Origin of the sequence: Rhodococcus sp. ARC_M12, from assembly GCF_022810385.1 — a bacterium.
GTDB classification, from domain to species: domain Bacteria; phylum Actinomycetota; class Actinomycetes; order Mycobacteriales; family Mycobacteriaceae; genus Rhodococcoides; species Rhodococcoides navarretei.
The window spans coordinates 1-57,381 of record NZ_JALGQI010000004.1 but is presented as its reverse complement, the minus strand read 5'-3'; the positions used below and the strand labels follow the sequence as shown (position 1 = coordinate 57,381).

53 protein-coding genes and 1 pseudogene (1 of these 54 only partly in view) are annotated in these 57,381 nt (G+C 65.2%); 31 read left to right on the top strand and 23 right to left on the bottom strand.

Annotated features, from left to right (window positions below; genetic code table 11):
- The 4 genes in view from MTX35_RS06880 to MTX35_RS06865 are tightly spaced (at most 53 nt apart) and all read left to right on the top strand, a layout consistent with a single transcriptional unit that may run on beyond the window.
- A protein-coding gene (locus MTX35_RS06880) for a transglutaminase family protein (protein ID WP_243594259.1) crosses the window boundary here: on the top strand, positions 1-525 show its 3' portion. Its footprint begins 279 nt before the window's first position; the window shows 525 of its 804 coding nt (coding positions 280-804); its start codon lies beyond the left edge, outside the window; it ends in the stop codon at positions 523-525.
- A 53-nt stretch (positions 526-578) separates the two neighbouring features.
- Positions 579-1,154 (top strand): HhH-GPD-type base excision DNA repair protein, encoded by a 576-nt coding sequence (locus MTX35_RS06875; RefSeq protein ID WP_243594258.1) that lies wholly within the window; start codon positions 579-581, stop codon positions 1,152-1,154.
- A 51-nt stretch (positions 1,155-1,205) separates the two neighbouring features.
- Positions 1,206-3,599: a helicase-associated domain-containing protein gene (locus MTX35_RS06870; RefSeq protein WP_243594257.1), complete on the top strand. Its 2,394-nt coding sequence runs from the start codon at positions 1,206-1,208 to the stop codon at positions 3,597-3,599.
- 44 nt (positions 3,600-3,643) lie between these two features.
- On the top strand, positions 3,644-5,974 hold the full coding sequence (locus MTX35_RS06865) for a DNA polymerase III subunit gamma and tau (RefSeq protein WP_243594256.1): 2,331 nt from the start codon (positions 3,644-3,646) through the stop codon (positions 5,972-5,974).
- Position 5,975: 1 nt separating this feature from the next.
- Here MTX35_RS06865 and MTX35_RS06860 read toward each other — a convergent pair whose 3' ends face one another.
- The gene (locus MTX35_RS06860) at positions 5,976-6,212 is read right to left on the bottom strand and encodes a hypothetical protein (RefSeq protein WP_243594255.1); all 237 of its coding nucleotides are present in this window, start codon (positions 6,210-6,212) and stop codon (positions 5,976-5,978) included.
- A gap of 234 nt (positions 6,213-6,446) precedes the next feature.
- Between MTX35_RS06860 and MTX35_RS06855 the strand changes: the two genes are divergently transcribed.
- Positions 6,447-7,658: an acetyl-CoA C-acetyltransferase gene (locus MTX35_RS06855; RefSeq protein WP_243594254.1), complete on the top strand. Its 1,212-nt coding sequence runs from the start codon at positions 6,447-6,449 to the stop codon at positions 7,656-7,658.
- A 9-nt stretch (positions 7,659-7,667) separates the two neighbouring features.
- Positions 7,668-9,803: a 3-hydroxyacyl-CoA dehydrogenase NAD-binding domain-containing protein gene (locus tag MTX35_RS06850; RefSeq protein WP_243594253.1), complete on the top strand. Its 2,136-nt coding sequence runs from the start codon at positions 7,668-7,670 to the stop codon at positions 9,801-9,803.
- Between the two features lie 59 nt (positions 9,804-9,862).
- Here the strand turns inward: MTX35_RS06850 and MTX35_RS06845 are convergent, their stop codons facing one another.
- The 4 genes from MTX35_RS06845 to mihF are packed head-to-tail and all read right to left on the bottom strand — an operon-like array spanning position 9,863 to position 12,563.
- Complete coding sequence (locus MTX35_RS06845; protein WP_243594252.1) at positions 9,863-10,519, bottom strand: GntR family transcriptional regulator; 657 nt, start codon at positions 10,517-10,519, stop codon at positions 9,863-9,865.
- 12 nt (positions 10,520-10,531) lie between these two features.
- The gene (locus tag MTX35_RS06840; protein ID WP_243594251.1) at positions 10,532-11,704 is read right to left on the bottom strand and encodes a cation:proton antiporter; all 1,173 of its coding nucleotides are present in this window, start codon (positions 11,702-11,704) and stop codon (positions 10,532-10,534) included.
- A gap of 19 nt (positions 11,705-11,723) precedes the next feature.
- Positions 11,724-12,206, bottom strand: coding sequence for a cation:proton antiporter regulatory subunit (locus MTX35_RS06835; protein ID WP_243594250.1), 483 nt, complete (start codon positions 12,204-12,206; stop codon positions 11,724-11,726).
- Positions 12,207-12,248: 42 nt separating this feature from the next.
- The gene (gene mihF / locus MTX35_RS06830; RefSeq protein ID WP_008712632.1) at positions 12,249-12,563 is read right to left on the bottom strand and encodes an integration host factor, actinobacterial type; all 315 of its coding nucleotides are present in this window, start codon (positions 12,561-12,563) and stop codon (positions 12,249-12,251) included.
- 333 nt (positions 12,564-12,896) lie between these two features.
- Here mihF and MTX35_RS06825 point away from each other — a divergent pair, with 333 nt between their 5' ends.
- Positions 12,897-13,946 (top strand): alpha/beta hydrolase, encoded by a 1,050-nt coding sequence (locus tag MTX35_RS06825; RefSeq protein ID WP_243594249.1) that lies wholly within the window; start codon positions 12,897-12,899, stop codon positions 13,944-13,946.
- A gap of 16 nt (positions 13,947-13,962) precedes the next feature.
- Here MTX35_RS06825 and MTX35_RS06820 read toward each other — a convergent pair whose 3' ends face one another.
- Both MTX35_RS06820 and MTX35_RS06815 read right to left on the bottom strand, forming a co-directional pair.
- Positions 13,963-14,850 carry an oxygenase MpaB family protein gene (locus tag MTX35_RS06820; RefSeq protein ID WP_243594248.1) on the bottom strand — a complete coding sequence of 296 codons (888 nt, stop codon included), beginning with the start codon at positions 14,848-14,850 and terminating at the stop codon, positions 13,963-13,965.
- Between the two features lie 3 nt (positions 14,851-14,853).
- Positions 14,854-16,350 (bottom strand): aldehyde dehydrogenase family protein, encoded by a 1,497-nt coding sequence (locus tag MTX35_RS06815; protein ID WP_243594247.1) that lies wholly within the window; start codon positions 16,348-16,350, stop codon positions 14,854-14,856.
- A 136-nt stretch (positions 16,351-16,486) separates the two neighbouring features.
- Between MTX35_RS06815 and MTX35_RS06810 the strand changes: the two genes are divergently transcribed.
- Complete coding sequence (locus tag MTX35_RS06810; RefSeq protein ID WP_243594246.1) at positions 16,487-17,143, top strand: GntR family transcriptional regulator; 657 nt, start codon at positions 16,487-16,489, stop codon at positions 17,141-17,143.
- Between the two features lie 31 nt (positions 17,144-17,174).
- On the opposite strand, the gene MTX35_RS06805 is transcribed toward MTX35_RS06810, so the two are convergent.
- Genes MTX35_RS06805 through MTX35_RS06795 form a run of 3 tightly spaced genes read right to left on the bottom strand, consistent with a single transcriptional unit; the run spans position 17,175 to position 20,449 of the window.
- Positions 17,175-19,541: an FdhF/YdeP family oxidoreductase gene (locus tag MTX35_RS06805; protein ID WP_243594245.1), complete on the bottom strand. Its 2,367-nt coding sequence runs from the start codon at positions 19,539-19,541 to the stop codon at positions 17,175-17,177.
- 48 nt (positions 19,542-19,589) lie between these two features.
- Positions 19,590-19,850 carry an acyl-CoA-binding protein gene (locus MTX35_RS06800; protein WP_008712642.1) on the bottom strand — a complete coding sequence of 87 codons (261 nt, stop codon included), beginning with the start codon at positions 19,848-19,850 and terminating at the stop codon, positions 19,590-19,592.
- Between the two features lie 26 nt (positions 19,851-19,876).
- Positions 19,877-20,449 (bottom strand): TetR/AcrR family transcriptional regulator, encoded by a 573-nt coding sequence (locus MTX35_RS06795; RefSeq protein WP_243594244.1) that lies wholly within the window; start codon positions 20,447-20,449, stop codon positions 19,877-19,879.
- Between the two features lie 23 nt (positions 20,450-20,472).
- Between MTX35_RS06795 and MTX35_RS06790 the strand changes: the two genes are divergently transcribed.
- The gene (locus MTX35_RS06790; RefSeq protein ID WP_243594243.1) at positions 20,473-21,405 is read left to right on the top strand and encodes an oxygenase MpaB family protein; all 933 of its coding nucleotides are present in this window, start codon (positions 20,473-20,475) and stop codon (positions 21,403-21,405) included.
- 28 nt (positions 21,406-21,433) lie between these two features.
- The gene (locus MTX35_RS06785) at positions 21,434-22,216 is read left to right on the top strand and encodes an alpha/beta fold hydrolase (protein WP_243594242.1); all 783 of its coding nucleotides are present in this window, start codon (positions 21,434-21,436) and stop codon (positions 22,214-22,216) included.
- Positions 22,217-22,228: 12 nt separating this feature from the next.
- Here MTX35_RS06785 and MTX35_RS06780 read toward each other — a convergent pair whose 3' ends face one another.
- Together MTX35_RS06780 and MTX35_RS06775 are read right to left on the bottom strand one after the other, a co-directional pair.
- Positions 22,229-23,545: a class I SAM-dependent methyltransferase gene (locus tag MTX35_RS06780; protein WP_243594241.1), complete on the bottom strand. Its 1,317-nt coding sequence runs from the start codon at positions 23,543-23,545 to the stop codon at positions 22,229-22,231.
- A complete protein-coding gene (locus MTX35_RS06775; RefSeq protein ID WP_243594240.1) occupies positions 23,542-24,987 on the bottom strand; it encodes an FAD-binding oxidoreductase in 1,446 nt (481 codons plus the stop codon). The genes MTX35_RS06780 and MTX35_RS06775 overlap by 4 nt, the downstream gene beginning before the upstream one ends.
- Positions 24,988-25,244: 257 nt before the next feature.
- Between MTX35_RS06775 and MTX35_RS06770 the strand changes: the two genes are divergently transcribed.
- On the top strand, positions 25,245-25,679 hold the full coding sequence (locus MTX35_RS06770) for an SRPBCC family protein (protein WP_243594239.1): 435 nt from the start codon (positions 25,245-25,247) through the stop codon (positions 25,677-25,679).
- Here MTX35_RS06770 and MTX35_RS06765 read toward each other — a convergent pair.
- Positions 25,676-26,326 (bottom strand): hypothetical protein, encoded by a 651-nt coding sequence (locus MTX35_RS06765; protein ID WP_243594238.1) that lies wholly within the window; start codon positions 26,324-26,326, stop codon positions 25,676-25,678. The two genes, MTX35_RS06770 and MTX35_RS06765, sit on opposite strands and share 4 nt — an antisense overlap.
- A gap of 149 nt (positions 26,327-26,475) precedes the next feature.
- Here MTX35_RS06765 and MTX35_RS06760 point away from each other — a divergent pair, with 149 nt between their 5' ends.
- From MTX35_RS06760 to MTX35_RS06750, 3 genes are all read left to right on the top strand, one after another.
- Positions 26,476-26,787, top strand: a complete 312-nt coding sequence (locus MTX35_RS06760; RefSeq protein WP_243594237.1) for a YbaB/EbfC family nucleoid-associated protein — start codon at positions 26,476-26,478, stop codon at positions 26,785-26,787.
- Between the two features lie 3 nt (positions 26,788-26,790).
- Positions 26,791-27,399 (top strand): recombination mediator RecR, encoded by a 609-nt coding sequence (gene recR, locus MTX35_RS06755; protein WP_032379989.1) that lies wholly within the window; start codon positions 26,791-26,793, stop codon positions 27,397-27,399.
- A gap of 126 nt (positions 27,400-27,525) precedes the next feature.
- Positions 27,526-28,533, top strand: a complete 1,008-nt coding sequence (locus MTX35_RS06750) for a type IV toxin-antitoxin system AbiEi family antitoxin domain-containing protein (protein ID WP_243594236.1) — start codon at positions 27,526-27,528, stop codon at positions 28,531-28,533.
- Between the two features lie 32 nt (positions 28,534-28,565).
- On the opposite strand, the gene MTX35_RS06745 is transcribed toward MTX35_RS06750, so the two are convergent.
- From MTX35_RS06745 to MTX35_RS06735, 3 genes are all read right to left on the bottom strand, one after another.
- Complete coding sequence (locus MTX35_RS06745; protein ID WP_243594235.1) at positions 28,566-29,276, bottom strand: type 1 glutamine amidotransferase; 711 nt, start codon at positions 29,274-29,276, stop codon at positions 28,566-28,568.
- The gene (locus tag MTX35_RS06740; RefSeq protein WP_243594234.1) at positions 29,269-30,531 is read right to left on the bottom strand and encodes a Mur ligase family protein; all 1,263 of its coding nucleotides are present in this window, start codon (positions 30,529-30,531) and stop codon (positions 29,269-29,271) included. Before MTX35_RS06740 ends, MTX35_RS06745 begins: the two co-directional genes overlap by 8 nt.
- A gap of 153 nt (positions 30,532-30,684) precedes the next feature.
- Positions 30,685-31,581 (bottom strand): EamA family transporter, encoded by an 897-nt coding sequence (locus MTX35_RS06735; protein ID WP_243594233.1) that lies wholly within the window; start codon positions 31,579-31,581, stop codon positions 30,685-30,687.
- Between the two features lie 72 nt (positions 31,582-31,653).
- On the opposite strand from MTX35_RS06735, the gene MTX35_RS06730 reads away from it, so the two are divergent.
- Positions 31,654-32,565, top strand: coding sequence for a LysR family transcriptional regulator (locus MTX35_RS06730; RefSeq protein WP_243594232.1), 912 nt, complete (start codon positions 31,654-31,656; stop codon positions 32,563-32,565).
- Here MTX35_RS06730 and MTX35_RS06725 read toward each other — a convergent pair.
- From MTX35_RS06725 to MTX35_RS25970, 3 genes are all read right to left on the bottom strand, one after another.
- Positions 32,534-32,911, bottom strand: a complete 378-nt coding sequence (locus MTX35_RS06725) for an SHOCT domain-containing protein (RefSeq protein WP_243594231.1) — start codon at positions 32,909-32,911, stop codon at positions 32,534-32,536. The two genes, MTX35_RS06730 and MTX35_RS06725, sit on opposite strands and share 32 nt — an antisense overlap.
- Before the next feature lie 205 nt (positions 32,912-33,116).
- The gene (leuA, locus tag MTX35_RS06720; RefSeq protein ID WP_243594230.1) at positions 33,117-34,928 is read right to left on the bottom strand and encodes a 2-isopropylmalate synthase; all 1,812 of its coding nucleotides are present in this window, start codon (positions 34,926-34,928) and stop codon (positions 33,117-33,119) included.
- 151 nt (positions 34,929-35,079) lie between these two features.
- Positions 35,080-36,756 (bottom strand): FUSC family protein, encoded by a 1,677-nt coding sequence (locus MTX35_RS25970; protein ID WP_243594229.1) that lies wholly within the window; start codon positions 36,754-36,756, stop codon positions 35,080-35,082.
- 148 nt (positions 36,757-36,904) lie between these two features.
- Here MTX35_RS25970 and MTX35_RS06710 point away from each other — a divergent pair, with 148 nt between their 5' ends.
- Complete coding sequence (locus tag MTX35_RS06710; protein WP_037187823.1) at positions 36,905-38,170, top strand: aspartate kinase; 1,266 nt, start codon at positions 36,905-36,907, stop codon at positions 38,168-38,170.
- Positions 38,171-38,173: 3 nt separating this feature from the next.
- A complete protein-coding gene (locus MTX35_RS06705) occupies positions 38,174-39,196 on the top strand; it encodes an aspartate-semialdehyde dehydrogenase (RefSeq protein ID WP_243594228.1) in 1,023 nt (340 codons plus the stop codon).
- 55 nt (positions 39,197-39,251) lie between these two features.
- Here the strand turns inward: MTX35_RS06705 and MTX35_RS06700 are convergent, their stop codons facing one another.
- Positions 39,252-40,322, bottom strand: a complete 1,071-nt coding sequence (locus MTX35_RS06700) for an ABC transporter ATP-binding protein (RefSeq protein WP_243594227.1) — start codon at positions 40,320-40,322, stop codon at positions 39,252-39,254.
- A 212-nt stretch (positions 40,323-40,534) separates the two neighbouring features.
- Between MTX35_RS06700 and MTX35_RS06695 the strand changes: the two are divergent.
- From MTX35_RS06695 to MTX35_RS06685, 3 genes and pseudogenes are all read left to right on the top strand, one after another.
- Positions 40,535-40,648 (top strand): annotated as a pseudogene (locus tag MTX35_RS06695) (multicopper oxidase domain-containing protein); the annotation flags it as partial.
- A gap of 109 nt (positions 40,649-40,757) precedes the next feature.
- Complete coding sequence (locus MTX35_RS06690; protein WP_243594226.1) at positions 40,758-41,159, top strand: DUF6855 family protein; 402 nt, start codon at positions 40,758-40,760, stop codon at positions 41,157-41,159.
- A gap of 49 nt (positions 41,160-41,208) precedes the next feature.
- Positions 41,209-42,777, top strand: a complete 1,569-nt coding sequence (locus MTX35_RS06685) for an HNH endonuclease signature motif containing protein (RefSeq protein WP_243594225.1) — start codon at positions 41,209-41,211, stop codon at positions 42,775-42,777.
- 2 nt (positions 42,778-42,779) lie between these two features.
- Here MTX35_RS06685 and MTX35_RS06680 read toward each other — a convergent pair whose 3' ends face one another.
- Both MTX35_RS06680 and MTX35_RS06675 read right to left on the bottom strand, forming a co-directional pair.
- Positions 42,780-42,950, bottom strand: a complete 171-nt coding sequence (locus MTX35_RS06680) for a hypothetical protein (protein WP_243594224.1) — start codon at positions 42,948-42,950, stop codon at positions 42,780-42,782.
- A gap of 164 nt (positions 42,951-43,114) precedes the next feature.
- Complete coding sequence (locus MTX35_RS06675; RefSeq protein ID WP_243594223.1) at positions 43,115-44,026, bottom strand: polysaccharide deacetylase family protein; 912 nt, start codon at positions 44,024-44,026, stop codon at positions 43,115-43,117.
- Between the two features lie 468 nt (positions 44,027-44,494).
- Between MTX35_RS06675 and MTX35_RS06670 the strand changes: the two genes are divergently transcribed.
- From MTX35_RS06670 to MTX35_RS06620, 11 genes are all read left to right on the top strand, one after another.
- Positions 44,495-45,091: a TetR/AcrR family transcriptional regulator gene (locus tag MTX35_RS06670; protein ID WP_243594222.1), complete on the top strand. Its 597-nt coding sequence runs from the start codon at positions 44,495-44,497 to the stop codon at positions 45,089-45,091.
- The gene (locus MTX35_RS06665) at positions 45,088-46,596 is read left to right on the top strand and encodes an NAD(P)/FAD-dependent oxidoreductase (protein WP_243594221.1); all 1,509 of its coding nucleotides are present in this window, start codon (positions 45,088-45,090) and stop codon (positions 46,594-46,596) included. The genes MTX35_RS06670 and MTX35_RS06665 overlap by 4 nt, the downstream gene beginning before the upstream one ends.
- The gene (locus MTX35_RS06660; protein WP_243594220.1) at positions 46,593-48,284 is read left to right on the top strand and encodes a GMC oxidoreductase; all 1,692 of its coding nucleotides are present in this window, start codon (positions 46,593-46,595) and stop codon (positions 48,282-48,284) included. The genes MTX35_RS06665 and MTX35_RS06660 overlap by 4 nt, the downstream gene beginning before the upstream one ends.
- A complete protein-coding gene (locus tag MTX35_RS06655; RefSeq protein ID WP_243594219.1) occupies positions 48,284-48,919 on the top strand; it encodes an acetoacetate decarboxylase family protein in 636 nt (211 codons plus the stop codon). The genes MTX35_RS06660 and MTX35_RS06655 overlap by 1 nt, the downstream gene beginning before the upstream one ends.
- A 51-nt stretch (positions 48,920-48,970) precedes the next feature.
- Positions 48,971-49,405, top strand: coding sequence for a Fur family transcriptional regulator (locus tag MTX35_RS06650; RefSeq protein WP_243594218.1), 435 nt, complete (start codon positions 48,971-48,973; stop codon positions 49,403-49,405).
- A gap of 102 nt (positions 49,406-49,507) precedes the next feature.
- Positions 49,508-51,028 (top strand): catalase, encoded by a 1,521-nt coding sequence (locus tag MTX35_RS06645; RefSeq protein WP_308198111.1) that lies wholly within the window; start codon positions 49,508-49,510, stop codon positions 51,026-51,028.
- A 144-nt stretch (positions 51,029-51,172) separates the two neighbouring features.
- Positions 51,173-51,646, top strand: coding sequence for a Dps family protein (locus MTX35_RS06640; protein ID WP_032380678.1), 474 nt, complete (start codon positions 51,173-51,175; stop codon positions 51,644-51,646).
- Between the two features lie 81 nt (positions 51,647-51,727).
- Positions 51,728-52,420, top strand: a complete 693-nt coding sequence (locus tag MTX35_RS06635; RefSeq protein WP_243594216.1) for an HAD family hydrolase — start codon at positions 51,728-51,730, stop codon at positions 52,418-52,420.
- Positions 52,417-54,216 carry a glycoside hydrolase family 15 protein gene (locus tag MTX35_RS06630; protein ID WP_243594215.1) on the top strand — a complete coding sequence of 600 codons (1,800 nt, stop codon included), beginning with the start codon at positions 52,417-52,419 and terminating at the stop codon, positions 54,214-54,216. Before MTX35_RS06635 ends, MTX35_RS06630 begins: the two co-directional genes overlap by 4 nt.
- Positions 54,217-54,245: 29 nt before the next feature.
- A complete protein-coding gene (locus MTX35_RS06625; RefSeq protein WP_243594214.1) occupies positions 54,246-55,046 on the top strand; it encodes an SDR family NAD(P)-dependent oxidoreductase in 801 nt (266 codons plus the stop codon).
- 9 nt (positions 55,047-55,055) lie between these two features.
- Entirely contained in the window at positions 55,056-56,027 is a 972-nt protein-coding gene (locus MTX35_RS06620) for an LLM class F420-dependent oxidoreductase (RefSeq protein WP_243594213.1), read from the top strand.
- Positions 56,028-56,090: 63 nt separating this feature from the next.
- Here MTX35_RS06620 and MTX35_RS06615 read toward each other — a convergent pair whose 3' ends face one another.
- Complete coding sequence (locus MTX35_RS06615) at positions 56,091-56,516, bottom strand: SRPBCC family protein (protein ID WP_243594212.1); 426 nt, start codon at positions 56,514-56,516, stop codon at positions 56,091-56,093.
- Positions 56,517-57,381 lie beyond the last annotated feature (865 nt).

The following is a 57,381-nucleotide window of genomic DNA, read 5'->3' as shown; positions in this document are numbered from 1 at the left end:
TACCTGCGGCCCAGTCGATACTCCGAGGCGGACAAGTTCTTCGGTTTCGCGGCAACGGAATTCGGTTCCTACCCGCCGTCGGAGAAGCTGCTCGCCGAGGTTTCGTCCTGGGTCGGAGCGCGTCTGAGCTACGTACCGGGCAGCAGTGACCCCATCGACGGCGCGGTCGACACCCTCCTCGCCGGTGCCGGTGTGTGTCGCGATTACACCCACCTCGTGGTGGCCCTGCTTCGCGCGGTCAACGTCCCTGCTCGCCTGGTGGCGGTGTACGCACCGGGCTGCGATCCCATGGACTTCCACGCGGTCGCCGAAGCATTCGTCGAAGGCCAATGGCGTGTAGTGGACGCGACGTGCCTCGCACCTCGATCGACCCTGGTGCGCATCGCCACCGGACGCGACGCATCCGACACCGCCTTCCTCGACAACCACGGCGGATCGATCATCCTCAACAGCGCCGTCGTCGGAGCCGTCGTCGACGGCCCCTTGCCCTTCGACGACATCACCCAACTGGTGTCGATCACCTGACCTGCACGCTCCGCCCTGGCACCCACCATCGCAGGCGTGGCAGGATCGATCGCATGTCTCGCACACTGCACCTCGTCGGCGATCCTGAGGCCGATGCACTGCTCGCCGAGGATCCGTTCGCATTGCTGATCGGCATGCTGCTCGATCAGCAGGTACCGATGGAATCGGCGTTCGCAGGGCCGAAAAAGCTCGTCGATCGTCTCGGTGATCTGAAAGTGGATACCGTCGCCGATGCCGATCCGGACGAATTCGCAGCGTTGTGTGCGCAGACCCCGGCCGTGCATCGGTTCCCGGGCTCGATGGCCAAGCGCATCCAAGGTCTCGCGGCGTACCTGGTCGAGAAGTACGACGGTAAGCCGCAGGAAATCTGGACCCGCGACGATCCCGACGGCGCCGAAGTGCTGAAGCGGCTCAAGGCGCTTCCCGGCTACGGGGATCAGAAGGCACGCATCTTTCTCGCTCTGCTCGGCAAGCAGATGGACGTCACGCCGGACGGGTGGCGCAAGGCCGCGGGAGCGTACGGCGACGACGGTGCGCGTCGATCGATCGCCGACGTGGTGGACGAGAAGTCGCTGCTCGAGGTGCGCGAGTTCAAGAAGGCAGCGAAAGCCGCAGCCAAGAACAAATAAGTCTGTCGGTGCCGGTCGTTACAGTGACCAGAACTTTCACCGGGGGGCGAGATGACCGAAAGTATCGGTACTTACGAGGGCTGGCTGGCGTCTCTCGACGAGGACGCACTGACCGATCTGTTGCACCGTCGGCCGGACGTGGCCACCGACCCACCACCGCGTTCGTTCGGCTTGCTCGCGCAGCTGCTCGGTGCCCCGGCTCGGGTGCCGATGCTGCCGCGTCGACTCGACAGCGGCTCCCTCGCTCTGCTCGAATTGTTCGCGCTCATGGGCGATCTGAGCCGAGCCGAGATCGGGCACTGGGCGAGTGAGGGATCGGTCAACGAGACGCCGCACATCGACGCAGCTCTCGCGACCCTGACGGCCCACGGATTGATCTGGCCGCACTCCTTGCCCGGCGCCGGCACCGTCGAATATTCACCCATCGATCTGTCCGGGGTGTTCTCGCATCCCTTCGGACTTGCTCGCAGGCAGCGAAAGCTGTTCCTGCACTGCGCCGTCGAGCAGGACCGACTGACTGTGCTGTCGACCCTCGGTATCGATCCGGCGCTCGAGCGAGGGGCGCGCGCAGACGCCGTTGCAGCCGCGATGACGCCCGCACGCATCAGGGCGCTGTTCGACGGCGGGTCGGAGGAGATGCGAGCGATGTTGTGTCGCTTCGTCGATGGCAAGCCGGTGTCACTGATCTTCGACATTCCATCGAGCGCGGGGACGCCTGCCTTTGAGCGGGGATTGCTGTATCGACTGGACGGGCACCGCGTCGAGATGCCGTTGGAGGTGAGCATCGCACTGCGAGGGGACGGGTGGCGCTTGCCCATCGACCTCACCCCACCGACCTTCGACACCCGCGTGCCCTCGCCCGACGAGGTGCAGCGCAGTCGTTCCATCGCCCTGCTGCAATTCTGCGAACACACGCAGGCGCTACTGACTGCCATCGACACCGATGGACTGACGATGATGAAGACCGGTGGCATCAGCGCCAAGGTTCTTCGGTCGCTGACGAATCGTTTGGGCTTCGCCGACGAACACGACACCGCGTTGATGCTGATGCTGGCACGCGAAGCCGGGCTACTGGCCGAACGTGGCACGACCGGCGTCACGTTGACCTCGGCCTACGAGACGTGGTCGACGAGCACCCGAGCCGAACAGGCAGCCACCCTGGTGGCCGCGTGGTGGAGTTCGCCGTTCACACCGACCCACCGGGTGCCCCGTGCGTCCCAGAAGACCGTTCCTGCGCTCAAGAAGATGCTCGACGACCCCGCGGCAGCGGACCTGCGCGCGACGGCGCTGACAGCTCTGTTGCGGTACGAGGACGCCGACTCTCCGGCGACGGTTCTGCGTGATTCCGGGGAGTTCGCCCAGTACCTCGACTGGCACATCCCGGTCGTTTCGACGACTGCCGGGCCCGGGCACGTGCACGCGCTGTGGCTGGAGGCCGGCCGACTCGGGATAGTGGCCGACGGTGCGCCCACCGATCTGTGCCGCACTCTCACCGAATTCCCCGCGGGACGAGACGGTGATCCTGGCGAAATCCGTGCGGTTCTGACAGCCCAGCTGCAGGACATGGCCGAATGGGTTCCGTTCTCCGTTCGGCTGCTGCCCGATTCCACGGCGGTGGTCACCGGGCCACCCAGTACCGAGGTGGCGTCGATACTCGGCGCGGCCGCGCAACCCGAGTCGAGAGATGTCGCATCGGTCTGGCGGTTCACCCCGGCGACCATCCGCGGATTCTTCGACACGGGCGGCACCGGCGACCAGCTGATCGATGCCTTGACGGAGATGGCCGACACCGACGTTCCTCAGGCGCTGGGGTACACCATCCGGGACTGCTGGCGCAGCTACGGCGCACTGGCTGTACGCAGAATTCCTTGCGCGATCGTCTCCGAGGACGTCGTCCTACTGACGAGCATCGAGACCGACGAGTCCCTGGCTGTACTTCGGTTCGAGCGCCTCGCTCCCACCGTCCTGGTCAGTTCGGCCACGCCGATCGACACCATCGCCGTGCTCCGCAGGCACGGATACTCCCCGGTGCGGCACTCCGACACCGGGCAACTCCAACTCGACAGCACAACGCGGATCCGCGCCGAGGCCTCCCGATCGACACATCGCGCAGTCCACCCGGCGCAGCACCGACGCGAACCACGCGAGCTCGCGCGGCTGCTGCTGGCCGGCACCAGCGGCAGCGTCGACGAGGCTCGAGTGCGGTCTGCATTGGGTCCTCTCAGCCGGCTGCTGCCGCGGGAGCTGGATCTGTTGACCGACGCCGCGGCACGAGGCACACCCGTCTCGATCGACTATCAGAACTCCAAGGGAGCCATCGTGCGGCACGCGATCTCGGACGCGCTGCAGGACGGCCATTGGTTGTACGCGCTCTCGGAATCGACCGGGAGCCGCGAGAGCTTCGCGATCATGAACATCAGAGCGGTATCCGCCGGCCGACAATGACCGGCGATGCAACAGTGTCCGTGGTCGCCGGTACCCTTTCGGGCGTGGCCCTCTACCGGAAGTACCGTCCTGCGACGTTCGCCGAGGTCGTCGGTCAGGAGCACGTCACCGAGCCGATCAGCGTGGCGTTGGACAGCAACAGAATCAACCACGCCTACCTCTTCTCCGGGCCGCGTGGCTGCGGAAAGACCTCCTCCGCGCGCATCCTCGCCCGATCGCTGAACTGCGCCGAGGGTCCGACGTCGACACCCTGCGGTGTGTGCAACTCCTGCGTCGCCCTCGCCCCCGGTGGACCGGGCAACTTCGACGTCGTCGAGATGGACGCAGCCAGCCACGGTGGCGTCGACGATGCCCGCGATCTACGAGACAAGGCCGTGTACGCCCCGGCCGAATCGCGCTACGTCATCTTCATCATCGACGAGGCACACATGGTGACCCCGGCAGGCTTCAACGCGCTGCTCAAGGTCGTCGAGGAACCGCCCGAGCACCTCGTCTTCATTTTCGCGACCACCGAGCCCGAGAAGGTGCTCCCCACCATCCGCTCGCGTACCCACCACTATCCGTTCCGGCTGCTCGCGCCGTCGACGATGCGCGTGCTGCTGGAGAAGATCTGTGGACAGGAGCAGGTCCCGGTCGAGGATGCGGTCTACCCGCTGGTCATCCGCGCGGGCGGCGGTTCGCCCCGTGACTCGCTCAGCGTCATGGATCAGCTCCTGGCCGGAGCCGGGCCCGAGGGCGTCACCTACCCGAGGGCGCTGTCGCTCCTCGGCGTCACGGACGTCGCACTCATCGACGAAGCAGTCGACGCACTGGCCGCGGGCGACGGCGGCGCACTGTTCGGCACCGTCGACAAGGTGATGGACGCCGGCCACGACCCACGCCGCTTCGCCATCGACCTCCTCGATCGCATGCGAGACCTGATCCTGATGAAAGCCGTGCCCGACGCCGGAGAACGCGGTTTGGTCGACGTGCCGGGCGACGTACTCGAGCGACTGCGTGACGAGGCCGATCTGCTCGGCTCGGCCACGTTGACTCGCTATGCCGAGATCGTGCACTCGGGACTCGGCGAGATGCGCGGTGCCACGGCCCCGCGTCTGCTGCTCGAAGTGATGTGCGCCCGCATGCTGCTTCCCTCGGCCTCCGACGCGGAATCAGCGGTACTGCAACGACTCGAACGGGTGGAACGTCGGCTCGATGTCACTCTCCCGGCGGGCGAGCAGGCAGCCGTCGCCCAGGCAGCCGCGGATCCGACGCGACCGCAGCTGCAACCTTCCGACGAGCCCGCACCCTCGGGCCCGGCGCCGGTGAACAAGTTCCAGCGACCGTCGCAACGCCCACCGGCCGCGGAGCCGGCACCTGCCGCACCCACACCTGCCCCCGTTGCGCCTACACCCGCCCCCGTTGCGCCTACACCTGCGGCCTCGGCTCCAGCACCCGAGCCGGCTCCGACTCCCGAGCCTGCTCCCACACCGGAGCCTGCTTCCATACCGGAGCCTGCTGCCACTCCCGAACCCGTCGCAACACCCGAGCCAACGCCTCAGCCGGCCCCGGTGTCCGAGTCGAAGCCGGAACTCGAATCGACTCCAGAGCCCGCACCGGAACCGGAACCCGCTGCTGCGCAACAGGATTCGGCACCTGTCGCCTCGGTTTCCCACGAAGATTTTCCGCCGGAGCCCGAGGACGATTACGGCCCAGAGCCGGAGCCCGTGTTCGAGCCGCAGCCGGACCCCGTGGCGGCCCCAGCCGCCGCGTCGAGCGAGCCCGACGCCGCTGCGGTTCGAGCGGTGTGGTCCGAGGTGCGCACGAAGGTACGAGAGCGGAGCCGGACCGTCGAGGTGATGCTCTCCGGTGCGTCGGTGCGCGCCGTCGAGAACGGCACCATCACGCTCGGCCACGATTCGGCACCGTTGGCCAAGCGGCTGGAGGAACCCCGCAACGCCGACGTCATTCGTGACGCTCTGCGGGACGTCTTCGGCGTGGAATGGTCGGTGGTGTGTCTGGTCGGTGCCGCGGCACCACCGGAACAGTCATCAGCAAAAAAAGATGAACCGGCAGCGAAACCCGCGTCGCTGCCGAAGTTCTCGAGGCCGAGCCAGGCAGGGGCTCCCCGTCCCACCTCGGACGGCTTCGGATCAGCGGGGGACGGATCCTCGGCGGGCATCGGAGCCGACGACATTCCGATGCCCGAAGCGCCGGACTACCCCGACGAGCCCGAGCCGGTAGGCCCACCACCCCCGGAGACGCCGGAGGACGAGGAAGAGCTGCTCAAGGCTGCGGCCGAACCAGCGGATCCTACGGTTCGCCGGGACCCGGAAACCGTCGCGATGGAGCTGCTGGTCAGCGAACTGGGAGCGGTACCGCTCAAAGAGACCTGATTCAGCCGACGGTGAGGTCCTCGTTGTCGGCGAATACCAACCGGCCACTGTCGAGTGCCACGGCCCAGCGCCTGGCCACTGCCCATTCCCTCGACGTGGTGTCGGGAGTCTGCACGCCGAAGTCTTCGACGATCGCTCCGGTTTCGTAGGCGTCCTGAGCGGACTTGTCCTCGGCGTCGGGGGTGTGAATGCGTACTTTGACGCGAGCGCCCACGCTCAGTTCGTTGTCGGTTTCCATGGTCGGTCTTCTTCCAAGCTCGGTAGATCTGATCCTTGGGAGTGTCCCACGGACAGGTCGTTCAAACCTGAACCGGAGCGTCGGGTCATGCACCACGCTCGTTTCGGTCCTTACGCCGGATCTTCTCGCGGCCCTACTCTGGCATGAGCTGAGGTCTGCCATGGCCTCGCACCGATGCGGTCGGCCGCGACGGCGACCGCGAGAAGATCGAGTATCTGGAAGGAACTGCGCGCTGTGACTACAGAGGCATTCATTTATGAAGCCATCAGGACTCCCCGAGGCAAAGGAAAGAACGGCTCCCTGCACTCGGTGAAGCCGATTTCCCTGGTGACCGGCCTGATCGACGAGCTTCGTCGACGTTTTCCCGACATGGACGAGAACCGGATCTCCGACCTCATCCTCGGCGTGGTCTCACCCGTCGGAGATCAGGGTGCGGATATCGCGCGCACGGCAGTGCTCGCTGCAAAGATGCCCGACACCGTCGGCGGCTTCCAGCTGAACCGCTTCTGCGCGTCCGGCCTCGAGGCCGTCAACCTGGCCGCGCAGAAGGTGCGCTCGGGTTGGGATGAGTTGGTCATCGCCGGTGGCGTCGAGTCGATGTCGCGCGTGCCGATGGGCAGTGACGGCGGCGCGTGGGCCATGGACCCCGTCACCAACTACGACACCTACTTCGCCCCGCAGGGCATCGGTGCCGATCTCATCGCGACGATCGAGGGGTTCAGCCGCGAGGACGTCGACGCCTATGCCGTGCAGTCCCAGGAGCGCGCCGCAGCGGCGTGGTCCGGTGGCTACTTCGCCAAGTCCGTCGTTCCGGTCACCGATCAGAACGGTCTGCTCATCCTCGATCAGGACGAGCACATGCGTCCGGGCAGCACCGTGGAATCGCTCGGCAAGCTGAACCCGGCCTTCACCGGTATCGCGGCCATGGGCGGGTTCGACGACGTCGCGCTGCAGAAGTACCACTGGATCGAGAAGATCGATCACGTGCACACCGGCGGTAACAGCTCCGGCATCGTCGACGGCGCAGCACTCGTTCTCGTCGGCAGCGAGCAGGCCGGTAAGGACCTGAACCTGGTGCCGAGGGCGCGCATCGTCGCGACCGCCACCAGTGGTGCCGATACGACCATCATGCTGACCGGGCCCACCCCGGCGTCGAAGAAGGTTCTCGCGACCGCGGGCCTGACCGTCGACGACATCGATCTCTTCGAGCTCAACGAGGCGTTCGCCTCCGTGGTGCTGCGTTTCCAGAAGGATCTGAACATCCCGAACGAGAAGCTCAACGTCAACGGCGGTGCGATCGCCATGGGCCACCCGCTGGGAGCCACCGGAGCCATGATCACCGGCACCGTGCTCGACGAGCTCGAGCGCCGCGGCGGCCGATACGCGTTGATCACCCTGTGCATCGGCGGCGGCATGGGCGTCGCCACCATCATCGAGCGAGTCTGAGGTATTACGATGTCTGACAACATGATTCAGTGGGACCAGGACGCCGACGGCATTGTCGTCCTGACGATGGACGACCCCAACCAGGGCGCCAACACGATGAACCAGCTGTACAAGGACTCGATGGGTGCCACCGTCGATCGCCTCGAGGCCGAGGTCGACTCCATCACCGGCGTCGTGATCACCTCCGCCAAGAAGACGTTCTTCGCCGGTGGCGACCTGCACACCCTCATCTCCGCTCAGCCCGAGGACGCCCAGCGGGTGTTCGACGAGGTCCAGGAAGTCAAGGCTCAGCTGCGCCGCATCGAGAAGCTCGGTAAGCCGGTCGTGTCCGCCATCAACGGTGCGGCACTCGGCGGCGGACTCGAAATCGCGCTCGCGACGCATCACCGCATCGCGGCCAACGTGTCCGGCGTGCAGATCGGTCTGCCCGAGGTTTCGCTCGGACTGCTCCCCGGCGGCGGCGGTGTCACGCGTGTGACGCGACTGCTCGGCATCCAGACCGCCTTCATGTCCGTCCTCGCGCAGGGCACCCGGTTCCGTCCGGAGAAGGCTCTCGAGATCGGCTTGATTCACGAATTGGTCGGCAGCATCGAGGAATTGGTGCCCAGCGCCAAGGCTTGGATCAAGGCCAACCCCGAGGGTGGCGTCGCACCGTGGGACGTCAAGGGCTACAAGATCCCCGGCGGCACGCCGTCGAATCCGAAGCTCGCCCAGATCCTGCCTGCCTTCCCGTCCAACCTGCGCAAGCAGATCAAGGGCGCTCCGATGCCGGCTCCGCGCGCAATTCTCGCGGCGGCCGTCGAAGGTGCGCAGGTCGATTTCGACAATGCATCCACCATCGAGTCGCGGTACTTCACCGAGTTGGTCACCGGCCTGGTGTCCAAGAACATGATTCAGGCGTTCTTCTTCGATCTGCAGGCGATCAACGCCGGCAAGTCTCGCCCCGACGGCATCGAGAAGACCACCTTCACCAAGGTCGCGGTTCTCGGCGCAGGCATGATGGGCGCGGGCATCGCCTACGTGTGCGCCAAGGCCGGAATCGACTTGGTGCTCAAGGACGTTGCCCTCGAGTCGGCACAGAAGGGCAAGGCGTACTCCGAGGCCATCGAGGCCAAGGCTCTCTCGCGTGGCAAGACCACCCAGGAGAAGTCGGACGCTCTGCTCGCGCGTATCCACCCGACCGCCGACGCCAAGGACGTCGAAGGCGCAGACCTCGTCATCGAGGCCGTCTTCGAGTCGGAAGAGTTGAAGCAGAAGGTGTTCCAGGAGATCGAGGACCTCGTCGATCCGACGGCGCTGCTCGGTTCCAACACCTCGACGTTGCCCATCACGAGCTTGGCTCAGGGCATCAAGCGTCAGGAAGACTTCATCGGAATCCACTTCTTCTCACCCGTGGACAAGATGCCGCTGGTGGAGATCATTCGCGGCGAGAAGACCTCGGACGCGGCCTTGGCCAAGGCATTCGACTTGGTGCAGCTCATCAAGAAGACTCCGATCGTCGTCAACGACAGTCGCGGCTTCTTCACCTCTCGCGTGATCGGCACGTTCATCAACGAGGCCATCGCGATGTTGGGCGAGGGCGTCGAGCCGTCGACCATCGAGCAGGCCGGTCTGCAGGCCGGCTACCCGGCTGCGCCGCTGCAGCTCTCGGACGAGCTCACGCTCAACCTGATGCAGAAGATCCGCAAGGAAACCTACGACGCCATCAAGGCTGCGGGTGGAACTCCGCCCGAGGACCCGGCCGGCGAGGTCATCGACAAGATGGTCGACGAGTTCGAGCGTCCGTCGAAGGCCAAGGGCGCGGGCTTCTACGAGTACGAGGACGGCAAGCGCGCCGGTCTGTGGCCCGGACTGCGTGATGCCTTCAAGTCGGGTTCGGCGGACATCCCGTTCGAGGACCTCAAGGAGCGCATGCTGTTCATCGAGGCCATCGAGACGCAGAAGTGCTTCGACGAGGGTGTTCTGAACACCACCGCCGACGCCAACATCGGCTCGATCTTCGGCATCGGCTTCCCCGCGTGGACCGGAGGCGTGCACCAGTACGTCGTCGGCTACCCGGGTGGTCAGGCCGGATTCGTCACTCGTGCAGACGAGTTGGCGAAGAAGTACGGCGAGCGCTTCCAGGTTCCCGCCTCGCTGCGCTGACCCCATGTGAACGGAACTTCGTAGCCCACTACGAAGTTTCGCTCACATGCGCGTAGCGCTCAACCGCGATGCGCGATCAACCTCTCGGCGCCGTCTGTGAATTGTTGCTTCATCAATTCGCAGGCGGCGTCGATGTCGTTTCGAACGAGAGCATCGATGAGTTCCTCGTGGTTGCGGACTGCTGCCCGACCCCACTCACGGTCGGTGGCGTACAGGCGGGTGGGTGTGTAGCGGGTGGCGTTGTTGAGGAACCACGCCAGCTTCGCCGATTCGGCCAGTCGATTCAGCACGCGGTGGAACTCGAATTCACAGTTCTCCACGTCCTCCGGCTTGCCGTTCTCGACGGCGATCGACAGCGCTGCGGTGAGCTCGGCCAGCCGGTCGAGCTCGGCCTCGGTGATCTTCGGCGCAGCACGGCGCACCAGCTCGACGGCAATCCGCCCTTGGAGCCAGAAGATGTCGACGATGTCCTCCGGTGTCAGCGGGGACACCCTGTATCCGCGATGCGGGACGAGTTCGACGATGCCCTCGCCCCGCAGCGTCAGCAGCGCCTCACGGACCGGAGTGACACTGACACCGAGTTCCGCGGCCGTCTCGTCGAGGCGAATGAAGTCGCCCGGGCTCACTTCCCCGGACATGATGCGGTGCCTGACGTGGCTGGCGACTTCCTCGGACAACTGGGGCCGTCGCCGCAGAGCCGTCCGCTTCTCAACCATTCCGAAAGCCAATCACACGGCGGGCTTCGTGCGTAGGAGTACCTGCGCGACCGGTTCGACGACTCGGGCCGCGATGGGCCCCAGGATGGCCATCAGCAGCACGTACGCAGTCGCCAGAGCGGCCAGCTCGCCTTCCACCGCGCCTGCGGCGACAGCCAGCCCGGCGATGACGATCGAGAACTCACCGCGTGCCACCAACGCCGCACCGGTGCGCAACCGGCCCGGTCGTCCGATTCCCTGACGGCCCGCCGCCCACCAGCCCGTCGCGATCTTCGTGGCCGTGGTGGTGACCGCGAGCACGACGGCCCAGCCCAGCACCGGTGGGATGGTCGCGGGGTCGGTGGCGAGACCGAACACCACGAAGAACATCGCGGCGAAGAGATCGCGGAGGGGTTCGAGCACGCGAGTGGCGTTGTCGGCCGTCGACCCGGAGATCGCGATGCCGAGCAGGAACGCGCCGACGGCAGCGGAAACCTGCAGCTCCGACGCGATGCCGGCCACCAGCAGGGCGGATCCGAGGACCTTGAGCAGGACGACCTCGCGGTCGGGACTGTCGAGTACGGCGGAGACGAATCTGCCGTATCGCAGCGCGACGACGAGCACGAAGGTGACGACGAACAGTGAGATTCCGAGGGCTTCGAGTCCGCCGAGGAAGCTCACCCCGCTCAGGACTGCGGTCAGAATGGGCAGGTAGATGGCCATTGCCAGGTCCTCGAACACCAGGATGGACAGCACGACGGGCGTTTCGCGGTTGCCGAGTCGGCCCAGATCGGTGAGGACCTTGGCGATGATGCCCGACGACGAGATGTACGTGACACCGCCCATCACGAGTGCGCCCACTCCGCCCCAGCCGAGCAGTAGGGCGACCAGGGCACCTGGTGCGAAGTTGAGCACGATGTCGACCAGCCCGGCCATCCACGATCGGCGCAGGCCGGTGACGAGTTCGGTGGCGGTGTATTCGAGTCCGAGTAGGAGCAGCAGCAGAACGACGCCGATTTCGCTCGCAAGTTCACTGAATTCGTCGATACCGCCGAGAGTGACGATTCCGCCGTTGCCGAAAGCCAGGCCGCCGAGCAGATAGAACGGAATGGGGGAGACGCCGATCTTGCCGGCGAGTCGCGCGAGCAGGCCGAGTACGAAGAACACCGCTCCCAGTTCGGTGAGGGCGAGTGCACTCTCGGCCACGGCTCAGCCCCGACTGATCTCAGGCATCGGTGAGCAACTTGGCTGCTGCGTCCAGACCGTCAGCCGTTCCGACGGCGACCAGTAGGTCGCCGGAGACGAGGGTGAAGTCCGGGGTGGGGGAGGGTTGAACCTGGCCTGCGCGCATCACTGCGACGATCGAGACGCCGGTCTTGGTGCGCATCCCGGTATCGCCGAGGGGGCGGCCGTCGTACCGCGAGCCCTCCCTGACGGGGAGCTGGCGAGTGTTGATTCCGGGGAGGTCGCGATGCTCTTCCCCGAGCTGGGCGATGAGTTGCGGCGACCCGAGCAGATTGCCCAGGGCCGCCGCTTCCTCATTGCTCAACGTGATGGACGCCTGCGTCGCATCGGGGTCGTCCTTGCGCGAGACGATCAACTCGTTCGCGCCGTCCTTGCGGGTGATGACGCCTATGCGGCGCCCGGAAGCGAGGGCGAAATCCTTACGCACCCCGATTCCCGGCAGCAGGGTCACTTCGACGTTCATGGCCGAAATGCTAGCCCTGCACGTAGTGCGCTACCTGCAGAATCAGGATGCGACGGCAGCCAGGAGGGCTTCGCGCTGGTTTGCGCCGAGGCCACCGATGCGGCGGGTATCGGCGATGGACAGCTGCTCGAGCAGCTGTGCGGCGCGCACGGAACCAACACCCGGAAGGGCCTTGATCAGGGCGGACACCTTGGTCTTCTTGACGATCTCGTCGTTCTCCGCCTTGGCGAGAACGTCCGCGACGCTGAGTTCGCCGGACTTGACGGACGCGAGCAGCTTCGACCGCGCAGTGCGTGCCTCGGCCGCCTTGGCCAGCGCCGCGGTGCGCTGTTCCGGTGTCAATACTGGTAAAGCCATGGCCTGTTCTCCTCGATTGTGGTGACCCGTCGCTCGTTGACAGGTCTCGACCCTCTTGCATCGTGCCTGGTGGCTCTCCCAATCTAACCGAACAACACGAGTGTCATTCCGGTCGAGCCACCGAACCTTCTCCGCCAGGCTACGTCCTATCCGATTCGGGGTGTGCCCCGACCAGCACTTCGGCCCCCTGTCGGTCCTCGAAGGCCGTCGTGTATCGGGCATGTCCGACGCCTCCCCGAGCGGCTGTCGGGCAGGTATGGGCGACTGCAGTGCGTCCCCGGATCGACGGCCGCGCAGTACCCGAACGGGCGGTTGGATTGTTACTCTGGCTACATGCTGCGCACCGGACAACTGCTGGCCGCACTGGTGACGTCGATTCTTCTCGTCGGCGCGGGGACCGCGACCGCTGCTCCGATCGACGTTCCGTGGTCGCCGGACGACGCGCTCGACTCCGAAGTGAGCTTCGAGTCCGGTGGCATCACCTTCCACGGCAGCCTTCGCGCGCCGGTAGGCGATACCCGCGGCGTCGCTCTGGTGCTGCCGGGCAGCGGGCCGACCGATCGCAACGGCAACTCGGGTGATCTGCAGCTGAACACGACCGCGTACGTTGCGGACGAGCTGTCCAGGCGCGGGATTGCGAGCCTGCGATTCGACAAGCTCGGTGGCGGCCGGACCGGACTGGCCGGTGTGGATCCCAACAACCCTCCCGGCTTCGACGCGCAGGTCGACAATGCTGCGGACGCACTGGCATTCCTGCAACAGCGGACCGGTGTCGGGGCGGATCGCACGACGGTGATCGGGCACAGCGAGGGCGCGCTGACGGCACTGCGCCTGGCCGATGCCGACAGTGCGGCGATCGCGAATGTCGGTTTGCTCGAGCCGTTGTCGATCCGCTACCTCGACCTGCTTACCGCGCAGGTCGATCGCAACATCGACGAGGCCGTGGCGGCGGGCCAGTTCACCGAGGACCAGGCCGCGTCGTCCCGGAATCGTTTCGCCCAGGCCGTCGCCGATATCCGTGCGGGACGACCGTTGTCCGCCGAGCCCGACCCCATCGTCGACGGTCTCGGACTGCAGCAGAACGCCGTGTTCCTGCGTGAAGCGGATGTCACGGACCCGGCGAATCTGGCTGCCGCACTTCCGGACTCGTACTCCACGTTCCTGACCTGCTCGGACAAGGACCTCAACGTCTCCTGCGGCCAGGTCGACAACGTCCGAGTGGCCCTGGCGCACACCGACCTCGACTTCGCACACTTCGCCAACAGCTCGCACACGTTGGGCGAGCTCGGCCCGCTACCCGCGGATCCGAACACCGCTCTGGCACCGCTGCCGCTCTCGTGGGAGTTTCGCGATGCGTTCGGCCGGTGGGTGGACGGACTGTGACCCGGCGAGTTCGCAGTTACGTCGCCGCCACCGGACAACTGCGATGGGTGCCCAGATCTCGCGGGCTGTACCCGACGGGATACCCGGGGTAGGTCCTGTTCGACGGGTCGGCGGTGGCCCGCGATCGCGTTCGCTTGGGTAGGAATCGCTCCACCCGCGCTCGGGCACGCAGAGCGCGTACGGCCACCCGCTCGACCGTCTGCGAGCCTGCGGGGAAGCCGAAGGCACCGGCCATCCGGTCGTCCAACAGTGCGAACACTCCCTGCTGCACGGCTGGGGTCAGCGCAGCGGGGTACCAGGAGCAGTACAGGTCGAGGGTGTACGTGCCGATCCGGCGATTGTCCTCGCTGAAGCGGAACGTCCGCTCTTCGTAGTCGAGCTTGAATTGCGCGAACTCGGTGTACGACTCGGGAATGTGCTTGATACCCATTCGCTTTCCCACTTCGGAGTAGAAGTGGAAGGTGGCGAGTCGTTCCTTGGGGTGCAGCCGGCGCCAACCGTAGGTATCGATCCACTCGATGGGTTCGTAGATGAACGTCGTCAGTACGTAGAGCATGTCGTCGTTGGAGATGTCGTACTGCGCGTGCATCCGGTTGACCGTGCGCAGCGACTCCCGACCCCGCTCGGAGTCGTAGCCGTGCTCGAGCATCTCGGCCATCAGTAGCGCGGTGTCGTCGTAGCGCTTCTGGGGCCGCTTCTCGAACTCGCCGGTTCGCGCGAGCAATTCCGAGATACTCGGCACGCAGTACGTGCGGAACAACGCGAATTCGAGGGCGCGCTGGTAGTCCCAGGGGAACTCGTACCCGGCCGTGATGCGGTGGATCGTGTGGCAATCTCGGACCGGATCGAGTTCCTCGATGCGCCGTAGCCAACCGAAGCGCCCCTTCTTCGGCGAGACGTCCATTGCTCAGCCCCGTCCGTGACGAAGCCTCAGCGCCAGTACGGAGAGTTTCATGTTGCGCGCCTTGCGCTTCATCGTCAGCAGGTTCACCGGAGCGGCGAAACTCTGCACCGTCAACGACTTGACGGTACTGAACTCGCGCAAGCCGTCGGCCCCGTGGATGCGGCCGAAGCCCGAATCGCCGGTGCCACCGAACGGCAGCGCCGGAACACCGGCGAAGCCGAGAACCGAATTGACCGTCACCACACCGCAATCGAGCTTCTCGGCGGCGCGCCTACCCACTGCGCTGTCCTGGGTGAACACCGACGCTCCCAGTCCGTACTTCGACGCGTTGGCTCGCTCGATGGCCTCGTCCAGATCTCGCACCTTGTTGACCACGACGGTCGGGCCGAAGGTCTCCTCGGTGATGGCCGTGGAATCCTCGGGCACGTCGGTCAGGATCACCGGGTCGATGTACGGCCCGTGCAGCGAATCGAGGCCGCCGACAACGGCTTTGCCGCCCTTGGCCAGGGCGTCCTCGATCTGGCCTCGGACGATCTCGCTCTGCTTGCCCAGGGTCATCGGACCGTAGGACGAGGTCTTCGTTCCGCCGGGCTTCAGCGCCCGGACGGCGGTGGTGAAGTCGGCGACGAAGCGGTCGTACACCGGAGCGGCGACGTAGATGCGTTCGACGCCCGCGCAGGTCTGGCCCGCGTTGCCCATCGCGCCGAACGTCGCGAATTCCACTGCGGCAGCGATGTTCGCATCTGCGTCGACGAGCATCGCGTCCTTGCCGCCGCACTCGGCGACGAGTGGGGTCAGCGACTTCGCGCAGGTGGCCATGACTTTCTTGGCCGTGGCCGTGGACCCGGTGAACGCGATCTTGTCGACGCCGGATTCGACGAGGGCGGTGCCGGTGGATCCGTCGCCGGTGATCGTCTGGAACACCGGGTGCGGAGCGGCCAGTGACTGCCACTTCTCGGCCAACCAGGTGCCGACGCCCGGCGTCAGTTCGCTCGGCTTGAACACCACGGTGTTGCCGGCTGCGAGGGCGTACGCGATGGAACCCATCGGGGTGTAGAGCGGGTAGTTCCAGGGGCCGATGACTCCGACGACGCCGAACGGGCGGTAGCCGACGTAGGCCTTCTGGTTCACGGCGAGCAGGCCGGATCCGACCTTGCGTTGCTTCAACGTCTTCTCGGCGTTGCGCGCCGCCCAATCGATGTGTTCGACGCCGAGCATGACCTCGAGCAGGGAGTCCTCGTCGGGTTTGCCGGTTTCCGCAGCGATGACCGCGGCGAGGCTCGGGGCGTCGCGGGCGATCGCGGACTTGAACTCCAGCAGCCACCGCATGCGGCCCTCGAAGCCCTGCGCGTCCCACCATCGCGCGGCCGATCGGGCGCGAGCGACGGCGATGCCGACCTCTTCGGTGCCCGCGATCGGATACGTGGCGAGTGCGACACCTGTTCTGGGGTCGAGGCTTTCGAAGGTGCTCTCGTTCGTTCGTTCGATCTGGTCCGTCACGGGCTCTATCCTCCAGCAGATCGCATCACATATATTTGATGTGATTCACATGTTGTCCAGGACACACTATGCGTCACTTCGGGTTGCTACAACCCCCGCCGTCCGACCGTGCAGGAGCAAGTGCAGGAGTGATTCCATGAGCACCGATCTCACTCGCGCCGCATCGCCCGAGCGACCGATTCCGCGTCGGCCGCAGCTGTCCGAGGATGTCGCTGGGAGTATTCGCCAGCGGATCGTCACCGGAGTGCTGCAGCCCGGCTCGTTCGTACGCATCGACGAGGCAGCGGCCGAGCTCGGGGTCAGCGCGACTCCTGTTCGGGAGGCACTCGTCGCGTTGCGAGGTGAGGGGCTGGTCGAGCAGGTGCCCCATCGTGGCTACCGCGTGAACGAGTTGTCGCCGCAGGACGTGGACGACATCTTCTGGCTGCAGGGCACCATCGCCGGCGCGCTCGCCGGCCGAGCAGCCGGCAACATCACAACCGAGCATCTCGGCCGGTTGACTGCGCTCACCGACGGTCTGCGCGCCGCCGTGGCTCGCTCCGATACCGAATCGGTGGAGTACTACGAGTTCGAGTTCCACCGATCCGTCAACAAGATCGCAGGCGGAAGCACACTGGCGTGGTTTCTGCTCGGCGCAGTCAGATACACCCCGCGGGTGTACGCGACCGACAGGCAGTGGGGTGACAACGCCGTGCGCAGTCACGAAGAACTGATCGAGGCCTTCGAGCGAGGCGACGCCGAGGCCGCCGACGACGTGATGCGCCGACAGTTCCGGCAGTGGGACATCGTGTAGGACGACCCACTGCCGGTCGTGCCGGTGACCGTCAGCTCAGGTGATGCGGCTGCGGGTGCGACTTGTGCCCTTCGTCCGATCCCTCGTTGTCCTGATGGCCGTTCGCCGTTCCCTGCACACCCGTCCCGGCCGGAACCATCGAGATGATCACCGACTTCGAGGTGGGGCAATTGCTCTGCAGCGCAGTCGAATCCAACGGAATCAGCGGATTGGTCTCCGGGTAGTACGCGGCAGCCGATCCACGCGGGGTGTCGTACTCGACGATGCGGAACGACGGAGCGCACCGTTCCACGTCGTCGTCGTCCCACTTGGTGACGAGGTCGACCATGTCGCCGTCGCGGAAGCCGAGCGTGGAGATGTCTTCTCGGTGCAGGAAGATGACGCGTCGGCCGTTCTCGATGCCGCGGTACCGATCGCTGAGCCCGTAGATCGTGGTGTTGAACTGATCGTGGCTGCGCAGCGTCTGCAGGATCAGATGGCCCGGCGGAACCTGCAGCACATCGATCGGCGAGACCGCGAATTCGCCCTTGCCGCTCTTGGTTTCGAACGTCCTGCTGTCGCGAGGGGGATGCGGTAGGACGAAGCCGCCGGGGCGTCGAACATTGACCTCGTACCCCTCGCAACCGGCGACGACGCGCGAGATGTGCTTACGGATGTTGCGGTAGTCGTCGCGGAAACCCTTCCAGTCGAGACCGTATCGGGTTCCGAGGGTGGCCTCGGCGATACCGCTGACGATCGCGACCTCCGAGCGCAGGAACTCGCTCGCGGGCTTCAGCGGTCCTCGGGACGAGTGCACCGAGCAGGTGGAGTCCTCGACCGAGATCCACTGCTCGCCACTGGCTTGCACGTCCTTCTCGGTGCGGCCCAGGGTCGGCAGAATCAAGGCGGTCTCACCGCAGACGAGGTGGGATCGGTTGATCTTGGTGGAGATCTGCACCGTCATCCGCATCTTGCGGAGCGCCTCGAAGGTGACGTCACTGTCCGGCGTGGCCTGGACGAAGTTTCCGCCGAGCCCGAGGAAGAAGTGCGCCTTGCCGTCGCGCATGGCCCGGATGGAATCGACGGTGTCCAAGCCGTGCTCGCGCGGTGGCTCGAAGTCGAACTCCGCGGCCATCGCGTCGAGGAACTTCACCGGAGGGCGCTCCCAGATGCCCATGGTCCGGTCGCCCTGCACGTTCGAGTGGCCGCGTACCGGGAGCAGGCCTGCTCCTGCCTTGCCTATGTTGCCCTGGGCGAACGCGAGATTGGTGACTTCCTTGATGGTGGCGACGGCATTGCGGTGCTGCGTGAGGCCCATGGCCCAGCAGAAGACCGTCGCCTTGGAGTCGCGCAGCATCTCGGCGGCCTCGGTGATCTGCGCTACCGACAATCCGGTCACCTCGGTGACGAGGTCCCAATCGACCTCGGCGACGTGCGCCTTCCACGCGTCGAAGCCGACGGTGTAGTTGTCGAGGAACTCGTGATCGAGTGCGTCCCACTTCACCAGGAGCGAGCCGAGTGCTTGGAACAGCGCGAGGTCGCCGTTTAGCTTGATCGGCAGGTGCAGATCCGACAGGTCCGTTCCCGGTCCCACCATGCCGCGGGGGGTCTGCGGATTCTTGAAGTTCAGCAGACCCGCTTCGCGAAGGGGGTTGATGGACAGGATCTTTGCGCCGTTCTGCTTCGCCAGCTCGAGGGCCGAGAGCATGCGCGGGTGATTGGTGCCGGGATTCTGTCCGGCCAGGATGATCAGTTCGGCGTTGTGGACGTCGTCGAGGGTGACACTGGCCTTGCCGATGCCGATGGATTCCTGCAGTGCGATGGACGTCGACTCGTGACACATGTTGGAACAGTCGGGCATGTTGTTGGTGCCGAACGACCGCGCGAACAGTTGGTACGTGAACGCGGACTCGTTGGAGGCGCGGCCCGACGTGTAGAAGATGGCCTCGTCGGGACTGGCGAGAGACTTCAGCTCGTCGCCGATCAGGCGGAACGCGTCGTCCCACTCGATGGGCTCGTAGTGGCTGCCGCCGGGCAGCTTGATCATCGGATGCGTGATGCGGCCCTGCTGGCCGAGCCAGTGCTCGGTATGTCCGTCGAGCTCGGCAATGCTGTGCTGCGCGAAGAACTCCGGGGTCGCTCGCGTGGTCGTCGCCTCCTCGGCCACGGCCTTCGCGCCGTTCTCGCAGAATTCCGCCGCGTGCCGGTGGCCCGGATCCGGATCGGGCCAGGCGCAACTCATGCAGTCGAAGCCCTCGGCCTGATTCAGTTTGAGAAGTGTCTGAGCGGTGCGCTTCGGGCCCATGTGCCCGAGTGCTCGCTTCATGGACACGGCAACGGCGACGGGGCCTGCCGCGTGGGTCTTCGGCTTCTCGATATCGAGCTCGGCCTCGTCGACGTCGCTGTCGGTGCGTCTCATGCGGGTCCCTTCGTTGCGTTACCCCCGCACTCGACCATAGCCGTTGGCTCAGCCGGCGAGGAGCTTGGTCACCAGATCCACGTACTGCTGCTTCGCCGAATCCTGGCTCGTACCTTCGAGCTTCGCCCAGGCATCGAACTTCGCACGGTTCACCATGTCCAGCCGCCCCGGCCGCTTACCCGAGACATCACCGATCGAACCCTGCTTGTAGAGCGAGTACAGGCTCAGTAGATCGTCGTTGCTCGGCTTGGACGTGAGTTTCTTGACGTCAACCTGCGCATCGGCGAACGACTGGTCGAGATCGGACATGAAAACTCCTTCTGGTCGAGGTGGTGTCATCCTTGCACGGAGGCTGTGGAAATCAGCCGAATGCAGTGCGCCACGAGAGCGTCACGGCTGACGGTCACGGTGCCGTCGAGGTAGCCGATGAACAGAGCGGTCAGCGCGCCGACCGTTCCGACGGCGATCAGCTGTCGGTCTTCGGTGTCGGGAAGTTGTGTGTGGACCAGTTCGACGAAACCGGGCAGCAGATCGAGACCGCGGCGGCTCAGCGCCGGTTCGGCCAACGGCGCAATGAGTAGTACCCGCCCCGTTCGCGGTTCGTCGATGATGAGTTCGACGAATGCTCGGACCGGCGCGTCGATGGTGTCCTCGGGGGTGGCCGCCGCACTGACGGCGTCGAGCAGAGCGTTTCGAGCCCTGGTGCCCACCCACTGATACACGGCGCGGACGAACGAATCCCGGTCGGTGAAGCTCTCGTAGAAGTAGCGCTCGGTCAGTCCGGCGGTACGGCAGACGGCGCGCACGTTGACAGCAGGCCCGTCCGGGGAGCCGAGGAGCTCGACCCCGGCTGCGAGCAATGCGTCGTACCGCTTGGTTCTGCGCTCCTCCAGCTGTTGACTACGCATGTTGTCAACTCTAGTCTGACAACATGCGTAGTCAGAGTGATCGTCCGGTCCCGCTCGGTCCCGACTCGCTCACCTGGAAGTACTTCGGCGACTGGCGTGGGATGCTGCAGGGCGTCTGGGCAGGGTCGATGCAGAACATGCACCCGGGGCTCGGGGCCGGGGTGGAGCAGCATTCGACGTTCTTCGACGAGCGCTGGCAGCGCCTGTACCGATCGTTGTACCCCATCGGCGGGGTCGTGTTCGACGGCGATCGTGCCGAGGAGACCGCACTGCAGGTCCGCGGCTACCACACGAACATCAAAGGAATCGACGCCAAGGGGCGCAAGTACCACGCACTCGATCCCGACACGTTCTACTGGGCGCACGCCACCTTCTTCATGGGCACGGTGCTCACCGCCGACCACTTCATGGGCGGACTGACAGAGGTGCAGAAGGTGCAGCTGTTCGACGAGCACGTGCAGTGGTACCGCCTCTACGGCATGAGCATGCGGTCGGTACCCGCCACCTGGCCCGAGTTCCAGCAGTACTGGAACCACATGTGCAGCACCGTGTTGGAGGACAACATGGCCGCGCGTGGGGTGTTGGACCTGTCGACACTGGGGCCACCGCCGTACGCATCCTGGCTACCCGAGCCGATCTGGGCCGTGTTCCGTCGTCCGGTGGCGAGGCTGTTCGTCTGGATCACCGTCGGGCTCTACGACGAGCCGGTACGCACACTTCTCGGCTACAGCTGGTCGGACCGGGACGCAAAGCGTTTCGCGCTGTTCGGCAAGGCGGTGAACCTCGTGTTCGGGGTGGTGCCGCCGCGTCGTCGCCTGCACCCGCGGGGCCGCGCCGGTTGGGATCGCGCCACGGGGAGAATCCCTTCGACGACACCGCTCGTCCACACCCCGGCCCGAAATCTGCCGCCCGTGGAGCGACGATCGGACCCTTCGCATTACAGCCCGAAGGTGTAGATCGGCGCGCTCGGGGTACCACGCGGGTATGCATACCGTCAGAACCGGAACCGGAACCCCGATCGTCCTCGTCCACGGGCTCGGGTCCTCGCACCGAAACTGGGACCCGATCGTTCCTGCCCTCGCCAAGCATCGAGAGGTCATCGCCCTCGACCTGCCCGGCTTCGGGCAGACTCCGCCTTTGGCAGAGGTCTCCATCGCGACGTTGACCGACGCCCTGAGAGAATTCCTCGACAACGAGGGACTGGCCGACGCCGACCTCGTCGGTAGCTCCATGGGCGCTCGGATGGTCGTCGAACTGGCCCGCCGCGGTCATCGGGGGTCGATGGTGGCGCTCGATCCCGGCGGATTCTGGAACGACCGTCAGGTCAAGATCTTCGGAGCCACCATCACCGCGTCGTTGGCGCTGATGAAGAACGTGCAGCCGCTGGTGCCGTTCCTGGCCGGCAACCCCGTCACCAGAACGGCTGCGCTGGCTCAGTTCTCGGCTGCTCCCTGGAAGCTGCCGAGTGAATTGGTCGAGCGGGAGCTGAAGGGCTTCTCCTCCAAGACGTCACCGTCGCTCGACGCTGCGCGCAAGGCCCTGATTCACGGGCCGAAGCAGTTGGGTGCCACGAAAGGCTCACTGCAGGGTTCACTGCTCATCGGCTGGGGTCGCCAGGACAAGGTGACGACGCCCAGCCAGGCAAAGGTGGCGCTGGAGCGATTCCCCGACGCCACCCTGCACTGGTTCGACAAATGCGGACACTTCCCGCACTGGGATCAGCCGACCGAGACGGCCCGGGTCATCCTGCGGGCGACAGGTCGCTAGCGCTCACATGCGTCAGCCGTTCCACCAAGGCCGCAGGGGGACGCCTGCTTCGCCCTTCGGTCCGAGCTTGACCGCCAGAACCTGGTGCAGCTGAACGACATTGCGCTCGAAGCCCAGGCGGGATCCGGCCATGTACAGGCCCCAGACTCGGGCTGTTCCTTCACCGGCCTCGGCGACGCAGGCATCCCAGTTGTCGACAAGGTTCCGGCACCATCCGGCGAGGGTCAGGGCATAGTGCTCGCGCAGATTCTCCTCGTGGCGAACCTCGAGTCCGACGTCCTGGATCTCGGTGATGATGCGGCCCGAGCCGGTGAGCTCCCCGTCGGGGAAGACATACCGGTCGATGAAGCTGCCGGCCTTGGCATGGGCGCGGTTGTCCGGCCGGGTGATCGAGTGGTTGAGCAGCCGACCGCCGTCACGCAGCTTGGACTGGATGAAGGTGAAGTACGACGGATAGTTCTGCACGCCGATGTGCTCGGTCAGTCCGATCGACGAGATTGCGTCGAAGTTGGTCTCGGGTACGTCGCGGTAATCGGAGAAGCGCACCTCGGCGAGGTCGGAAAGTCCTTCGTCGGCAATGGCTTTCTGCGCCCACGACGCCTGCTCCTGGGAGAGCGTCACGCCGATGACCCGGACGCCTCTGCGTGCGGCGTAGCGCACCATCGAGCCCCACCCGCAGCCGATGTCCAGCAGGCGATCACCCGGTTGCAGGCCGAGCTTGTCGAACACCAGGCGGTACTTGTTCTCCTGTGCAGCCTCGAGAGAGTGGTCCGCGCTCTCGAACGCCGCGCAGGTGTACGTCATCGAGGGGCCGAGCACCTGCTCGTAGAAGGCGTTGGACACGTCGTAGTGGTGATGGATCGCTTCGGCGTCGCGAGTCTTGGAGTGACGCAGACCTTCTGCGATACGACGCCACCGCGGAATCGCCTCCTGGGGCGGGGGAGCGATGGGCCGCAACACATCCCAGCCGAGCGAACGCGCGATCGACGTCAGTGTCATCGCCGACGGTCGACGGAAATGCAGCTCGTCGCCCATCAGCGCCAGCAACTCGTACGGGTCGCCGGGATGAACGCCGGTGGCTTCCAGGTCGCCCGAGACGTAGGCACGCGCCATGCCGAGGTCGCCGGGAGCAGTTGCGAGATAGGTGGTTCCGCGGGGACTCTTGAGGTTGAGGCCGATCTTCGCGTCCTCGGGTCCTGCGGTGCTGCCGTCGTATGCGGTGAAACGCAATGGGATGTTGCCGTCGGAGATCAGTTCGAGAATCTCGGAGATCTTGAGCTTCTGGGCACCGTTCACCGTGCGATTGCCGGAGTCCTTGAACGTCGTCATTTGCGTTGCACCGCCTTCGAGTACAAATCCAACAATCGGGATTCGGGATCGTATTTCTTTTTCAGTTCTTCGTATCTGTCGCCGCCGTACAGCACAGCGAATTCATCCTCGGTGTAGTAAGCGTCCGAGTACAGCGATTTATGCCCGTCGAAGTCGGTTACTTTCTTCTCGATGGCGCGGTTCGCGGCACCCTCGGGTTCGCCGGCAACGATCGGTACCGAGGACCAGAAGCCGATGTTGACGTAGGTGCGCTTCGGTTCGAGTGGGTACAGCGGCCACGGCCGGGCCGGATTGGCGCCGGGGGCCGCCGGCTCGCGAAGACGCAACGGGCACAACCACAACGGCGCGATCGGAATGTTGTCGAGGAACCACGTCACGAAGCCGGCGGTGTGTTCGATCGGAACCTCGACGTCCTGCACGACGCGTTCGCGCGGCGGCTTTCCCTTGCGCTTCTCGAGTCGGTCGGCAATGTCGTACTTGCGATCGAGGCCGATCAGTTTCCAGTAGAAACTACTGCGTCGGTACTTACGCGGCCAGAAGCGTCGAATTGTCGGGTTCTGGGTTCCGAATGCGCGGGAGCACCAGAACCAATCGGTGTCCCAGCGCCACAGGTAGTCGTGAATGGTCAGCCGGTCGGTCTTCGGTGTGTCCGAATCGTGTTGGATCGAACGGTAGAAGATGTCGGCACCGGTGTAGTCGCTCACCGGCCCGGGTTCGTCGGTCTGAACGCCGAGCGTGAGGTAACTTTCGTCGGCGCTGAAGACCACGCCGTCGAGGTATTGGACCGCGATGCCGTCGTACTCGCGGTGGGTGACGATGGTGTCCATCGTCGACTGAAGGGTCTCGAGGTCGTGGAATCGTAGGTGGCGCAACGCGACATACGGCAGCACGGTCTCGAGCTGGATCTTCAGCCGAGTCGAGTAGCCGAGGGTGCCGTAGGAATTGGGGAAGCCCCAGTACAGATCTGTGTGTTCGCCCTCTGGCGTTGCGGTGACGATCTCGCCGCTGCCGGTGAGTACGTCGATCTCGAGTACCGACTCGTGCGGGAGACCGCTGCGGAACGACGTCGACTCGATGCCGAGGCCGGTGACGGCACCACCGAGGGTGATCGTCTTGAGCTGCGGGACGACGAGGGGAGCGAGGCCGTAGGGAAGCGTCGCGTCGACCAGGTCCTCGTACGTGCACATGCCGGCGACATCGGCTGTGCGCGAGGCGGGATCGACGGTGATGACCTTGCTCAGTCCCGACACGTCGAGCCCAGGCGTGGTGGTGGTCGTCCGGGCCCGGAACAGGTTGGACGTCTTCTTCGCCAGACGCACCGTCGCAGCGGCCGGAATTGCGCGATAGCTGCGAAGCAACTGCTCGACACCCGACCGGTGCGCTGCGTAACCGCTCTCCCTCGGTTCTGGCCGTCGTCCGAGAAGAGCATTCACTGAAGCCACGTATTGACGCTATATCTCGTACCGCGTGGTATCCACCGGCATCGGCGTCCGACCGGTGAAACTTCACGCAACTGTTGCCGAATCGGAGTGGGGAATCGGAGCAAACAGGACAAATGGTTGGGCCATGCATGTGTTTTACGGGTGCGAAATTCAACTTGTGAAGCACGTCACAGATGTGTCGGCGCGATGCCGAATGTGGTTCCGAGGGGAGGCAGGATGGACGCACATCCCGTTCGCTAGAGAAGGAGAACGTTTCCGTGGCTCAGGTCAGTGCATCCAGTTCCGCAACCATCGCCACCACGCCCGATCGGGTACTCGCCGCTCTCGCCGACTACGAGACGGTGCGCCCTCGCATCCTGCCCGAGCAGTACCGCGACTACGAGGTGGTGCAGGGCGGGCAAGGAGACGGAACGGTGGCCACCTGGACCCTGCAGGCCACCGAGAAGCGAGTGCGCAACGTCGCCGCGACCGTCAGCGTCGCCGGATCGACCATCACCGAACGCGATGCCAACTCTTCGATGGTCACCACCTGGTCCGTAGCCCCGGACGGCGCAGGCACCACGGTCACCACGACGACGGAATGGAAGGGCGCGGGCGGAATCGGCGGATTCTTCGAGAAGACGTTCGCACCGCTCGGTCTGAAGAAGATCCAGGCCGCGACGCTGGAGAATCTGCGCCGCGAGTTGATCTAGACCTTCTCGAAGTCGGGATCCTGGATGAGCGCCAGGGTCCCGACCACCACGGTGCGCATCGACCACAGAAACATGCCGTCGGGTCCACGGTCGACCGTGTCGTACGCCCCGGGGAGAGTCTCGAGGTCGGTGCGAGCGGCAATGGCGTCGTCGTACTCACGATCGCGTCGGGCTTCGTTGTAGACGATCTCTGCTAGTGCGATGGCGTGCTCGACGACAGTGATGACGGCCCATGTCGCCTGCTTGTGTGTGAGGTCGTAGCGCAGCCGGTAGCTCGTCTGCACCACGTCGGCCATCCGAAGGCCGTCGATGGAACTGGGAGTCAGGCCGATCAGGTACTCCGCGATGCCCGGGTTGGTGTGCACCAGCTCGCGCATCGCCGAGGCGAGTGACAGCAACGCGTCGTGCATCGATTCGTCGTCACCGGGAAGCGGCGGCGACCACCGGCGCAGAATCTCCTCTGCCACCAAGGCCTTGAGGGAGCACAGATCGTCGATGTTGTTGTAGATCGCGACGATCGAGACGCCCAGGCTGTCGGCCACCGACTTCACCGTCACTTTGGACAGGGTCAGTGCAATGCCTGCCTCGGCCATGGTCTCGGGAGTCACCCGACGCTTGCGAGGGGTTGGGCTCGCCGGCGCGTTCATGCCTTCAGGCTACGGGGGGCTCAGAAGTGACGGATGCTCAGACGTGGGGCGTGTGCGGACGCGAGTCCTCGAACCCCGTGCGACTACGCTGGTGTTTGCTTCGACCCACGCGAGAGGACGGCACAGTGCAACCCGGTGAGCAGCCCGACATGGCATCGATCCTGCAGCAGGCCCAGCAGATGCAGCAGCAGCTGATGGCCGCGCAGGCCGAGATCGCGGAAACCGAAGTGACCGGCCAGGCGGGCGGCGGACTCGTAGTCGCCACGGTCAAGGGAACCGGTGAGGTGGTCGGACTGGCCATCGACCCCAAGGTCGTCGATCCCGGCGACGTCGAGACCCTGCAGGACCTGGTGATCGGTGCCATCGCCGATGCGTCGAAGGCAGCGCAGAACGTCGCGAGCGAGAAGATGGGCCCCCTCGCTGGTGGTCTCGGTGGCATGCCCGGCCTGCCCGGGTTCTAGGCGGTGTACGAAGGTCCGGTTCAGGATCTGATCGACGAACTCGGCAAGTTTCCCGGGGTCGGTCCGAAGAGCGCTCAGCGCATAGCCTTTCACCTCCTCGGTGTCGAACCGCCTGAGGTGGACCGGCTGATGCGCGCACTGCAGCGCATCCGCGATGGTGTGCAGTTCTGCATCGTGTGCGGCACGGTCTCGGACAAGGAACTGTGCCGAATCTGCGCCGACTCACGACGCGACAGGTCGATGATCTGCGTCGTCGAAGAGCCCAAAGATGTTCAGGCCGTTGAACGTACGCGAGAATTCAAGGGCCGCTACCACGTGCTCGGTGGAGCGCTGGATCCGCTGAACGGTGTGGGTCCGGACCAGCTGCGCATCCGAGAGTTGTTGACTCGCGTGGGAACTCAGGACGACGGAGTGGACGTCACCGAGGTCATCATCGCTACCGACCCCAACACCGAGGGCGAAGCAACGGCCACGTACCTGGTGCGCATGATGCGAGACTTCCCCGGCCTGGCGATTACCCGCCTCGCATCCGGTCTGCCCATGGGCGGAGACCTCGAATTTGCCGACGAACTGACGCTGGGCCGCGCTCTGACCGGACGTCGACGTATGTAGAGCGGCTTCGCCGCACGTGCACGGAACTTCGTAGCAGGGGTCGAATTTGTGCTCACGACCCCGAGTTATGCACAGCCTGTGGATAGATTCTGACGCGGTCACGTCGAATCGACCATTCTGAGGTCCATGAGGACGAGACCAGCGGGTACCTGGCAGCGGCTACTGGACGCTCAGCACGGAATCATCACGACGAAGCAGATGTACGAGCACGGCGTCAACAAGGACTCGATCGATCATTGCGTGGAAACCGGTCAGTGGCTGAGGGTATTTCGTGGGGTCATATCGGTGACCAACGGGCCGCTGACTCGTCAGATGCAGCTGTCGGCAGCGTTGCTGTATGCGGGGCGGGGAGCGTTGCTCAGCCACAGTACCGCCGCCGAGGAGTGGGGTTGGGTCAGGCCCGGGCCAGGCCCCGTGCACGTCACCGTTCCTTATGGATGCTCGGCGACCAGCAGGCCACCGACGATGAGGCACGCCAAGCAGAACTTCACCTCGGAGAGCAACGAGCAAATCCATCCAGGTGTCGTCGTCCATCGTTCCCGTGCCATGGGACACATCGGTATCGAGTCGAATCCTGCGCGCACGAGCACTGCCGACACGGTCCTGGACCTGGTCGTCGCGGAGCGGACGTCGAGGCAAGCGACGATCACATTGGTCTCGACGATGTCCTCGGGTGGCGTGAACGTTGCGGCCATGACGCGCAAGATCGAGGCTCGGCGACCGATGCGCTACCTGAAGCCGATTCTGCACACCCTGGCTCTCATGCGCGACGGGGTTCATTCCGCGCTGGAGCACCGTTACGTGCTCGACGTCGAGCAGGCGCACGGCCTACCTGCCGCGCAGCGACAGGCCCCGGTGTTCGTCGACGGCAGGCAGCTCTTCGAAGATATTTGCTACGAGAGTTGCGACCTCATCGTCAGACTCGACGGCCAGGCCTTCCACGCTGCCAAGCAACGACGCTTTCGCGATCGCAGACGCGACAATGCCGCCGAGCTACGTAACCTGCCGCGGTTGATGTACGGCTGGCACGAAGTGACCCAAGACCCGTGCGGGGTGTATCGCGAGGTCCGCGAGGTGCTGGTCAGAGAGGGATGGGACGACGCGTCGTACCCGTGTGAACGGTGCACCTTGTGAGCGGAAATTCGTAGTGGGCTACGAAGTTTCGTTCACGTGCGGCGAAGCCGCTCCTCGCGCAAGCGAGCCACCTCGGGCAGCTCGAGCGGAGCGAGAGCCGTACCCAAGGCCCGCTCCAGCAGGTAGTCCGCCAACTCCGGGTTTCGGGCGAGAACCGGGCCGTGCATGTACGTGCCGATCACAGAACCTTGTACGACGCCTTCGCGGCCGTCGCCGACGCCGTTGCCCACCCCGTGGGTGACCTTGGCGAGTGGGGATGCATCCAGACCGAGAGTCGTTCCACCGCGGTGGTTCTCGAAGCCGGTGAGTTTCTGTGTCAGGCCGTCGAGCGCAGGTTCGGTGACGACCTCGCCGATGGAGCGTGTGGCCTGCGGTGCGGTGGTGACGTCGAACAGGGAGATGCCGTCGACGCGTTCTCCGGCGGAGGTCTCGTACCAGTGGCCGAGTACCTGGATCGCGGCGCAGATCGCCAGCACGGGGGCACCGCGAGCCGCGGCGTTCTGCAATCCTGGATATCGGGTGAGGTGACGCGTTGCCAGGCGTTGAGCCGAATCCTCGGCTCCACCAAGGGTGTACACGTCGAGTGAATCGGGAACCGGATCGCTGAGGGTGATCTGCACGACCTCGGCGTCGATCTCGCGCATGCGCAGCCGCTGTCGCAGAATGAGCGCGTTGCCGTTGTCTCCGTACGTGCCCATCACGTCGGGCAGAACGAGGCCGATGCGAACGGTGGACTCAGACATCCTTCACCTCACGTGCCAACGCGCGACCGAGATCACGGAACGCGGTGTAGTTGGCGAGTACCTCGACGCGTCCCGGTGGGCAGGAAGCGATGGCCTGCAACGGATTTGCGATGGTGGTGTGCTGCGAACCGGCGTAGAGGAGCCGCACTCCCAGGTCGGTCGCGCGCTCACCGGCGGCGACGACGGCGACGTTCTCGAAATGCTCGAAGCGAACGTCCCACAGCCACGACAGGTCCTCGCCGTCCGGTACCTGACCGTTGACGGCGATGACGAGTCCATCGCAGGTGGGGTCGATCATCGACAGCGCCTCTTGCCAGCCGGCGGGGTTCTTGGCGAGAAGCATTCGGACGGAATGGGAACCGTACTGGATGGTGGAATAGCGCCCGGCGACCTCGTCGACGCTCGACGCGGCTGCGACCGCATCTTCCGCGGTCGCGCCCAGCGTCACCGCGGCGGCTACTGCTTGAGCTGCGTTGCCGCGGTTGGCTTTTCCGGGCAGCGACAACGTCATCGGCAGGACGAGTCCGTCGGGTCCGTAGAGATTCTCGTCGTCCAGCCACCAATCCGGGGTCGGACGCTTGAAGTCGCTGCCGGTGCTGTACCAGTGTTCGCCCTCCCAGAGGATGGGTTCGCCAGTGCGTGGGCAGCTGACCGAGTCGCCCGCCCACCCGCCACCGGCGGCGACCCACACGACGTTCGGGGCGTCGAATGCGGCCGAGGTGACCAGGACGTCGTCGCAGTTGGCGATGACGACGGTCTCGGGGTGCCGGGCCAATCCGGCGCGCAGCTTACGTTCGATCATGTTGATCTCGCCCACGCGGTCGAGCTGATCGCGACTGAGATTGAGCAACACGATCGCAGCGGGCTCGACGGCGTCGGACACATGCGGGACGTGCAGTTCGTCGACTTCGAGGGCAGCCAGTTCGGCATCGAAGTGCGCGTGCAGAGCCGCGACGATGCCCGCGTCCATGTTCGCGCCGTCCGCCTGGGTGGCCACGTCGCCGAGGGTGGCCAGGGCCGCGGCGGTCATTCTGGTGGTGGTGGACTTGCCGTTGGTGCCGGTGACGATGACGGTGCGTCGACCACGGCCGAGTCCGCCGAGGATGTTCGGATCGATCTTGAGGGCGACGAGCCCGCCGATCATCGATCCCTTACCGCGGCCTGCTTTACGGGACGCCCAGGTCGCCAGCTCCGCCGCGCGCAGTGCCACGCGGCCACGTGCGCCGATACGTCTGCGCTCACCCACTTCAACCATCCGCCGAGTCTGGCACAAAAGAGCATGCAGTTTCACGTCGGCGGTTTCTGGCCCCGGGTCGTTCCGCAGGCTCCACTCCCGCTACCCCTGGGTCGTTCCGCAGGCTCCACTCCCGCTACCCCTGGGTCGTTCCGCAGGCTCCACTCCCGCCCCTCACACCGGCGCTTTCTCCTGTACTTCGGCGGGCCGCCGGACGGCCATACCGCCGAGGCAGCCGCCGATCACGACGACGCCACCGATCAGCGCCAGCACCGAGGGGTTCTCGCCCAGGAAGATCCAGGCACCGGCAATGCCCACCACGGGAACCAGCAGTGAGAACGGTGCAACCAGTCCGGCGGGGTTGCGGCTCATCAGGATGCTCCACAGGCCGCTACCGATGATCGTGGCCGGAATCACGATGTAGGCCAACGCGACCAGACCGGGCCAGCCCTGCGAACCGAACGAGTCGGCGAGCGCGTGCCAGCCCGTGCTCGGGCCCTCGACGACCGCCGACAGCGCCAACATCGGCAACGGCGGGATGACGGTCATCCACAGCATCAGTGTCATCGGGGAGTCGGACTTGGCGAGTCGGTTCCCGAGATTGCCGAAGGCCCAGCCCAGACCGGCGAGCAAGGTGAGGATCACCGGCAGCAGGGTGGCGTTCTGGGCACGATCCCACCCGATGAGCACCATGCCGAGCACGGCCACACCGATCCCGATCGCCTGCCTGCGGCTCACGTGTTCGCGTAGTAACAGCGCGCCGAGAACGACGGTGAACGGCGCGGACGACTGCAATACGAGCGACGCCAACCCGGTGGGCATCCCTGCCGCCATCGCTGCGAACAGGAAGGCGAACTGAAGAAAGCCGAATCCGAAGCCGTAGAGCAGCAACCACTTCAGGGGCACCTTCGGCCGCGGGACGAAGATCACGACCGGAACGGCGATGACGAGGAACCGCAGCGCGGCGAAGAAGAAGGGCGGGAAGTGATCGAGCCCGACGCGGATGGCGAGGAAGTTCAGCCCCCACAGCACGGCGACGGTCAATCCGAGCAGGCGGTCGCGGGTGGTCATGTCGTCAATCGTGACGGGAGCAAATGATCAGCACAATCGAATATATCCGCACAGACAGTTAAGATTTTCTGCATGAACGTGGAGCGGCTCCGGATCCTGTCGGAACTCGCCGACCGTGGAACCGTTGCATCGGTCGCCGACGCGTTGTCGATGACTCCGTCGGCAGTGTCTCAACAGCTCAAGTTGCTGGCTCGCGAGGCCGGCGTGACACTGCTCGAGCCCGACGGCCGTCGGCTGCGCCTCACCGACGCCGGTCGTGCCTTGGTGCTGCGAACCGACGATGTTCTCGCTGCTCTGGCCCGCGCGGCAGCGGAGATGGATCGTTATCGAGCGTCCCCGCGGGGACGCGTCCGCGTGGCACTGTTCCCGTCCGGTGCCGCGCTGCTCCTGCCGGGAGTGTTGACCCGTCTCGCGGGCTCGGACGTCGACATCGACGCCCGCGACGAGGATCTGCCGGCATCCTCGGTGCCCGAACTACTCGCCGACTACGACGTGGTGCTCACCCACCGGGACGATCGGGCTCCGTCGACGGCGGGTCCACGGATCGACGTGACGACCCTGATGCGTGAACCCATCGATCTGGTGTTGCCTCTCGATCACGCACTGGCGCAGCAAGATTCGATCGATCTGAGGAGTCTGATCGACGAGCGATGGATCAGCGTTCGCGGTGGTTTTCCGGTCGACGATGTGCTGCTCTCGGTGGCCTCCGTGACCGGAGTGCAGCCCCGAGTCGTTCAACGGATCAACGACTTTCGAGTGACCGAAACCCTCGTCGCCGCTGGGCACGGCGTGGCCTTGATGCCGCGCTATGCCGTCGTGCATCCGGGTCTGGTGCGTCGAGAGCTGTCCGGTGTGCGGGCCGGCCGCATCTACGAACTCGCGACGAGGCCCGCGGCCGCACGACTGCCCGCGATCGCCGCTGTGCTCGACGCGTTCAGGGCGGAAGCGGAGTTCAGGACAGGGCTTTGGCCTTCAGCGTCCTGAACTCGTCCTCATCGATCGTTCCGTTGTCCAGCAACGCCTTTGCGTGTGCGATCTCCTCCGATGCCGACCGCCCGGCCACGTGCTTGATGTAGTCCTCCTGCTGGTCTTTGGCGTGCTGCAGGGCAGCAACTTGACGCTTGGCCATGTTGCTGCCGTTGGCAATGAGGTAGACCAGCGCGGTGAAGAACGGCGCGATGATGAGGAAGAGCACCCACAGGGCCTTGACGACCCCGGATGTCTTGTGGTCACGGAAGAGGTCTCCGATGATCGAGAACATCACCATCAGGTAGGCCACGAAGGCGAACCCGACGATGAGAAGCCAAAGAAAATCCCAGAAAGAGTCCATGGCGAACTTCCATTCTCTAAGGTGCCCCGACGGCAGATCCAGTGTGGCATTCGCGGCACCCGTGCACACGGGTCTTTGGTCCCTTTGGTGGCTGGAGGTCCGAGTGAGCCACGCATCGACCGCGCCCGCTGTCGTTCGTGAGGACTCCACAATGCAACACGCCGCCCACCCCGAAAGGTGAGCGGCGTGCCGTCGAGCAGAGAACCTATTTCAGTGCGCGGTTCACAGCCGAGACCACTGCGCGCAGTGATGCAGTGGTGATCGACGTCGCGATTCCGACGCCCCACACGGTGGTGGCGATTCCATCAGGAGAGGTGACAGAGGCTTCGACGTAGGCCGCGGCCTGAGCATCGTCGCCTGCGGACATCGCGTGCTCGGAATAGTCGAGGACGCTGACGTCGTAGCCGATGGTGGACAGCGCGTCGACGAACGAGGCGAGGGGTCCGTTGCCGGATCCGGAGATTTCCTGCTCGACGCCGTCGACCTTCACCGTCGCGACGATCGTGTCGGTTCCGCCGTCCACCTCTGCAGCCTGTACCGACTGCTTGATGCGCTCGAGCGGCCGGATCGGGGTCAGGTACTCCTCGGCGAAGACGTCCCACATCTCCTTGGGCGAGACCTCGCCGCCCTCGCCGTCGGTGATGCGCTGCACGGCCTGGGAGAACTCGATCTGCAGTCGACGCGGCAGGTTCAGTCCGTGATCGGACTTCATGATGTACGCGACGCCGCCCTTGCCCGACTGCGAGTTGACGCGGATGACCGCCTCGTAGGTGCGACCGACATCCTTCGGGTCGACGGGCAGGTACGGAACCTGCCAGGTGACATCTCCGATGTCCGTACCTTGTTCGTCCGCAGTGACTTTCATCGCGTCCAGGCCCTTGTTGATGGCGTCCTGGTGGCTGCCGGAGAAGGCCGTGTAGACCAGGTCGCCGCCGTAGGGGTGACGCTCGGCGACGGGCAGCTGGTTGCAGTACTCCACCGTTCGGCGAATTTCGTCGATGTTGGAGAAGTCGATCTGCGGATCGACGCCGCGGGTGAACAGGTTCAGCCCGAGCGTGACCAGGCAGACGTTGCCGGTGCGTTCGCCGTTGCCGAACAGGCAGCCCTCGATGCGGTCTGCGCCGGCCTGGTAGCCGAGTTCTGCTGCAGCGACACCGGTTCCGCGGTCGTTGTGCGGATGCAGTGACAGCACGATGCTGTCGCGGCGATCGAGATTGCGGCTCATCCACTCGATCGAGTCCGCGTAGACGTTGGGCGTCGCCATCTCGACGGTGGCAGGCAGATTCAGAATCAGTGGCTTGGCGGGGGTGGGATCGATGATCGCGGTGACCGCGTCGCACACCTCTTTGGCGTAGGCGAGCTCGGTGCCGGTGTACGACTCGGGGGAGTACTCGTAGCGCCAGTCGGTATCGGGGAACTTGGCTGCTTCTTCGAGGACCTTGCGGGCACCGTCGGTGGCGATCTTCTTGATGACATCACGCTCGGCCCGGAACACCACGCGTCGCTGCAGGATGGATGTCGAGTTGTAGAAGTGCACGATGACGCTGCGGGCACCCTCGCACGCGACGAAGGTGCGTTCGATCAGCTCGGGGCGGCACTGCGTCAACACCTGGATGGTGACGTCGTCGGGAATCGCGCCGTCCTCGATGATCTCGCGGACGAAGTCGAAGTCGGTCTGGCTGGCCGACGGGAAGCCGACCTCGATCTGCTTGTAGCCCATGCGGACGAGCAGGTCGAACATCCGGCGCTTGCGGGCCGGGCTCATCGGGTCGATCAACGCCTGGTTGCCGTCGCGCAGATCCACGGCGCACCACTGCGGCGTCCGGTCGATGATCTTGTCCGGCCACGTGCGGTCGGGGAGGGTGATCGGCTCCACTTCCTCGGCGAACGGCCGATAGCGGAACGTGGGCATCGAGGAGTTCTTCTGGGTGTTCCACGCAGGCTGGTCGCTGGGAGCGGGCCGCGAGGGCGGGGTGATGGTGCGAGATCCCGAGGTGAATGCGTCGGCTGGTGACATGGTCTTCGTCTCTCCGTACAGATCAGAGCAATGTGTTCGACCGGCGCAACGAACCCCGCGACGGGAAGCCAGTCTGGTCTCAGACCCCGTCGCGGCTGTTAAGAAGGAGAGCTCGCAGCATGGGCCGAGTGTACTACCGCTCGCCGACGGCTCACCCCAGGGTTGACGCGTCGAATTCTGTGGTCACCACGTCGAGTCGTCGTTGCCACTGCTCGATGTCATCTATTCGTCCGACGTCGGTCACCGTCCAACAGTGCGCGAGCAGCTGGTACCCGAGGCGGTCGACCTCGGCGTGCTGCGGCCACACCCGGTGCGCCCACCGCCGATCGTTGTGCGCGGCCTCGGCACCTGCGAGAGCGGACCCGACGAGCTCGAACTGAAGGTCCCGCCGCACAGCGAGAGCTTTCGGCGCAGCCACGTCCTCGGTGGGCACCACCGTCAGCAGTTCGGCAGCAAGCGACAGAACTCGGCCGTCGGACCACCTCAGAGTTCGACGAAACGCCGCGGGAAGCAGCAGCCAGAGGGCCGCGAAGGCGAAAGCCACGCCCACCGTCGTTTCCACGATCCGGTCGACGACGATGTCCTGCAGCACGGCACCCGGGTGCGTGAGCGTCCCCATCAGCAGGGCCAGCGGCGTGATGAACGTGACCGCCAGGCCGTAGTTGCGCGCCACCGACACCTCGATCGCGAACTGCAACACCATCAGCACCACGATGACGGCCAGGCCGGTCAGCGGGGAGAGGAAGATGGCCGAGAACAACGCCACGCCGGCGAGAGTTCCGCCGAGCCGCTGCAGTCCCCGATAGGTGCCGTGCACCCGATCGGGACCCTGCTGCAGTACCAGAACGGCACCGAGGATCGCCCAGTCCGGTCGGCTCAGACCCAGCGCGACGCTGAGACTGCCCGCGGCCGCTGCCGCGCAGAACACCCGCATGGCCGTGGAGGCCGCATGCGAGTCCCGATGCAGAGAGCGCCGCAACCGATACCCGACGCCCGGCCGAGCCAGCGGCAGCTGATCGGGCACGGCGTCGACCGCGCGATCCGGATCCGTCCGTTCGGAGATCGTCGCCGCGAAGGCCAGGTGCGCGTCGAACAATCTCCGAACCAGTACCGGTCTCGACGACAACCGCGCGGCACCCGCGTCGTACACCGCAGACCAGGCCGAATGCAGACGCGCGGCGGCCGCGTGACGGTCGGCGGCAGACGCCGTCGGCGAGCCCGTGTATTTCTCGATGGCACCCACCGCGGCTCCGACGGCCTCGCGCTCGGGTCCACGCGGATCCCACAGCACCCCGGACATCGCCACCAGCAGCGCCGACGCGACACCGATGGCCGCACAGGCCGCTGCGTGCCCGGCACCGATGCCGGCTCCGGGGACGTACGACGACACCGCGCACACCAGCACGAAGAAGAACGCTCCCGGCGGTCCCAGTCGCAGCGCGGCTATGACGTACACCGCGACGAGAGCCAGCAGTGACAGCACCGCCACCGGGATCATCTGCGCCCAGCCGGTGTTACCGAGATCGAGCGCCATCTGCCCGGCCGTCGCGCCGAGCCACACCGACGCCGTCAACGCACCGCCCGCGGTCGGAACCACCCACCATCGTGAGCGGTAGGGACGACCTTCGCCGTAGATGACGGCGAAACTGCCCGAGACCACCAGCAGTGCCTCGGCGTGGAATCCGAGCACCCACGCCGCGATCGCGGGGATCCCGAACGCGAGAGCCGAGCGCAGTCCACCGGGCCAACGACGGCCGACAGCGGGAAGCCCGAAGAGCACCTTCAGACCTCGAGCCGGCGGGGGTGGGCGATGCTCGGGAACGGTCACTCGAACATGTTAGGACAGGCATATCCGCAGGCGAACCACCCTGAACTCCCAGCTCGGAGCTACCCGGACCACTGTTCGGGCCGCTCGCTCGGTAAGGTGACCCGCGGACAATCGAACGGTTGTCGGCTATCCAGCGGAGGTAATACGCGTGGCTCTCATCGTCCAGAAGTACGGTGGATCGTCGGTGGGGACCGCCGAACGTATCCGACGCGTCGCTGAACGAATCGTCGAGACCAAGAAGGCAGGCAACGACGTCGTCGTGGTCGTGTCGGCCATGGGCGACACCACCGACGAACTGCTCGACCTGGCTCAGCAGGTGTGCCCGGCACCGCCGGCCCGCGAGATGGACATGCTGCTCACCTCGGGTGAACGCATCTCCAACGCGCTGGTCGCGATGGCCATCCACTCGCTCGGTGCCGAGGCTCGGTCGTTCACCGGCTCCCAGGCAGGCGTCGTCACCACCAGCGTGCACGGCAACGCCAAGATCATCGACGTCACCCCGGGACGCGTGCGGAGTGCACTCGACGAGGGCTCGATCGTCCTCGTCGCCGGATTTCAGGGCGTCAGCCAGGACAGCAAGGACGTCACCACGCTCGGGCGCGGAGGTTCCGACACCACCGCCGTTGCGCTCGCCGCAGCACTGAACGCAGACGTCTGCGAGATCTACACCGACGTCGACGGCATCTTCACCGCCGATCCGCGCATCGTGCCCAACGCTCGGCACCTCGACACCGTCTCGTTCGAGGAGATGCTGGAGATGGCGGCTTGCGGCGCGAAGGTGCTGATGCTGCGCTGCGTCGAATATGCCCGTCGCTACAACGTTCCCGTTCATGTGCGCTCGTCGTACACCACAAAACCCGGAACGATCGTCTCCGGATCTATGGAGGACATTCCAGTGGAAGAAGCAATTCTCACCGGCGTCGCACACGATCGCAGCGAGGCGAAGGTCACCGTCGTCGGCATCCCCGATTCGCCGGGTTACGCGGGCAAGATCTTCCGCGCCGTCGCCGACGCGGAGATCAACATCGACATGGTGCTGCAGAACGTCTCCAAGATCGACACCGGAAAGACCGACATCACCTTCACCTGCCCCAAGTCGGACGGTCCGACGGCCGTGGAGAAGCTGACCAAGCTGCAGTCCGAGATCGGCTTCGCGCAGGTGCTCTACGACGACCACATCGGCAAGGTCTCGCTCGTCGGCGCAGGAATGAAGACCCACCCCGGCGTCACGGCGACTTTCTGCGAGGCGCTGGCCGAGGCAGGCGTCAACATCGACCTCATCAGCACCTCCGAGATCCGTATCTCGGTGCTGGTCAACGACACTGAGCTGGACGAGGCCGTGCGCGTTTTGCACGCCGCCTTCGATCTCGGCGGCGACGAAGAAGCCGTCGTACACGCAGGAACAGGACGATAGAAGATGACCACAGTTGCAGTGGTAGGAGCTACCGGCCAGGTCGGTGCTGTCATGCGAACCCTGTTGGAGGAGCGCAACTTTCCCGCCGACACCGTTCGATTCTTCGCCTCCGCCAGGTCGGCGGGCAAGAAGCTGCCGTTCCGCGGCGAGGAGATCGTCGTCGAGGACGCGTCCACCGCAGATCTCACCGGCATCGACATCGCGCTGTTCTCGGCCGGTGCCACGCTCTCGCGTGAGCAGGCACCGCGGTTCGCGGCAGCCGGCGCGGTCGTCATCGACAACTCGTCCGCGTTCCGCAAGGACGCCGACGTGCCGTTGGTGGTCAGTGAAGTGAACCCCGAAGCGGCGAAGAACCCGCCCCGCGGCATCATCGCCAACCCCAACTGCACCACCATGGCCGCGATGCCGGTGCTCAAGGTGCTGCACGACGAAGCAGGCCTGCAACGTCTGATCGTCTCGAGCTACCAGGCCGTGTCCGGTAGCGGACTCGCCGGTGTCGAGGAACTCGCCACCCAGGCGCGCGCCGTCATGGGCGACGTCGAAAAGCTGGTGCACGACGGTTCGTCGGTGGATTTCCCGGCCCCGAACAAGTACGTCGCGCCCATCGCCTTCAACGTCCTGCCGCTGGCCGGCGCGTTGGTGGACGACGGATCCGGCGAAACCGACGAGGACCAGAAGCTGCGCAACGAATCGCGCAAGATCCTCGGACTGCCGGACCTGCTGGTCAGCGGAACGTGCGTGCGCGTGCCGGTGTTCACCGGTCACTCGTTGTCGATCAACGCCGAGTTCGATCGTCCGATCTCGGTCGAACGAGCTCGCGAACTGTTGGCCTCGGCACCCGGTGTCTCTCTGGTCGATGTGCCGACGCCTTTGCAAGCGGCAGGCGCGGACGATTCTTTGGTCGGCCGCATCCGTCAGGACCCGGGCGTTCCTGAGGGCCGCGGACTCGCGCTGTTCGTCTCGGGCGACAACCTGCGTAAGGGTGCCGCGCTCAACACCATTCAGATCGCCGAGCTGCTGGTCTGACGCCGTGCGCGTTGTGCGTAGCTGGAGCTACGCACAACGCGCACGAGGGGACACGTCAGTTGAGGCGAAGGCCTTCGGCGGACGCGTCGAAGATGTGCGCATGGGCCTCGTCGATGCGGACGTGGACGCGGTCGCCCTTCTCGGGTGGGCTGCGCCAGTCGGCCCGAGCGACGATCGATTCGGTAGTGCCGTTGATGTCCGCGCGTCCGAACACGAATGCCTCGGAACCGAGTTCCTCGACGACGTCGATCTCGAGAGCAATTCCGCTGTTCGCGATCTCGATGTGCTCGGGCCGAATACCGAACATCACCTCGGTGGCAGAACCGAGGGTCTGACGCGGCACCGGAATCACCTGATCGGCCAGACGGACGCCGCCGTCGGTGACCGGCGCGCGGAACAGGTTCATCGACGGTGAGCCCATGAACCCGGCGACGAATGCATTGACCGGGGTGCGGTACAGCTCGCGCGGTGTGGCGCACTGTTGCAGCACACCACCTTTCAGGACGGCGACGCGATCGCCCATCGTCATGGCCTCGACCTGATCGTGGGTGACGTAGACCGTCGTCGTGCCGAGCCGACGCTGCAACTGAGCGATCTGCGTCCGCGTCTGAACCCTCAGTTTGGCGTCGAGGTTGCTCAAAGGCTCGTCCATGAGGAACACCTGCGGCTGCCGAACGATAGCGCGGCCCATGGCAACTCGCTGACGCTGACCGCCCGACAGCGCCTTGGGCTTGCGGTCGAGGTACGGCTCCAGATCGAGCAGCTTCGCAGCCTCCTCGACGCGAGTGCGAATGTCTTCCTTGTTCGCCTTCGCCAGCTTGAGCGCGAACCCCATGTTCTCGGCGACGGTCATGTGCGGGTACAGCGCGTAGTTCTGGAACACCATCGCGATGTCGCGATCCTTGGGTTCGGAATTGGTGACATCCTTGCCGCCGATGAGGATGCGTCCCGAGTTGACCTCCTCCAGCCCGGCGAGCATACGGAGCGACGTCGACTTGCCGCAGCCGGAGGGGCCGACCAGAACGAGGAACTCACCGTCCGCGATGTGCAGGTCGAGCTCGTTCACCGCGGGGGTGTCGGACCCGGGAAAAAGCCTGGTCGTTCGCTCGAACGAGATTGTTGCCATGACGAAATAGATCCCTCCACCGGCAGGAACGTGCCGGACGATCCGAGTGTGGGGTGACGGCGGAAGCCGACGAGCACATAGTATGTCCCCGATCACAACCAGGAGAGAGGTGGCCGGGCGAGCGGCTCTGTGTCCAGACGAACCGCCCTGCGAGGGCCGGCCGTCGCCGCAGTCGCTGCCGGTGCTGCGGCCCTCCCGGTGGCGTCGACGACGGTGGGCACGACATGGGCGGTTCCAATGAGTTGCAGGGGTACACGTGGCACTGCCACATGCTCGACCACGAGGATCACGAAATGATGTTGCGGTACCGCACCGTCGCTCCCTGACTCACTTACCCCAACCTTTCCGAGTTCGGGAGCCTGTTGCGTTCACAGGCAGGTCGGCCCACACTGACCCTGCCGCGTAGCGCACTCGACAACGGAACGGACCCCGGCAATGGGCAGTGGAACCACATCCGATCCCTGGACTCTCACCACAGCGCCCGGCACATCGGTGTACACCATGTATCGCGAACCCGCCCACGAGCCACCCGCCCTCGTATGCAAGGTGGGGTCGACAACCCTGCGGTACCGCATCGAGGCAGTCGACGATCTGCACGGCTGGCTCACCGAGCGGGCCGAGTGGGTATTGCTCGGTGCCGCGGACGAGAAGAAGCCGGCTGCTTCGGGCACGGTCGAAGCGTGGGGGCGCTCGCCCGACAACCCGGTCGGCGGCTGGTACGGGCTCAGGAACGGATATCGCGGCCGCTTCGGAATGTATCTGCCGCCGCTCCTCGAAGAGCTCGGCCTGGCGGAACTGACCCACAATGCGCGGAACAACAGTATGCGTGCCCTCTAGGGGAGTCGTCGAAAAAAGTCTGTCGGTGGGCGGGTATAGCTTTTGTGGTGTGAAGACATGGGGGGATGTGTTCGGGCTCGGTGACCAGGATTTGGTCTCCGAGCTCGCTGACGTGACATCCCTCGAAAACGCTTTGGCTGCAAAGCGATTGATGCTGCTGGCCGAGATCGACCGACGCGGATTGGCGATGAAGCTCGGGCACTCGTCCGTCACCCGCTGGTACGCCCGGTCGGTTCGGATCACCGACGGATCAGCCGCCCGCCAGAACGCACTGGGGTACTGGCTGCACGATCACCACACCGTGCTCGACGCCCTCGCCTGCGGTGAGATTCACGCCGCGCACGCCGTAGCGATCGCCGAGGGATACGACACCGTGTTGGTCGCCGACCCGACGTTGGGTGAAGATCGCTGCGACGCAATCGTCGCCGAACTCCTCGACACCGCGATGCGCAGCACCGCCGGCCAGGTGAGCTCCCGCGCGCAGGCATTGGCGCATGCTGCCGCGGACGACGCCCGAGCACGACACGAGAAAGACGAGAAGCAACGCCGCGAACAAGAACGGCAGGAACAGGAACGGCGGGATCAGGAGCGGCGGAGAGATGATGCCGCGACCTCGACCGGTAGGCTGCCCGATCCGGAACCTCCTGCACCTGAGCCTGTTTCGCCGACGCCCGCACCGCGACCGGTGTCGGAGAACCCGGACCTGAACCGATTCGACGTTCATCCTCTGGCCAACGGCCGCTTTCAGGTCGGTGGCGACGTCGACCGGCTGCTGGCAGAGAAGCTGCTCACCGCCCTGTCGGAGTTGGCGGCACCGCGGCCAGGACCCGGTGGCGAGCGCGACCCTCGTAGCCCATCGAAGCGCCGGGCCGATGCACTCGATCAGATCCTCGATCGACACCTACGCGGTAGCGCTCGCGGGTCGGCGGGTGGGTCGCGGGCGTCGGTGCACCTGATCGTTCCGCTGCGGGACTTGCTCGCCCACGGCGGAAGAACGGAGTCCTGTTGTACAGCAACGGATTCAGTCGACTCCAGCACGGTCGCGGAGGGATTTTCGAACGCCGGTGGCGGCACCCCTGGCACTGTCCAGCGTCCTGATAGCGTTGCTCGCGGCGGAGCGGCGGCCGGTGGTGGTGGCGGTGTGAACAGAGCCCGGGAGAAGTCTGCGCCCGAGCCGGGCGACGCGGACTGGCCGTTCCACTTCGACTGGACCGGCCCGATCAGTCGCTCCCTCGCCGAGCTCGTCACCTGTGACGCCGACCTGACTCCTGTCATCGTCGACCACAACGGCGTTCCACTCGCGCTCGGGCGAACCACCAGACTCGCCTCCGACGACCAGCGCATCGCTCTGACCATCCGCGACACCTGTTGCGTGATGTGCGGCCGCCCCGCACAGTGGTGCCAAGCCCACCACGTCAGATTCTGGGAACACGGCGGCCGCACCGACCTGAACAACCTCGCGCTGGTGTGCGGAGGATGCCACCGCCTCGTCCACCACGGCGACTGGCAGCTACTCATGGGCGACGACGGACACCCCTACGCCATCCCACCCGAACCCATCGATCCCACAAGGCAACCCATCCCCAGCTACCACCGTCGAAAACAACGAGCTGCGTGAGCTCAGGCGCGCAACGCGCCCTCGAGCAACGTTCCGCTCTGGTTGCGAGGTATCTCGTCGAGGGCAGTGACGGTCTCGGGCACTTCGGACGGCACGATCCGGCCCTTGGCGTGGTCGATCCACCCCTGCCTCGAAACTTCGCAACCGACCTCGGGGACGACGACTGCAGTCACCGCGTTCATCTCACTGGGAGGCGCGCACTTGCGCCCACGCGCTGCTGAGATTGGCGGTCCACGCCGACCTGTGACGACCTCGGTCACCGAGGTTGCGACTGAGGCACTGTCAGCGGTTCCGCTCGGTCCTTCACAGCGAACTCGGTGCGGCTCGAACGCGTCGACTATCGGTCGCTTCCCGGCGTAGGGGTCTCGGGTGCAGGTACGAGGCTGCGGTAGTGCGCCGCGATGTCGCCGGGGGTGGTGAACCAGACGTCGTCGCGGTTGGCGGTCAGGTGCTCGAGGGCAGCGCGGAAACGTCGCAGTCGATAAGGCTGTCCCGTCAGGAACGTGTGTACGGAGATGGCGAGCACCACCGGTTGTCTCGCCGAATTCTCCTTCAGTTCGTCGAAGCTACCGATGATGTTGTGCTCGAAGGCTTCTGCGGTCTGATGGTGATGGACGAACATCGGTAGGTCGTTGATCTCGTGGGGATACGGGACGCTGAGCAGCGGCCCGCCGCGGGTCTGAAGCCACACGGGTTGGTCGTCGACGGGCCAGTCCAAGGTGTACTGGTAACCGCGCTCCGCGAGGAGGTCCTCGGTGACGCGGCTCGGGTTGGCACCGGGGCTCATCCATCCTCGAGGCGGTGTTCCCTCGTGTCGTTCGATCGCGGCGGTGACATCCTCGATGGAGCGGCGCTCCGCATCCTCGTCTTGATCGTTCGGTTGCACGGCATTCGTTCGGCCGTGCGCGACGACCTCGGCGTCGAGTGCTCGGAACGCCGCGGTCAGCTGCGGGGCGTGCTCGTACACCTCGGTGTTGACCAGCAATGTCGGCCGAATCCCGCACTGCTGCAATGTCTCTGCGATGCGGAAGCCGCCGACGCGATTGCCGTATTCACGCCAGCCCCAGTTGTACGTGTTGGGTTGCTCCATCGCGGGCGTGTACCCCAGGCCGGGCTGCCCGTCGTCGTACGGAAAGTGCTCGCAGTTGACCGCGACGTACACCGCGAGACGCGCGCCGCCCGGCCACTCGAACTGTGGCCGATCGACGATGGGGGAGTACTCGAAGCGGCCGTGCGAGGGGAGGGGCATGGCCGGGGTATTGCCCGCGGCGAGCCGGGACAAACTGTCTGTCGGTCGGTGTACGTCGCGGCGTCGACCAGGTGCGTGATCTGTGGGTCCCGTGGCTCGCCCACCTCGAACACTCCAATGGCCGCGAGCTGCGGTGCCAGCTCTTGGAGAGTCGCAATCAGTTCGTCGTGAGCCTCGGTCGCGGGTTCCACGTCGCGGAGCGCCTGCGCATTCGCGATGAACGCCGCCACGGTTCCCTTCCGTATCGGGAGGCCGTCGAACGAGACTCTCTGGCTTCGTCGGGAAGGACGTCCTCGGGACGTACCGAATGGCTGGTCATGGTGGATCCACTGCCCGCTGCCGGCGCGACAGGGAGGTGCGACGGTTGGCTGTCGAGCTGACCTATTGCCTGGAGGCGGATGGGCGGAGTTGTGACAAAACTTAAAGTCAGGCTGGACTGTTTGTTGTTTTGCCGCTACTGTTCCAAGTGTGACTACCGACACAGAGCTCAGCGATGGCGCGCCTACCCCGCGCCGCACGCAGGCCGAACGCACCGCGGGGACGCGCGCAAAGTTGCTCGATGCAGCCATCGAGTGCCTCGTCGAGCTGGGTTTCTCGAAGACCAGCACGCAGGAGATCGCGCGGCGTGCCGGAGTATCCCGTGGAGCGCAGCTGCACCACTTCCCGACCAAGGAGTCGTTGGTGACCGCTGCCGTCGAGCATCTCGTCGACCGCCGCCTCTCCGAAATCTTGGAAGCCGAGCCCGATCCGGAACGTGGACCCGAGATCCTCGCCGACGCGTTCTCGGGCCCGCTGTTCTACGCCGCGCTCGAGCTGTGGGTCGCGGCCCGCACCGATCCGGCTCTGCACGAGGCGATGGTTCCACTCGAACGACGCGTCGCCGAAGCCATTCAGAGCGGTGCCCAGATCGTCATGGGCAGCCGCATGTCCACCGAGTCCATCGAGCTCAGCGTCGAGCTGGCTCGCGGGCTCGCTGTATCGGCTCTGTTCCGTACCCCCGAAGCCGACGCGCAGCTGCGCGATCGGCTCCTCCCCTTCTGGTCCGAAAAGGTGATGGACTCGTGAATTCTGCACTGCCCCAGAAATGCGACGTGCTCGTCGTCGGAGCCGGATTCGCCGGCCTTGCCGCGGTGGCGAAGATCCTCGCCGACGATCCGAATGCCGACGTGACAGTCATCGAACGCGCATCCGACGTGGGCGGCACGTGGCGAGACAACACGTACCCGGGGTGTGCGTGCGACGTGCCGACCTCCCTGTACTCGTTCTCGTTCGCGCCGAGCCCGAAGTGGAGCCACACTTTCGCGCGCCAACCGGAGCTCTTCGACTACCTACGTTCGGTGGTCGATCGTCTGAACCTGCGGGACCGCATCGTCACCGATTGTGAACTGCTGTCGGCAAATTGGAGCGAGATGGATCGGCGGTGGACCGTCGAGACCTCGCGCGGTGCAACGAGCGTCAGAGTCCTCGTGGCGGCGACCGGCGCACTGTCCACCCCCAAGATCCCGGACGTGCCGGGCATCGACACGTTCGGCGGGACGGTGTTCCACTCCGCGACGTGGAACCACGAGCACGATCTCACCGGCGAGCGCGTCGCCGTCATCGGCACCGGCGCGTCTGCAGTGCAGTTCGTGCCCGAGATCGTCGACAAAGCCCAGCGGCTCACGGTCTTTCAGCGCACCCCGGCCTGGGTCATCCCCCGCCTGGACCGCACCATCGGCCGGGTCGAGCGGACTCTGTACGAGAAAGTTCCTGCGGCCCATCGCGCGGTCCGCGGTGTCATCTACGGTTACCGCGAGGCGTATGTGACCGTTCTGGCCGACAACCCGTGGATGCTGCCCGCGGTGAAGGTGTTCGCCAAAGCCAACCTGAAGCGACAGGTCAAGAACCCCGCGACGCGGGCCGCGTTGACCCCCGATTACGCACCCGGCTGCAAACGTCTTCTGCTGTCCAACGATTGGCTGCGGACGCTGGATCGACCCGACGTCGATCTCGTCACATCGGGGCTGACGTCGGTCACCGAGAACGGCGTCGTCGACGCCTCGGGCCGCAACCACGAGGTGGACACCATCATCTTCGCGACGGGGTTCACCCCCACCGAGCCGCCGGTGTCGCATCTGCTGCGCGGCAACGACGGTCGGACACTCGCAGAGCACTGGGGCGGTAGCCCGCAGGCGCATCTCGGGACCACCGTTGCCGGCTTCCCGAACCTGTTCCTGATGTACGGCCCCAACACCAACCTCGGGCACAGTTCCATCGTCTACATGCTCGAGTCGCAGGCCAACTACGTGGTATCTGCGCTGAACGAGATGAAGGACCGCAGGATCGCGGCCGTCGAGGTCAACGAGTCTGCTCAGCGGCAACACAATTCGTGGGTCGATTCCGAGCTCGACGGCACCGTGTGGAATGCGGGTGGCTGCTCGAGCTGGTACCTCGACGCCAACGGTCGCAACTCCACGATGTGGCCTACCTACACATTCCGGTTCCGCAACAAGACGCGAGAGTTCGATGTCTCGAACTATCGGATCGTCTCCGACACTCTCGAATCAGACAACGAGGTGGTATCCGCATGAGCGACTACGACGTTTTGATCATCGGCTCCGGTTTCGGCGGCAGTGTCGCCGCACTGCGGGCCGTCGAGAAGGGCTACCGGGTGGCGGTTCTCGAATCCGGTCGCCGGTTCGAGGACGACGAGCTCCCGAAGACCAGCTGGCGGTTGCGTAAGTATCTGTGGGCTCCGGCGCTGGGTTGCTATGGGGTGCAGCGTATCCACCTGCTACCCGATGTGCTGGTGATGGCGGGTGCGGGTGTCGGCGGAGGTTCGCTGAACTACGCGAACACGCTGTACCAACCCCCGGCCAAGTTCTTCGAGGACCCGCAGTGGGGTTCGATCACCGATTGGCAGCGCGAGCTGAATCCGTACTACGACCAGGCCCGCCGGATGCTCGGCGTCGAGACCAACCCGACCATCACCGCCTCGGACAAGGTGATGAAAGAGGTGGCCGAGGACATGGGTGTGGGCGACACGTTCACCTCGACTCCGGTCGGTGTCTACTTCGGTGATCGTGGCAAAACTGCACCCGACCCGTTCTTCGGTGGTGCCGGGCCCGAGCGCACCGGCTGCACCGAATGCGGAGCGTGCATGACCGGCTGCCGCGTCGGCGCGAAGAACACTCTCGTCAAGAACTACCTCTATCTCGCGGAACACGCTGGCGCACAGGTTCTTCCGTTGACCACCGTGGTGGACGTGCGGCCGAACGGCACCGGCTACGACGTGGTGACGCGTCGGACCGGCGGGAAGCTGCGTCGCAAGGAAAAGACCATCACCGCCGATCAGGTGATCTTCTCGGCCGGCACCTACGGCACCCAGAAGCTGATGCTCGCTGCCAAGGAGAAGGGCTCGTTGCCGCGGATGTCCGAGCGGATCGGTTCGCTCGTGCGCACCAACTCCGAGGCCGTGCTCGCGGCGACCGCCCGCGGCCGTGAGGTCGACTACCACGAGGGCGTGGCGATCACGTCGTCGTTCCACCCGGACGATCACACGCATATCGAGCCGGTGCGATACGGCAAGGGCAGCAACGCCATCGGCCTCCTGCAGACCGTGCTCAGCGACGGCGGCGGAAAGGTGCCGCGGATCCTCAAGACCCTCGGCGTCGCGTTGCGTCACCCCGGCGCTGCGGCGCGCAGCCTGTCGGTCCATCGTTGGTCGGAGCGAACCGTCATCGCACTGGTGATGCAGACCGATGACAACTCGCTCGAGCTCGGATCGAAGAAGGGTCCGTTCGGGCGCCGCCTCACCAGCAGGCCCGGTGCGGGTGATCCACCGCCGCAGTGGATTCCGCAGGGGCACGAGGCCATTCGCCTGCTTGCGGACAAGATCGGCGGTGACCCGGGCGGATCGATCGCCGAGATCGTCAACATTCCGATGACCGCGCACTTCCTCGGTGGCTGCGCGATCGGCGACTCGCCGCAGACCGGAGTGATCGACGGGTACCAACGGGTCTACGGCTACGAAGGACTGCACGTGCTCGACGGTTCTGCCGTCAGCGCCAACCTCGGTGTCAATCCGTCCCTGACGATCACGGCGCAGTCCGAGCGAGTAATGGCGTTGTGGCCGAACAAGGGTGAGCCCGACAAGCGTCCCGCAGTGGGCAGCGAGTACCAGGAAGTTGCACCCACGCAGCCGGTTCGCCCGGTGGTGCCGGTGTCTGCGCCGGGAGCCCTGCGGCTCCCCCTGACCGTCGTGGGGAGGGATTCCTGATGTGGAGTGTCACCGAATCCGAGACCGAGCGCACCGATTGGCCGGCCAGTCCGGCAGCGCCGTGGCCTGCGAATGTCCGCGCCACGATCTGGTGGCATCGGGCCCGGTCGTCGGACTTCGCACCCGCCGGTGCGAAGACGTTGCCGATCACGATGTGCATGGTCGTCGATTACACGACGTCGCCGGTCGGCCCGTACCGCGAGATCCTGGCGAGTCCGGCGCTGCGCCGAGACGTCGGACGCGTGCCTCGGATGGCGGTGCCGTTCATCGCCGTCGATTCCGCGACATCGGTGCACGGGGGCCGGACCAACTGGCACCTGCCCAAGGTGCTGGCCGACTTCGAGGGCGACGTGCTGGGCGAGGCCGGGGCGAGTGGTGGTGAATGGTCGGTCCGGACGACATCCCGCGGCGTCGGGCCGCAATTCCCGATGCTCGGCTCCATCGGTTTCGCGCAGCCGGTGTCCGGCGGCTCGGCCGTCGCCAGCTCGAGCCTGAAGGGCAAGGCGAGGTTGGCCAGGGTCGAGGTCGACGCCAAGGGCCCGACGTTGAGTCGCTGGATGCCGTCGGGCACGTATTTCGGGTTGCAGATCGTGTCGGGGTCGATGCGGACGGGTGAAGCGCGCCTGGTCGGGTAGCCGTCGACCGCTTTTCTTGACTTAGTCCAGATTAGGGGCATACTGGAGTGCATGCAGCTCACCGAACGCGTCGACCCCGCAGCGCAGTTGCGCTCGGTCGGTCTTCGCGTCACCGGACCTCGAGTTGCAGTCCTGAATGCGGTCACAGCCCGACCGCATTCGGACGCCGACGACATCGCTGCCGCCGTCCGTGAGAGCGGCGGCTCGGTGTCGACTCAGGCCGTCTACGACGTGCTCAGGGCCAGCGTGGACGCAGGTCTGCTACGTCGCATCGAACCTGCCGGTTCGGCCGCGCTGTACGAGAGCCGGACGGCCGACAACCACCACCACCTCGTATGCCGGGGGTGCCATGTGGTGGTCGATGTCGACTGCGTTGTCGGAGCAGCACCCTGTCTCGTGCCCGAGGACACCCACGGATTTGTCGTCGACGAAGCCGAAATCGTCTTCTGGGGTTTGTGCGACGACTGCACGAGGCATTCCGTCTGACACTGCGGTCCAGCGTAGGGCCGCTCGGTTTCACAGATTTTTCGAAGAGCAGCCCTCTTCGATTCTATTCAGCCCTTCAGGAGGCTTCGTATGACCAAGCCGATCAGCAACAAGACGACCACCAGCAACTCGGGAATCCCCGTCCCCAGCGACGATCAGTCGCTGACCGCCGGAACGCAGGGTCCGATTCTTCTGCACGACCACTACCTCATCGAGAAGATGGCGCAGTTCAACCGTGAGCGGGTCCCGGAGCGCGTCGTGCACGCCAAGGGTGCGGGCGCGTTCGGTGAACTCGAAATCACCGGCGATATCAGCAAGTACACCAAGGCGAAGGCGTTGCAGCCCGGTGCCAAGACCGAGATGCTGGCGCGCTTCTCCACCGTCGCGGGCGAGCAGGGCAGCCCCGACACCTGGCGTGACCCGCGTGGCTTCTCGCTGAAGTTCTACACCGAGGAAGGCAACTGGGACCTCGTCGGCAACAACACCCCGATCTTCTTCGTCAAGGACCCGATCAAGTTCCAGGACTTCATCCGTAGCCAGAAGCGTATGCCCGACTCCGGTCTGCGTGACAACAACATGCAGTGGGACTTCTGGACCCTCTCGCCCGAGTCGGCGCACCAGGTGACGTGGCTCATGGGTGACCGCGGTATCCCCAAGTCGTTCCGTCACATGGACGGGTTCGGGTCGCACACGTACCAGCTCATCGCCGAGGACGGCACGAAGACCTGGGTGAAGTTCCACTTCAAGACCGATCAGGGTATCGACTTCCTGACGCAGGACAAGGCGGACGAGGTTGCGGGTACATCACCCGATCATCACCGTCAGGACCTCTTCGGATCCATCAAGAACGGCGACTTCCCGAGCTGGACCCTCAAGGTGCAGCTCATGCCGTACGACGAGGCCGAGAACTACAAGTACAACCCGTTCGACCTCACCAAGGTCTGGTCGCAGAAGGACTACCCGTTGATCGAGGTCGGCAAGATGACCTTGAACCGCAACCCGGAGAACTTCTTCGCGCAGATCGAGCAGAGCTCGTTCGAGCCGTCCAACACCGTGCCCGGCATCGGTTTCAGCCCCGACAAGATGCTGCTCGGACGCGTCTTCTCCTACGCCGACGCGCACCGGTACCGCATCGGAGCGAACTACGCGCAGCTGCCGGTCAACGCCCCGAAGTCCGAGGTCAACTCGTACTCCAAGGACGGCAACATGCGGTACTCGTTCAACTCCCCGGAGACGCCGGTCTACGCGCCGAACTCGTTCGGCGGCCCGTCGGCGGACACGAACAAGTACGGCGACGACGGCGCGTGGGACTTCGAGCCTCGTTTCGTGCGCACCGGATACATCGAGCACCCCGAGGACGGCGACTTCGTGCAAGCGGGAGCACTGGTCCGCGAGGTCATGGATGACGCGCAGCGCGAGCGTCTCGTCGGGAACATCGTCGGACACGTCCTCAACGGCGTCAGCGAGCCGGTCCTGAGCCGCGTGTTCGAGTACTGGACCAACGTCGATCCCGACCTCGGCAAGAAGGTCGAGGAAGGCGTTCGGTCGCAGCAGGACGAGACCGCGCCGACCACCGGTGCAGGCGCGATCGACGATCCCGCCGACGAAGCCGCCAAGGTCTGATCCGTTCGACCATGGGATCGGCGTCACAGCAATGATGGCGTCGATCCGGAACAACGCGTGGCCACATGCCGTTGTGTAGTACAGACGGAAGAACAATAATGGTGTGCGATGCATACCGTCGTCCAACGGCAGGGAGGCCACATCATGACGAACCCCATCACCAGCACCCTCGACGCAGGTCAGCAGAAAATTGCCGGCGACGCTCTTCAGGGGACCGTGGTCGATCTCATCGACCTCTCGCTCATCGCGAAGCAGGCGCACTGGAACGTGATCGGTAAGAACTTCCGGTCGGTGCACCTCGAGCTCGACGAGTTGGTCACGGCCGCACGTGAATTCACCGACCAGGCTGCCGAGCGCGCCACCGCTATCGGGGTCAGCCCCGATGGTCGCGCAGCCACCGTCTCCTCGACGGCGGGCACCAAGGGCTTCGGTGCCGGATGGACCCAGGACAGCGAGGTCGTACCGGCCGTCGTCGACAACATCGCGGCCGTCGTCGAGCGTCTTCGCGGACGCATCGCCGACACCGGCGAAGCCGATCCGGTGACACAGGACCTGCTCATCGGCATCACAGCACGGCTCGAGCAGCTGCACTGGATGTGGCAGGCCCAGGCCAGCTGACGTTTCTTCGCTTCGACAGGCCCCTCGCGCACAGCGGGGGGCCCGTTGTTTGCCTGCACCACCCCCGGGTATCCGACGGTCATGCCTGTTTCCAAGCCGACGGTCGACGCAGTTCTGCTCGACATCGACGGCACCCTCGTCGATTCCAACTACGTGCACGTCGACGCCTGGTCGCGTGCTTTTCGTGAGGCCGGCCGGCCTGTTCCGTCGTGGCGAATCCACCGGAGCATCGGGATGGATGGGTCGAAATTGCTCGAGGCGCTCGTCGGATCATCGGACAGCGCGCTGGCCGGCGAGGCGAAGAGGCTGCACGGTGAGTACTACGCCGCAGCGTCGAAAGGTCTCGAAGTGCTACCCGGTGCTCGGGAACTGTTGGCGGACTTGAATTCTCGAGGAGTCACCGTCGTGCTCGCAACGTCGGCTCCCGAGAGTGAACTGTCCACGTTGCGCGATCTGCTCGAGGTCGAGGATTCCGTCGAAGTGGTGACGAGCGGTGACGATGCCGAGGTCGCCAAGCCCGAGCCCGACATCATCGCGGTCGCACTCGGGCGGGCAGGCGTCCAGGCTGTCGACGCACTGATGGTGGGCGACAGTGTGTGGGACATCGAATCGGCCGGTCGCGCGGGCGTACGCGCCATCGGCGTTCGCAGTGGCGGTATCTCGCGCGGCGAATTGCTCGACGCGGGAGCAGTAGCAGTGTTCGAAGACCCGGCCGATCTGCTGGCCAACATCGAGAAAAGCCCCATCTATTCCGGCGAAAAGGCAAGTGCTTGAACGAGTTCCGCAAGCCGTACCCCAGGGTCGACGGTTACGTTCCCATCGAGAGCTACGGCGCGATCGGCGACGGTCGTACTGTCGCGATGATCGCCGACGACGGCCGGATCGACTGGTTCCCGGTTCCGAATCTCGACTCACCGCCGCCGTTCGCCGCGCTGCTCGACGCGCCACACGGCGGCTACATCGAACTGACGCCGACAGGCGAATTCACCGTCGGACGTGAATTCGTCGCAGGCACAAACGTTCTGAGCACGACGTTCCGTACCGACACCGGTACCGTCCGGATCACGGACTCGCTCAACACGGGCGTGGCCGGACGGTTGCCCTGGGTGGAGTTGGCCCGCCGCGTCGAGGGACTCGACGGCACTGTCGAACTGGCATGGTCGGTGGCGCCGGGCACCATGCTCGGCATCGCGTCGCCGTGGGCGTACGACACCGAGCACGGCACCGTTCTGCGCGTGGACGGATTGACCTTGGCGGTGCGGACTCTGGGCATCGAGGACGTGCACGTGGCCGACCGCGACATCGGTGGCGTTTTCGATACCCACCCTGGCTCGCGGCACGTACTGGGTGTCGTAGGGACGGAGAACGAGCCGCTGCCGCTGCCCGATCCGCAGCACGTGGACGAGGGGATCGACCGGACCATCGACAACTGGCGCGTCTGGTCCGACGAGTTCTCCTACGACGGGCCGTGGTCGGAGCACGTGGCTCGGAGTGCGCTGGCCCTGAAGTTGCTGTTGCACAGCCCGTCCGGTGCGATCGCGGCTGCTGCGACGACCTCGCTTCCCGAGAACCGGACCGGCGGCAAGAATTGGGACTACCGCTACGCGTGGGTTCGTGATGCCGCGTACACCATCCGCGCGCTGCAACGATTCGGTCTTCGTGAGGAGATCCATGCCGCGGTCGCGTGGTTACTGAAGGTCATTCGCTTCAACGACCCGTTGGTCAACGTGTTCTACACCCTGGGCGGCGAGCTGCCCGGAGGGACGGAGCAACCCGACGTGCCCGGCTGGCGGGGCATCGGACCGGTGGTCAACGGCAACGCTGCTGCAGATCAGCTGCAGTTGATGATCTTCGGGGATCTGTTCTCCATCATCCGGCAGTACGTCGACGCCGGGAACATCCTCGATGCGCCGACGGGTCGGCTGCTCGCCACCATCGCCGACGAGGCGTGCGATTCGTGGCAGCGCAAGGACGCCGGGATCTGGGAACTCGAGGACGAGCAGCACTACACCAGCTCCAAATTGGGTTGTTGGCAGGCGCTCGACTGCGCTGTACACCTCGCGGAGGCCGGTGAGATCCCGGGCATACCGGATCGATGGAAGGCCGAGAAGGAACGCATCCGGCACTACATCGAGACCGAGTGTTGGTCCGACGAGCGTCAGGCCTATCTCGCGTACCCGGGTGCCGACGGACTCGACGCATCCGTGCTGTTGGCCGCCGAGATGGATTTCGATCGTGGAGAACGCCTTTCGTCCACCATCGATGCACTCGGCGACGAGCTCGGTGCCGGACCGTTGATGTATCGCTACAGCGGAGTGGCCGAGGAAGAGGTCACCTTCGTGGCCTGCGCGTTCTGGCGGGTGTCGGCTCTGTCGTGCGTGGGACGCGACGACGAGGCGAAGGCCTTGATGGACCAGTTGGTGGAGATGTCCAACGACGTCGGACTGTACAGCGAAATGATCGATGCTTCGGATGGATCGTTTCTGGGTAACTTCCCGCAGGGCTTGAGCCACCTGGCCCTGGTGAATGCGGCGTTGACCATCGCGCGCTCGCACGACGCCACGGCCTGACATCGACCTCGAAAGCAAAGTGGGATTGTATGGATCTGGGAATCGACGGTAGAACAGCACTGGTGACCGGAGCGGACTCCGGCATCGGCTGGCACACCGCGAAAATGCTGTTGGCCGAGGGTGTTCGGGTTGTGATCAGCGACAAGGATCAGACCTCGCTCGACGACGCTGCAGCGCAACTCGACGCAGCGGAGGGGCAGTTGTTCGCGTTCGCTGCGGACGTGACCGACACTGAGGCCGTCGAGAACTTGGCGGCGCAGACGCAGCGGGCCGTGGGGGACATCGACATTCTCGTGCAATCCTCCGGCGTGACCGGCGCTCAGGGACTGTTCCACGAGATCGACGAGGAGGGCTGGCGGTCCACCCTCGACATCGACCTGATGGGGCCTGTTCGGCTGCTGCGGGCATTCCTGCCTGCGCTCCGACGCGGCGGCTGGGGACGCGTCGTGTTGCTGACCTCCGAGGACGCCGTGCAGCCGTACGACGACGAATTGCCCTACTGCTCAGCCAAAGCTGGGGTCCTGGCCCTGGCCAAGGGGCTCTCACGCAGCTACGCGTCGGAGGGCCTGCTGGTCAATGCGGTCTCGCCGGCATTCATTCACACCCCGATGACCGACGCGATGATGGACAAGCGCGCCGAAGAAAAGGGAACCGACCGCGACGGGGCCATCGAGAGCTTCCTCGACGAGGAGCGTCCGTACATGGAACTCGGACGCCGCGGTGAGCCCGAGGAGGTTGCCTCGGTGATCACGTTCCTGTGCTCGGATCGCGCGTCCTTCGTCAACGGATCGAACTACCGAGTCGACGCCGGTTCCGTCGCAACTATCTAGGAGATACCTATGACCAATTTCGGATACACCTTGATGACCGAGCAGAGCGGCCCCAAAGAGCTGGTGCAGTACGCAGTCGGTGCCGAGAAGGTCGGCTTCGACTTCGAGGTCGCCAGTGACCACTACTCGCCGTGGCTGTCGTCGATGGGGCATTCGCCCTACGCCTGGACCACATTGGGTGCGGTGGCTCAGGCCACCGAACGCGTCGAGCTGATGACGTACGTGACGTGCCCGATCATCAGGTACCACCCGGCCGTCGTCGCACAGAAGGCCGCGACGCTGCAGATCCTGGCCGACGGACGCTTCACCCTCGGCCTCGGCAGCGGTGAGAACCTCAACGAGCACGTCGTAGGCGAGGGCTGGCCGTCCATCGACAAGCGGCAGGACATGTTCGTCGAGGCGCTGGAGATCATCAGGGCACTGCACGCCGGCGGCCTGGTCACCTACGACGGCAAGCACTTTCGCGTCGACTCCGCCCGGATCTGGGACATGCCCGAGGGTGGGGTGCCGATCGGTATCGCAGCCGGCGGCGAGAAGGCCGTGGCACGGTTCGCCGAGTACGGCGATCACCTCATTGCCACCGAACCCGACGCCGACCTCGTCAAGGCGTGGTCGGACAACCACGAAGGACCGGCACGCTCCATCGGCCAGATCCCCATCTCCTGGGATCCGGACAAGGACGCGGCCATCGATCGCGCACACGATCGATTCCGCTGGTTCGCCGGTGGCTGGGCCGTCAACGCCGATCTTCCGACGACGGCGGGATTCGCTGGAGCCACCAAGTTCGTGCGCAAAGAGGATGTGGCCGAGACGATTCCGTGTGGACCGGACCTCGACGCCATCGTCGAGGCCGTGAAGCCGTACTGGGAGGCCGGGTACACCGACATCGCACTCGTGCAGGTGGGCGACGAAACTCAGGAACGCTTCCTGGCCGAGGCCGCAGGCCCGCTGCTGGAGAAGCTGCGCGCTGCGTCCAGCTGACCCGACTTTTCGACGAGACCCCGATCGAGACCGTCGACCGGGGTCTCGTCATCGTGTGGTGTCCTACGGAGCCAGGGTCGACAGATTCTTCGAGATGCTCGACGTCAGTGCCTTACCGACGATTGCAGCGAGTCCGGGGACGGGCGCGTCGAATCCGATCGTGTAGTCGAGCTCGGTGCCCCCGTCGGCGGTGGGCGTCAACTTCTGCACGCCCCAGTGCCCACGTAGCGGACCGCCCTTGGTGATGCGGTACTCGATCAGCGAGTTGGGCTCGGACGTGATGGTGGTTTCCTCGAAAGCGGGCATCGGCCCGAGCTTGAGACTCCGGGTAGAGCCGACTCCGTTGCGCGAGGTGTCGCCGTCGCGCACGCGGTCGATCTTTGCCAGGAACAATGGGCCCAGGTTCTCGTGTTCGGACAATGCCGCGAAGACGACGTCGGGAGGCGAGGAGAACCGATGGGTGACATGAACGCGGGTTGGTGTCGGCATGACTCACAGTAGCGTCGATCGGGCAAAGAAAAAGGACCCACGCGAGTGGGTCCTTTTCTCTGTCCAACTGTCGGGGTGGCGGGATTCGAACCCACGACCTCTTCGTCCCGAACGAAAAGCAGGCTGATTCACTGACCTGCAAGCGATTCGAGTAGCTGATTGTTCTCCTGTTCAGACCACTTCTCCTAGCGTTGGTGAAGTGAGTCAGTGAGAGCTAACAGTGGCAGTGCTGCGGACTGACTGCGGACTACTCGAACGCCCGTGCGCATCATTCCAGCATCGTTAGCAACCCGAACCGACACCGAGGTTTCGCTACGGATGTTGGTCTGTTGTCGTCCTGTTTTGGCTGGCTTGTGCTCACGTTCCCCCCTATTAAGAAGGGGGGGAAACGTGATTGCTAGGTGCGTGATTGGCGTGTGTGTTGCCGTGATTGCTTGACCTGGGGTTATGCAGTGGGCGTGATTGGGCGTGATTGGTTTGTGTGTGTTTTGGGCGTGTTTGGGTGCGTGATTGGCTGACCTGGGGTTTTATGGTCTGGCGTGATTGGGCGTGATCGCTCGGAGGGGGCATGTTGTGTCGGTGAGACGTTGGGTCGCAGTTGGCTCGGTGGGTGTGGTGGCTACGGGTGGTTCGGGCTTCGGCGCGTGGCTGTTGGGTGCTGAGTTCGGGACGGTCGCTGATTGGGTGGCGGCTGTCGGCACGATCGCGGCTGTTGGATTCGCGGTGACGGAGATTCGGTGTCAATGGACATCGGGAAGTGACCACAGGCGGTCACGAGAACTGCCCATGGGTGGCCAACAAGAACTGACCGGTGGCGGACACGAATCTGCCCATGTCGGGTTTGTCCGCCACCGGTCGAGCATCA

Bases quoted from the DNA above. Each gene is read 5' to 3' on its own strand.
- MTX35_RS06875 (WP_243594258.1), top strand. From the start codon at position 579: ATGTCTCGCACACTGCACCTCGTCGGCGATCCTGAGGCCGATGCACTG.
- MTX35_RS06870 (WP_243594257.1), top strand. From the start codon at position 1,206: ATGACCGAAAGTATCGGTACTTACGAGGGCTGGCTGGCGTCTCTCGAC.
- MTX35_RS06860 (WP_243594255.1), bottom strand. From the start codon at position 6,212: ATGGAAACCGACAACGAACTGAGCGTGGGCGCTCGCGTCAAAGTACGC.
- MTX35_RS06850 (WP_243594253.1), top strand. From the start codon at position 7,668: ATGTCTGACAACATGATTCAGTGGGACCAGGACGCCGACGGCATTGTC.
- MTX35_RS06845 (WP_243594252.1), bottom strand. From the start codon at position 10,519: ATGGTTGAGAAGCGGACGGCTCTGCGGCGACGGCCCCAGTTGTCCGAG.
- MTX35_RS06835 (WP_243594250.1), bottom strand. From the start codon at position 12,206: ATGAACGTCGAAGTGACCCTGCTGCCGGGAATCGGGGTGCGTAAGGAT.
- mihF (WP_008712632.1), bottom strand. From the start codon at position 12,563: ATGGCTTTACCAGTATTGACACCGGAACAGCGCACCGCGGCGCTGGCC.
- MTX35_RS06825 (WP_243594249.1), top strand. From the start codon at position 12,897: ATGCTGCGCACCGGACAACTGCTGGCCGCACTGGTGACGTCGATTCTT.
- MTX35_RS06820 (WP_243594248.1), bottom strand. From the start codon at position 14,850: ATGGACGTCTCGCCGAAGAAGGGGCGCTTCGGTTGGCTACGGCGCATC.
- MTX35_RS06810 (WP_243594246.1), top strand. From the start codon at position 16,487: ATGAGCACCGATCTCACTCGCGCCGCATCGCCCGAGCGACCGATTCCG.
- MTX35_RS06805 (WP_243594245.1), bottom strand. From the start codon at position 19,541: ATGAGACGCACCGACAGCGACGTCGACGAGGCCGAGCTCGATATCGAG.
- MTX35_RS06800 (WP_008712642.1), bottom strand. From the start codon at position 19,850: ATGTCCGATCTCGACCAGTCGTTCGCCGATGCGCAGGTTGACGTCAAG.
- MTX35_RS06795 (WP_243594244.1), bottom strand. From the start codon at position 20,449: ATGCGTAGTCAACAGCTGGAGGAGCGCAGAACCAAGCGGTACGACGCA.
- MTX35_RS06790 (WP_243594243.1), top strand. From the start codon at position 20,473: ATGCGTAGTCAGAGTGATCGTCCGGTCCCGCTCGGTCCCGACTCGCTC.
- MTX35_RS06785 (WP_243594242.1), top strand. From the start codon at position 21,434: ATGCATACCGTCAGAACCGGAACCGGAACCCCGATCGTCCTCGTCCAC.
- MTX35_RS06780 (WP_243594241.1), bottom strand. From the start codon at position 23,545: ATGACGACGTTCAAGGACTCCGGCAATCGCACGGTGAACGGTGCCCAG.
- MTX35_RS06765 (WP_243594238.1), bottom strand. From the start codon at position 26,326: ATGAACGCGCCGGCGAGCCCAACCCCTCGCAAGCGTCGGGTGACTCCC.
- MTX35_RS06760 (WP_243594237.1), top strand. From the start codon at position 26,476: ATGGCATCGATCCTGCAGCAGGCCCAGCAGATGCAGCAGCAGCTGATG.
- MTX35_RS06750 (WP_243594236.1), top strand. From the start codon at position 27,526: ATGAGGACGAGACCAGCGGGTACCTGGCAGCGGCTACTGGACGCTCAG.
- MTX35_RS06745 (WP_243594235.1), bottom strand. From the start codon at position 29,276: ATGTCTGAGTCCACCGTTCGCATCGGCCTCGTTCTGCCCGACGTGATG.
- MTX35_RS06740 (WP_243594234.1), bottom strand. From the start codon at position 30,531: ATGGTTGAAGTGGGTGAGCGCAGACGTATCGGCGCACGTGGCCGCGTG.
- MTX35_RS06735 (WP_243594233.1), bottom strand. From the start codon at position 31,581: ATGACCACCCGCGACCGCCTGCTCGGATTGACCGTCGCCGTGCTGTGG.
- MTX35_RS06730 (WP_243594232.1), top strand. From the start codon at position 31,654: ATGAACGTGGAGCGGCTCCGGATCCTGTCGGAACTCGCCGACCGTGGA.
- MTX35_RS06725 (WP_243594231.1), bottom strand. From the start codon at position 32,911: ATGGACTCTTTCTGGGATTTTCTTTGGCTTCTCATCGTCGGGTTCGCC.
- leuA (WP_243594230.1), bottom strand. From the start codon at position 34,928: ATGTCACCAGCCGACGCATTCACCTCGGGATCTCGCACCATCACCCCG.
- MTX35_RS06705 (WP_243594228.1), top strand. From the start codon at position 38,174: ATGACCACAGTTGCAGTGGTAGGAGCTACCGGCCAGGTCGGTGCTGTC.
- MTX35_RS06700 (WP_243594227.1), bottom strand. From the start codon at position 40,322: ATGGCAACAATCTCGTTCGAGCGAACGACCAGGCTTTTTCCCGGGTCC.
- MTX35_RS06690 (WP_243594226.1), top strand. From the start codon at position 40,758: ATGGGCAGTGGAACCACATCCGATCCCTGGACTCTCACCACAGCGCCC.
- MTX35_RS06675 (WP_243594223.1), bottom strand. From the start codon at position 44,026: ATGCCCCTCCCCTCGCACGGCCGCTTCGAGTACTCCCCCATCGTCGAT.
- MTX35_RS06660 (WP_243594220.1), top strand. From the start codon at position 46,593: ATGAGCGACTACGACGTTTTGATCATCGGCTCCGGTTTCGGCGGCAGT.
- MTX35_RS06655 (WP_243594219.1), top strand. From the start codon at position 48,284: ATGTGGAGTGTCACCGAATCCGAGACCGAGCGCACCGATTGGCCGGCC.
- MTX35_RS06650 (WP_243594218.1), top strand. From the start codon at position 48,971: ATGCAGCTCACCGAACGCGTCGACCCCGCAGCGCAGTTGCGCTCGGTC.
- MTX35_RS06640 (WP_032380678.1), top strand. From the start codon at position 51,173: ATGACGAACCCCATCACCAGCACCCTCGACGCAGGTCAGCAGAAAATT.
- MTX35_RS06635 (WP_243594216.1), top strand. From the start codon at position 51,728: ATGCCTGTTTCCAAGCCGACGGTCGACGCAGTTCTGCTCGACATCGAC.
- MTX35_RS06625 (WP_243594214.1), top strand. From the start codon at position 54,246: ATGGATCTGGGAATCGACGGTAGAACAGCACTGGTGACCGGAGCGGAC.
- MTX35_RS06620 (WP_243594213.1), top strand. From the start codon at position 55,056: ATGACCAATTTCGGATACACCTTGATGACCGAGCAGAGCGGCCCCAAA.
- MTX35_RS06615 (WP_243594212.1), bottom strand. From the start codon at position 56,516: ATGCCGACACCAACCCGCGTTCATGTCACCCATCGGTTCTCCTCGCCT.